The sequence below is a fragment of the Nocardia sp. NPDC059154 genome (genome assembly GCF_042755705.1).
In the GTDB taxonomy this organism is placed as follows: Bacteria; Actinomycetota; Actinomycetes; order Mycobacteriales; family Mycobacteriaceae; genus Nocardia.
Map to the genome: position 1 here is coordinate 1 of NZ_JBHZCS010000067.1, position 53298 is coordinate 53298.

Sequence of the window (53298 nt, forward strand, 5' to 3'; positions counted from 1 at the left end):
GCGGAGGATAGGGGATTTGAACCCCACCTCTGACCAGCGAAAACGCCCCTGACCTGCGCGAACGCGACGCCACAAGACATCTCGATACGTCTCGCGAACTGCAGGTTACGGCTGCCGTGTTGCCACGGCAACGGGTCGGTGCCGCCAGATTTTCGGCGAATCCCGAGGGCTCTGACCGCTGTGATTGCACGCGATCGCCCCGGCTGATGATCAGGGGATCCGCGCCCAGAAGCTCATCGCCACACAAGAATTCATCTACCGATCGCGGGTGTGGTGCTGACTCGATCGCGGCGCTATCACAAAGTTAACCAAGGGTAACGAATCCCGTTGCCGAGCTGCGCAAATACGTTTGAGCATAAGGCTTTTCGAGGATAACAAGCGGTTCCGGCAATCGGCCAGTTTGCGGTCCAGAGGTTTGCTACGGTGCGAGTTTCCTGTGAGAAATTTGGCGCATTTGGTTCCAATCAAAAGCGATCTTGGCTAGTTTGGGCCATGCGAGGGAACCGCCCGGTTCGCTGCCAACCTCGTGTACGCCAAGGGGTTTCATTGAGCGACTACGGCGCACATCCATCCCCTCACCCATCCCCGCAATGCGGTGTGGTGGAAGGGATTTCGGATGCGACGGAGAAGTACTTCGCTGGCCTGGCCGAGCTGGGGATCATCGTCAAGCCGGCGCGCGGTGAAGTCGAGTTCGACACACCGCGGCGGATGAAGATCGGCCACGTGGTGCGAGTGGTCGGCGGTTATGAGATCTGGCCGCGCGAGGGCACGACAGTGTTTCAGCTGGCGGCGATGGCTCAGCATGCGCAGCACGCCCTGCTCGCCGGACCCGACGAGTCACGCGGGTGGCATGAAGTGGCTGGGGTCGGGTGGAGCGTCGCTATTTTCGAGCCGGTGGGTACTGGTCTAGCTGCGCGCGCCCGGAAGCTCCGGCGAGTGGGCCCGGGCGCGGCGCAGCATTTCGTCGTCCTCGATTGACTGCTCACCGGTGTAGGTGCCACCGAAGGTCAGTAGAGGCTCGGCCGGTGGGTCGGGTTTCGTCCGGGTCGATTTGCCCCGCGCAGTTTTCCGTCTCTGAGATTTCAATTCCGCAAGCTTTCCTGGTCCGCCGACACCTGCTGCCGCGATGCGCTGCGCGCTGCGCGCAAGGTCGTATACGGCGTCGAGTAAATCGTCGAGGGCTTCGAGTATTTCGCTGATGTCGTCGTCCTCGGTGTATCCGTCGGCGGCGCGCGCGTATGCCTCTGCGTCGTCGGCCTGGGTGGCGAGTTCGACCAGGCGCTGTTCGGTGCGCCGTGATTCGAGCTGGGCTTCGGTGGTGGCTGCGGCGAAGGCTGCCTCGCTGGGGACGCCGGCGAGATGGGCGATCGCTTCGATGGTCGCGGCGGTGGGTGTGGATCCGTAGGTGCCGCGGCGAACGCGGTTGAGGGTGGCGTGGGAGACCTCGAAGCCTGCGGCGTGCGCGAGTTCGGCGAGTCTGCGCCCGGAAGCGCCGTTGTGCCGGCGCGATGCTGCGTCGAGCAGATCGGCGAGTGTGGTGGGTCCTTGGGTCACGGGGGAAACGTTGCCCTTCTGCTCGTTACTCGTGTCAGACGCGCCACCGAATGTAGTGACAAGTGGATCATGCGCCAAGACCTGGTCAGGGGTACGGAAACCCACTAATCATCTTGACAAGTAGGTGGCTCATGACTCATGCTCCACTTGTCAAAACGATGATTGGGGGTCAAGATGAGAAACCGGACAACCCGTAAACGGTTGCCAGCGCGAAGGAAGGAGGCTTGGATGCAGGTCAGAGACGGCAAGCAGATTCGCCGGTGGCGCATGCAGAGGCGCTACAGCCAGCGAGAACTTGCCTTTCTGGTGCAACGTAGCCAGAGCACGATCCATCTGATCGAGACCGGGAAGCTGCGGCAGATCAGCGAAGATTTGGCGGTGGCGATCGCGTCCAGGCTCGATGTGCCGTGGGCGGATCTTTTCGACGCCCATGAGATTGAACCCGTGTCCGCAGTGGCACATGGCGCATGAGTCGCGCGACAACGCTTGCGATGAAAGGAACTCCCGTGACCAGTCTGGAGATCAAGACTCACGCTCTCGACTACGTCGTGGAGGTGACCGGCGCGCCGTCGGTGCGCTGGGTCCAGGACCTGTTGCGCGCCGGTGTCATCCCCGGCAAAAAGTCGGGGCGTAGCTGGCGCATGAGCGACTCCGACATGGCCGCGCTGGTCGATTACATGGCCAGGCTCGCCCGCGACTCGGTCGCCCGCAACGGAGGCGGCACCGGCGCGTACTTGCCCGCCGCTCCCGACCCCGAACCCCAGCCCGCGCCCGTCACCGGCGGCGGGGTGGCGCTGACCGCGCGCGCACGCCGCAACCTGCAGCGCAGCGCGTGACCCCGGATTTCCGAGCGCGGCACACCGACACCGCGCCCGGATCGCCGACCCCTCGGCGAGGGCCACCAGGTGGCTTCCTGCACCACCTGCTCGCCGAGGGGCGGCACAACCCACCGAAAGGAGATTCGATGTCCGAGCTGACCGAGCAGCAGACCCGCGAGATCCGCGAGATCGTCCGCGAGGAACTGGCGGCGCTGCAGACCGAGCAGACCGCCCAGGCGCGGACCGCGCTCGCGCCCGTGCTCGCCCGCCTCGGACGGCGCATGCCCCCCGCCCCGCAGGCAAGCACCGCCGACGGGTCGGGCCAGTGATCGGCGAAGCCGACCTCGAGGCACGCCGCGACCACATGAGCTTGCGTGAGCGCGTCGCCGCCCGAGCCGCACTCGACCGCGCGGCCGGGATCACCTACCCGCCGCTGACCGACACCGCCGCCGCCACCCTGGCGGGGCTGTTCACCAAGGAGACACACCGATGCTGAAATCTTTTGCCCTGTGGATCAACCCGTGGCGATTCGAAACGCCGATGCTGGTCATCGACATCTGGAACTGGGGGCCCGGCCTGTGAGCGCGCCACGCATCACCGCCCGCAGCATGATCACCGCTGGCGCCGTGCGCGCTGGGTGGGTCATGGCCTATGAGAACACCGCCGCCACCGGCTACGTCCGGCGCGGCGCGCTGCTGACCGTGCTCTGGACCACCGATGACGATCTGTTCGCCGCGACCCTGGCCAGCGGCGGCGCGCCGATGCCCGAGCGGCTCGGGGTCACCCCGCACGGTGACACCTACGCCGCGCAGGCCGTCGTGCTCGGCTGGCTGCACGACCGCACCGACGCGCGTCCCGAGGTCGCGGTGATCAGCTCTCCGCCTTCGGTCGTCGGCGGTCTGGACTCCGCACTGCGGGCCGCGATGCGCGAGCAGATCTCATGACCGAGCGCATGTTCCTGGCCTGGGCCCACTGCAAACGCTCGGGTGTTCCGATGTCGCAGTTCTTTCCGACCCTGCCTATCGGTGACGACCGCGACGAACTCACCGCGCCGCTGCGTCAGCGCTGCGCCGAACTGTGCCCGGTGCAGTCCGCGTGCGCGGCAGATGCATTGATGCGCGGTCAGCTCCATGGAGTGGTCGCGAGTGTCGATCTCGGACCGGGCAAGGTCCCGCGACCCGATGCAGTCACTGCCTTGCATCGGATCGCGGGCCGAGTGACCAGCTACTAAACCAGCCTCGACCCGGTGGGGGGACCACGCCCCACCGGCCACCTATCAACGAGACAGTAGGAGTGTAACCATGGATATCCAGCTGAAGGCGGGCAGCCCTGCGGCCAGCGATGTTGCTGCCGACCTGCGGGCCCTGGCCGACCTCGCCGAGGGCGACGGATTCATTGCGGCTGTACTGCACGGTGTGTTCGAGCGTTCGATCTTCCCCGAGCATTCCGCGGCGTACACGATCGAGGGCGGGATGATCGTGCGCGACGTGCCCGCGATCCTGGCCGAGACGATCCGACGGATCAAGCCGTTGGCCACGGGCCCGGTCGCCAAGATATACAGCGACGGATTCCACGAGTCGCAGATCGGGTTGCGCGCGTTGACCCTGCGGCTGACGGCCCGGCGCAACGACGTGTGCGAGCGGATCGTGACCGGTGTCACCCAGGTCACCGAGGAAGTGCCGGACCCCGAATACCTTGCTGCCGCACCGATGGTGAGCGTCACCCGCGAGGTCGAGCAGGTCGAGTGGCGGTGCGAACCGATCCTCGCGCACGCCGAGAAGTCCGGTCAGTGAGCCGTCGATCATCTACGAGACAGTGAGGGTGTAACCATGTTCATTCAACCGACGACCGGTAGCCCGTCGCCCAGCGATGTTGCCGCTGACCTGCGTGCTCTGGCCGACCTGGCCGAAGCCGATTCCGATGGGTTCGTTGCCGGGGTCCTCGCGCGGTTCTTCGCCGGGGCGGACGCGTGGCCTGCCCATGCCGCAAACCACCTGTTCGACGATGAGGCGGGGCGGCGTGCTGCCGTCCAGGAGGCGATCCGTCGTTTCGCCACTGTGCAGCACAGCGCCCCCATGATCAGCGAGGTCGGTTCCGGCAACGACAAGATCCGCCAGCACCACGTGGTGATGCGAGTGCTGACGGTGAAACTGCGCGAGCTGGCATCCGTCATGACCGAGGACGCGGACGCATGACGCGGCACCACGGCCCCCATCACCACGGCCACTTCGACGCCCCGACCGGACCGATTCCGGCCTATGCCCGGTTCGAGCCGCGCATCCCGGCCGACGAGCAGCCGACCCTGCAGATGGCCCCCGTGCACATCCCGCGCCACGCCCGCCCCGCCGGCCGGTTCTCTGACCGGGTGCGTGAGCTGATCGACCGCATCCGGATCGAGTCCGCGGTGTGGTTCTGGGGCTTGGCGATCGGCGCGTTCTTCGGCGGCGCGATCGGTTTGCAGATCGGATCGGTCTGGTGAGCCCGGCCGAGTTGCGAGCGCGGTGCGATCCGCGCTGGGAGCGCGACGAGCGGCGCAGCACCGAAGCCGATTGCACCTACCGGCCACTGGCACGCCCCGGCAGTCTCGACGACCCGGACGGCCCGACCGGATGGGACATGCGATGACCGGAATCCTGATCAGCTGGCAGGAGCTGGCTGCGTGCGGTCAGCACCCCTGCCTGCACTGGTGGAGCAGCAACGCGCGCACCAGCCCGGACGCCAAGAACGCGATGAAGGTTTGCGACACATGCCCTGTCCGCAAGGCATGCGGGCTCAACGCGATCACTCTGGGCGAGCGGCGCGGGATCCATGGCGGGTTCTGTGTGCGCGCCAAGAGCGAGTGGCTGGCGTTGCATGAGTTCCTCGGTCTGCCTCTCCCGGGCACGCGGTCGCGAGGCGACGATGAGTAGCGCACTGGCAGAGCACTGCGTGGAGGTGCTGGAGTACGGGGCCGACCGCGCCGAGTGGCTGCGCGTGCGCGGCCAGGGAATCGGCGGGTCGGACTGCGCTGCGGTCATGGGTATGGGCGGCCAATATGACAGCCCGTACACCGTGTGGGAGGACAAGACCGGGCGCGCTCCGCACAAGCCCGAGTCCGAGTCGATGTTCTGGGGCACGGCATTCGAGCCGATCGTGCGCGAGGTAGCGATGCAGCGCCTCGGCCTGACCTGCGCGCTGCCGGGCACCCTGCGGTCGCGGAGCTATCCGTGGATGCAAACCAACCTCGACGGCGCGGTGTCCGATGGCGGCATCTACGAGGGCAAGGCCACCGGTGAACGGATGGCGCACCAGTGGGATGGGCAGGTGCCCGACCGCGCCGAGCTGCAGTGCCAGCACAATATGGCCGTCTCGGGTGCATCGCATGCGTGGGTGGCCGGCCTGGTCGGCGGCAACAGGTTGAAGATCGCGCGCATCGAACGCGATGACGAGATCATCGAGATGATCTGCCACGAAGAATCCACGCTGTGGAATCGGCATGTCCTGACCGATATCCCGCCGCCGATGGATCCCTCGGCCGCGAGCCGGGCCCGGCTGCTGAAGCGGTTCCCGCGCCACAGCGGCAGCATCGAACTCGACGAGATCGACTGCGGCATCGACATCGTGCGCGCGGTCGAGCTGGCTCAGCAGTGGCGCACGGCCGCCGATGCGGAGAAGGCGGGCAAGGCGGCGAAGGCGAAGGCCGAGAACGAGATGCGGCTGATGATGGGCGACGCCGCCGCGCTCACCCTCGCCGGTCGCCCGCTGGCCAAGCTCACCGGAGCCACCTGGGCCCACAAGCAATTCGAGGACGCCGAACCCGAGCTGGCTGCGCAGTACCGCATCAAGGTCGACGCGATCGATTCCAAGGCCTTGCGCCGCGACCACCCCGATGTGTGGCTGCGCTACCAGGCCACCCGATTCGCGGCATTCCCGCTCCCCCTACCCGAACAGGAAGGTTGATCGATGGGTCACGACCTACGCGAACGAACCCGGGCGGCGGTCGCCGCCCGCAACGACGCACCCCCGCCGGTACCCCCGGCCGAGAGCGACCGCGACGAGCAGCTGCAGCTCGCGGCGGCCAATGTCATTGTCGGACTGCGCGATCAGATCGCCCGCGCCCTGCCGCGCCACATGGACGCCGACCGGATGGTTCGGGTCGCGGTCACCGCGGTCCGGCTGAATCCGAAGCTGGCGCGCTGCTCGGTGCGCAGCATCTCCGGCGCGGTGCTCACCGCCGCCGTGCTCGGCCTCGAGCCATCGGTGAACGGGCAGTGCTGGCTGATGCCAGAGATGCAGATCGACGAAGCCAGCCAGCAGCCATGGTGGGAATGCCAGCTGTGGATCGGGTATCAGGGCTACGTCAAGCAGGTACTGCAGTCCGGTCTCGTGTCCTCGATCGACGCGCAGGCCGTGCGCGAGCACGACCGGTTCGAACACCAGAAGGGGACCACACCCTATCTGGTGCACCAGAAGGCGCGCGGAGACCGCGGCCCGATCATCGCCTATTACGCGATCGCGCAACTGCCCACGGGCAACGTCGCGCCGTTCGAAGTGCTCTGGCCCGAGGAAGTGCGGGAGCTGCGCGGCGGCAAGGAAGGACCCAACCCCGGGCACACCGACCCGCAAGCCTGGATGGAACGCAAGGTGGTGGTGCGTCAGCTGGCCAAGCTGCTGCCCAAATCCCCGGAGCTGGCCGCGACCCTCGACGCCGATGAACGCAACGGTGCCGAGCTGTACGCGCAGCGCCTGGCCGAACGCGAAGCGGCTGACGTGATCGCCGACGCCACCCCCAACCCCGAGCCCGACCCGTCGGCACCCGAACCGCCCGCCACCGCGAATGCGGCGGCCCAGGCCGCTGATCTCGGCAAGGCCCACCGTCAGCGAACCAGCCGCCGCGCACGCAAAGCTCGCCACCGAAAGCGCGGATGACGACCCGCCGCCAAATCCCTTGCACAAGATGAGAAATGGAGACATCGACCGATGACCATGACCCCCAAGGCGGTGCGGTGATGGGACCATACTGCCGGTACTGCGACATGCGCTGTTTCGTACACGACCCCAAGGGGTCTGGCTTCATCCTCGCCACCTGCGACAAGGGGATGGCCAACGACCGCGCGAAGCTCGGTTACGACATCAACCAGGCGCGCGCCGAGGCTGCATCGCTCGCGGACGCGGAACAGTCGCACGCGGGCAAGGCCGAGGACGACAGCCAGGCCCGCCCCGCGGCCACGCACCCGCTGCCGAAAACGCTTGCCGCACTGCGCCAGCGCGACGACCAGCGCGAAGTGATCGGCCACCTGCTCGACACAGACCCGCTGTTCGTGCGTGACCTGCTGCTGCAGGCGCTCGACCAGCTGCCGCCGACGGCACCGTAGCCGCCGGCAGTTCCAACCAACCACCCCACCAAGAGAAGGGCGCCAGCATGGCGAAGGTCACCAGGCACAACGGAACCAAGGGCACCGCAGAGGGATTCACCCGATACAACTTCCTGGGTATGCCCACCGATCAGTTCGAGCACCGCCCCGAGATCGGTGAGATCCGCAGCATGTCGGTGACCGTCGAATGCACCGGGTCCGGCTACGAGCAGATCGCCGAAGGTGTCCGCCACAAAACCAAATGGAAAGTTACGAACGCAACGCTGGGCGAGACGATCGAGCGCCCGCGCGATCCCGAGCTGCCGTTCGAAGACGAGGACGAGGACGACAGCGCCACCCCGGGCGAGGCCCGTACCGGCGCGGAGTACGGCGACTACACCGCGCCCGCCGAGGCCGAGGGCGGCAACGTGGTGTCGTTCTCCGACCGCAGCGACAACGCCTGACCCATGTATCTCGGAGACAGTCACACAGTCGCGACTGATCCGGTAGTGCAGGCCGCAGCGCACCCCGCCCGGGGTGGCGCTGCGGCGGCCACGCCGGTGCTGTCGTTGGCGGCCGTGGGGACCGCCGCCTACGTGCGCGCACTCGCCGACTACTTCCGGCTGATCGGGCGCCCCCTGCCCGACCTTCGCCCCGGACCCGAGAGCGGCACCGATGCGTGAGACTGCGCGCGGGGTCGTCGCGCTGCTGCTGATCTTCGCTGCCTTCACTGCCGCGATGTGGCTGCTGGCGGTGGTCGGTGCATGGTGGTGGGGCTGATGCCGATCCGCCCGGAGAACCGACGGCGCTACCCGCCGAACTGGCGGGCGATCTCCGACTGGGTGAGGTTCTCGCGCGGTCAGGGCCGCTGCGAATGCCGCGGGGAATGCGGGCGGCCGGTCGTGCACCTGGCCGCAGACGGGCGCTGCCACAACAGGCACGGGCAGCGCGCCTACGGCACGGGATCGCCGGTGGTGCTGACGACCGCGCACCTGGATCACACGCCCGAGCACTGCGATCCAGACAACCTGCGCGCGTTCTGTCAGGGCTGCCACCTGCACTACGACCGCGAGCACCACGCGCAGACCCGCGCGGCCACCGAACGCGCTGCAGTCGAGGCGCAGATGGATCCGCTGTTCGAGCTGGGGGAGGGCCGGTGAGGGGGATTCGACTGTGGGACTGGGTGAGAGGTGGTGGCAATGGAGCTTGTTCCCGTCGACCGGTTCGACTGGGAGCGTTGGATCAAACGCCTGCACCTGCCGCCGACGGTCAAGCTGATGGCGCTGACGCTGGCGACCTACGCCGACCCCGACGGGTCTCGGGTTTTCCCAGGCGTCGAGGAATTGGTGGCGGTGACGTGCCAGAGCCTGGCCACGGTGAAACGGCAGATGGCGACTCTGCGCGAGCTGGGGCTGATCGAGCTGGTCAGCCGTGCCAGCCGCCGCGCAGGGCTGGCCGACGAATACCGGCTGACCGTACCTGCGAACGTGACCGAGTTGCCTGGCCTGCCGCCTGATCACGGACAAGACAACAGGGCTCACCGGTGAGCCCTGAATTGCGCCTGGATCACAGCTCACCAGTGAGCCCTGATTGTGGATAACTGCCATCCACATCTGTGGATAACCACCCCCGGACGATCTGAAGTTAGGGCTACCTCAGAGCTCATTTGGAGGGGTATCAGGGCTCATTTGGAGGGGTATCAGGGCTCACCGGTGAGCCCCCACCAATAAATAACCAACCACTACCAACCCCTAGATGCGTCCCCGGCTCTCAACGCAACTCACTACAGCGACGCCGCCTGTGGACAAACCCATCTCTCCCGGAAGGAATCCAATGACACCCACACCCGAGATCGTGACCGGCGCACCTCAGCCAGTCGCACGCCGGGACTGGACCGAACATGTCCGCCAGATCGACATGCCCGCCCAGCAGAAGTACTGCGCCCTCGTCCTCGCCACCTACGCCGACCTCGACGGGTCACGAGTATCGCCAGGCGTGCGGCGACTGGCCGCGGTCATGGACGTAACCGAACGGACAGCCGTCCGTTCGATCAACGGGCTGCAACAGCTCGGCCTGATCCGCCGCATCACTACGGGCCAGGAGCGCGCCAGCCAACCCGAGGAGTACCAGCTGACGTTTCCGGCCGGCATTGAGGCGGCGGAGGTGGACCATGCCTGAGTTCACCTACGTCTTCAAGCAGCCCGCCACCCACGTCGTCACTGTCGAAGCCGAATCCCGAGAGGCGGGCGAGAACGCCGCGCGGGACCGACTGCCCGCCAGTCTGTGCTACCAGTGCGCCCGCGAGTTCGATCTGGCCGGGGATTGGGAGCTGGACGAGGAAGCGACCGAGGAGTGCACCCACGAGATCGTGCACATGGGCAACTGCGCCGGATGCGGGGACTTCATCAACTACACCTGGGACGGGCACGAACCCCTCCCTGATGAGGCCCGCGCCGACCGCGTCGAGCTGGAGACCGACCGCCGCCCGACCAAACTCGTCATGCCTGCTATGCCGGAGTACTTCGCGCCCAGCGTCGACACCGTGCACACCGCTGCCGTGCAACTCATCGCCCAGGGCCAAGCCGCCCGCGCTGCCGGGGGATCCGCCTGGCAGCTGTGGATGTCCGCGCACGCCTCCGCCCTGTTCGACCAGCTGGAGGCCGAGCTGGAGCAGCAGGTCGTCCAACCTCTCGCCACTGGTCAGCGGTACCGCAATGGGTCCGGATTCGAGATCGTGATCGTCGAACAGCGCCGCAGCTACTTCGACAGCGTTCTGCCCGTAATCGGTGACATCTGGCTCGCCGAGTACGAGGGGCCCGTCTTCCGCCGCCACACGCTGGTGACCGCTGATGGGTTGGTGGTCTTCGGCTACAAGCTGCTTGAGGAGAAGGCAGGCAATGCCTGACCGAGACCTGACGCCCCTGCAGCGCGCTCTCGCCGCCGCCTGCGAGTACGCCCAAGCCTGCGGTGTCACCGCCGAGATCACGCCTGAGAGCTTCGCGATCCAGCCCAGCCCTGCCGGCATGACCGTCGCGACCGTCGTCACTGTCGAGCACGTGGTGATAGTCACCGTGAACCGCACCGGCACCACGCTCGGTGTCGCGGAACTGATGCTGACCCACGACACCGAGCTGTGGAACGGCCGCCCGGTCACCGACATCTACCTGCCCGGCGACAGCCACGGCGATGACTGGCTGGCCGCGGTCGAAGCAGTGGGGAGCGGCCGTGGCTGACCCGATCGCGTACACGTCGACTCGGTATCGGTGCCCCTTCTGCACGTACTCCCGTAGCAGGAAAACCGTCACCGTCGCGCACATCACGCGCTGCTGGCACAACCCCGCCGCCCGGACCTGCCGTACCTGCGCGCACTTCGAGCCCGCCGGTGCCGGCCGTGACTGCGTCCCCGGCCGGTCGTGCTCCTGCGACGACTACCCGGAGTCGTGCCAGGAAGGCGTCAGCCTGCCGGAGGGCGGCCTCCCAGTAGTCGGCTGTGTCTCGTGGGCACCCTGACCACAACCCACCCCTGAATCGAGGACCTCATGCAGAAGTACGTCACCCGCAAGGGCGCCACCATCCACACCGGCCAGCACTACGAAGACGCCCGCCCCACCAACAAACGGACCCTGCACGTCGACAGCATCGGCGAACCCCGCGACCCCCGCGAGCCCGACGAACTCACCGTGTACACCAGCGTGATCGCGGTCGACGGCGAACCCGTCACCCGCCGCACCACGAGCATGACCGCCCGCCGCCTCACCGGCCGCGATTTCGTCCTGGTCACCAAGGCCCGCAAGGCCAGCGCGTGAGCCGCGGCCAGCTCGCCCGCACCCCGAACAACTTCGAGGACATGCGATATCGCGCCGAGCGCCGCCACCAGCGCGCCGCGTTCGGGCAACCCCGCGGCCGCCGCACCCGCCCGGCCTGCGGCCGCTCACTCGGCGCGGCGGATATCCGAACCCTCAAAGCCGCGCTGGCTGGATTCGGCGAATCAGTCGCCGGATTCTCCACAGCACTGCGCACCGCGGTCGCCTCGGTCGACTGGGACGCCATCGGTCGAATCGCCACCACCTCACCCCACGACAAGGACCACTGACATGCCTGTATCGGACCGCCCCGCCCACCTGGCCCTCATCGACTGGACCGCAGGACTCATCACGATCAACGGCCACGAACTGCCCTGGCCAGTCCTGGCCGACGGCCTGACCGTGCAGCACCCGACCGACGACCACCCATACGGGCTGATCACCTGCACCGTGCTGGCCGAGCGCGTCGACCTCGACGGTGTCCACATCATCCTCGACGACCACACGATGCCCTGGCGCTTGAACCTCGCCGGCCCGAGTGTGGTGTGGATGGGACGCATGTGGGCGGTGACACTGCCGATCCTGGTGGACGCCATCACCGAACACGGCCGCCCGCAGCCCGCCGAGGTACTCGACATCGACGACCAGGACGACCCCGAGGACACCGCGCCGACCCGGCCCGGCAGCGACACCGACCCCGACCACGACCGCGATCTGGCCAACACCATCGAGGCAGGTGCGCGGTGACCGCTGCCGAGCACCGCGATCCCGAACTTGCCCGCCGGGCACTCGAATGGTGCAAGCGCCACGACGGCGGAAGACTGTGTGCGAAGGAACGCGGCGATGACACCGACCTGACGATCTTGTGGGACAACGGCGGTGACGACGAATTCGCCAGCGTCTACGACGGATTCCAGGACAGCGATGCCGAGTTGATCTGCGACCTCGTGAACTTCGCCCTTGAGCTACTGGTCCCATCCGAGACCAACTACTACGGCACCCGCACCTATCTCGCCGAGGGGGATTGACCATGTCTGACCGAGACCTCACCCACGCAATCGAGGACGGTGCGATGAACGCGACCGTCGCCGCGCTGCTCACCATGTCGATCATCGCGCTCATCCTCGAAGTCGCGGGCCGGCACCTGCGCCTGCCCATGCTGCGCCAGCTCGCCCTGTTCCAGGCCCTCGGCGTCGCCCTCGCCTGGCTGCTGTTCGCCGCCACCCGCGCCGCCCTCGGCTGACCCGCCCGCCTGCACCACCCGGACCACACACAGGAAGACAACCAATGCCCACCGTCGTAGGGATAGACCCCAGCCTCGCCAGCACCGGACTCGCCATCATCCGCACCACACCGCCCGGTGACCCGTGGGCGCTGGATCCGGTCGAGCTGCGCACCATCGCCTCGACCGGAAAGAAGGGAGACACCTGGGCGCAGCGCTCCGAGCGGCTGCGCAGCCTGCGCGACCGCACCATGAACCGCGTACCCCGCGACGCCGAGCTGGTCGTGCTCGAAGGTCCAGCCCTCGGGGTGCGCGGGCCCGGCCAGCACGATTCAGCCTGGTACCGCGGCAAGCTCTACGACGCCTGCGCCGCGCTCGGTATCCCGGTCATGGTGTGCCCGCCGACCAGCCGCGCCAAGTGGGCCACCGACAAGGGCGGTGCCGGCAAAGTCGACGTGGCCGTGGCGATCGCGAAACTGTGGCCCGATACCGAGTTCCGCGGCGACGACCAGGCTGACGCGCTGTGCCTGGCGTCGATCGGTGCCCAGTACCTCGGTCTGCCTGTCCCGTATCGGGTGTTGGAACGCCACAAGCTGGCGATATGCAAGCTGGAGTGGCCGGACCTGTCGTCCGTGCGTGACCGGATAATCTAGGTGACAGTCGCACTGTGCCGTCGATAAGAGAGGGTGGTAGTCGGGGATGGTGAAACCCGGGAAGCAGTCCGCGCGTCGCCTCGCCTCGGCTGCCACCCGCCGCGAGGAAGCGCTGGAGATGTTCGTGCAGGGCAGCACGTATCAGCAGATCGCCGATGCCCTGGACTACTGCGACCGGGGTGCCGCGTACCGGGCAGTGCAGACGGCGCTGTCGGAGACTGCCACCCGCACCGCCGAGCTGGCCGATATCGCCCGCCCTGTCGTCTTGGAACGGTTGCAGAGGTTGTGGCTGCCTTGGTTCGCCAAGGCAATGGCTGGTGACGCCAAGGCAGCCGACCTGTGCATGCGCATGATCGACCGGTACCAGAAGGTCACCGGCCTGGACCGGATCACGATCGAGGCCACCATCACCGGGCACAGCGAGATCGATGCCGAGATCGAGCAGCTGATGACCCAGCTCCGTACACCCCACCCGCCCGAGCTACAGCCCGGCGACGCCACCCCCTGACTGTTCGTGGTGCGTTCAACCCGGGCCGACTCCCCGGGCAAGCGCCCCAAGGAGATTTCGCGCAAGCCCGCCCCCGCGGGTGGTCACGCTGCGCACCACGAATCGGCCGGGCAGGACCTGTCGCCTGCCCGGCCACCCCGCCCCGCCCACTACGACCACCGAGAGCCACCACTGTGAACGCGATCTACACCGCCGGTGACAAGCCCGGCGAACTGATCACCATCTGTGAACTGCCCGCCGCCGCCACCGCCACACTGACCACCCGCCGCACAGGCAGCCGCGACTACCTCGCCGGCACCCTCACCGTCGACCCCGACGTGGTGCGCACCCTGCTGCAGCTACCTGGCACGCCGACGTGTTGGGCACTGTGGGACGGCACCTACATCCGTATCCGCGACATCGAGATCACCGACGGCGGTACAGGTCTGCTGCGCGTCGACCAGTCCACACACACCATGTCGACCAAGCAGGCCGAGGGCGGGCGGATCGCGCTGCGCATCGTCGAACCCTCACCGCCACAGCCGGTCTCGGACTGGGCGCCCGCCGAACGCGAACGCGCCCTGGCCGACCACCACGCCGCCACTGCAGCGGGGCGTGCGCTGTGACCGAGGTGTACACGATCGAGCACAGCCTCAACTACAAGGGCTGCGAACTGATGGGGGTCCACAGCGCACGGGAAATCACCGACCGCGCGGCCCGCTACCTGTGGACTCAGGATCCAACCACGCACTTGAGGATCGGGGCGTGGACAGTCGACGGCACCCGCCGCAGAGTGTTCCAAGGCGACTACACCGACTACACCGACCCCCAGGATCCCGAGGACGCGCCGCAGTGGGATCCGGCACCCGGAGTCACGCCGTGAACGCGGGCTACGACGGATACCACCCGGCACGGGAAATGACTGCCCGCACGCGGCTGCTGCGCGAACACATGGCCCGCGTGTTCCCGCCCTGGCTGCTGCCCGATGAATCGCTACGGCTGACCCCGCGACTGCTCGACTGGATGCCGTCGCCCATGCTTCCGCCCGATGAACCGCTCTGGCCGACAGTCGCCACCGCGCAGCCGAAACGGCCGGCCCCCCAGCTGCCCGACTGGATCGCACCGCCCATGCGCGCTGCGGTGCTGCCGATGCTCACCCCGGCCGAGCAGTGGACCCTGGCCCACGTCCTCGGCACCCTCGCCGCCGGTGTCCGTGTGCGCCTGTGGGATGGGGAATTTAACCTGCGCGGCAACATGCACCCAGCCAAAGACCGGCCAGGCTGGCAGGTCTGCCCCGGCGACGGATGCGCCTGGTGCGCGTGGGCAGCCAACCCCAACCCCGAGCTGCTGCCCGCCATGTATGTCTGGCCGAACCCGTTCCTGCCCAACGAGGTATCCCACGATCCGGGGTCGTGGGGTGGCAGCAGCTTCACGCTGGACAGCCTGCCGGTGCAGCGGCCGGGACTATGGACGGTGCAGGGGGCGGGGCTATGAGCGATTACGAATTCGAGATCGCCGACGGCGACCCGTACATGGTGCGCGGCATGCGCGTGCCAGGCGAGCAGATCCACGACTCGGCGTGCTGCCTCACCTGCGGGCACCGTCGCGACTGGCACTTCCGCGGGCGGGGGAGCTGCGATGAAGGACCAGACGGCTGCACCGCGCAGTGCATGGAGTTCCTCTCACCGCTGCTCGAAGACATGCGGGTATGCCGCTGCGGGCACCGGGCCGAAGTGCACGGCCCGGGGTGCTGGGTCGACAACGCCAGCGCCAGCGGCGCACCGGACTGTGATTGCGTCCAGTTCGTCTCGGCCGAGGAACTGCTGCCGCCCGCCTTCGTGACGAGCAGCGAACCGCGCGGGTTCGTCACGATGATGTTGACCGCGGGATCGTGCGTGATCATCGAACCCGACGGGCGCAAGTACAGCGCACCCGAAGCTCGGGTAGAAGCAGGCGATGGAGTGCGTGCGGAGTGGACCCGGGAGGGGCGGTACCTCATCGTCGTGCGCGGTGAAGTCGAGACGCGCTATCTGCTACGGGATGAGGCAGGGTTCCACGCGACCGACTTGCAAGTGAGACCTGCGTGGCCGAACCCGTACATGATGGCGGACTGGGAGAGTGAGCGGCCATCGCACTACGTAGCGCCGCGCCCGCAGCTGCCCGCTGGCGAATCGTCGCGACGGCTGGCTCTGCCGTGGGGCGATAGCGCCTACACCACCCAGACTGTCACCCGGTGGCTGCCCGGCGATCCCGAACCCACCGGGCCTGGCTGGTGCTACGGTCCGCCATCGAACGGCCTGACCCCATCGAGCGAAGGCCCGCGCCGCGCTGAACAGGTTACGTTCCGTGCCCTTGCCTGGTCATGCACCCCTGCACCGGACTGGGAGCAGGTGATAGGCGATGCCCCCTATGCCTATCGCAACTGGCCAGTTCTACAACCAGGCGACCGGGTGGGCGTGGTCGACGACACCGGCGAAGTGCGCATCGGCATTGTCAAAGACCACAGTTCCGTCGGTGCCGGCGGGTGGGAGCTGGATGTTGATGGCGCTCGCTGAAATGGGCCAGGGATGCCAGAGGAAATTCCCCGGAGGCTTGGGGTTTGAGGCCGGCAGGGAGGTAGGCGTCGACGCGCTGCACGCTTACAAAAAACCGCTGCTCACACCGATTTTGGGGTCGGGTCGTCAGCAGCGGTGCAGTGCGGGTCAGCCTATGGCTTCGAAGGGCACCCGCTCGTAGATGTCAGTGTCGTCGACCTGCACTTGCCACGTGTACCGACCAGGCTTAAGTGGCACTCCTGGCCCGATGTTGAGCACAGCGAAGCCGCGCCCTGCCTTCGTGACTCCGGTCAGGGATGTATGGAATGCCAAGCCTTGCCGATCGTCGCCGTCACCGAACGCAGCTATCTCGTCGTTCTCGTCGAGCAGCATTCCGGTCAGAGAAATCTCCCCACCGATCGATTCCTCGGCATCCGCGACGATCATCACAACCAGCGCCATCGGCGGTGTCGGCGTTGTGGTTTGGTTCCACCCCAATCCGAGGACGTGAACCTTGCCGCTCGCATCGATCTGGGCCGTATCCGCGATGAGGACCGTCAGCCTCATCGCATCGATTCCATGCCCACGGTGGAACTCGTCCACACAGTTCCGGACGCCGAAGTGGGCCATCGGGTGGCCCGTTCGGTGGCGGCGGCGCTGAGAACGGACGCAACCGCGGACCCTAGAAACGCTGCAGAAGGCGCCGCCCAAGCGATATCCATCTCAGCCGCTTGCGGCTTGCACTCACTAACAGGCTCGACACGATGTGTGATCCTGGCACCGATTGCGAGAGCGTACCGGCGGATAGTCGAAAGATGGGGGTCCGCGGTCAGCTTCTCGAAGTTGCTCACAGCCGCGCGATCGCGTCCCATGGCGCGCGCAACGTCGGCCTGAGACATTTTTGACGCCCTGCGCAGCCGGACCAGTTCTTCAAGCAGCTCATCGTCTGCCTCGACCAGGTCTCGAGCGAGCGCGTTCCGGGGGTCGTTCATGTCGATCCCGAGCTGGCTCTCGAGATCGTGGTTCGTGCTCATGTGTTGAGGTTAACCGCAACAGGGCGAATCATGCGTGCAATCGTGAATTTAGCCACGCCTTGAACCTTGAGACAGCGCGCCTGATCTGTTCGTTCTGCCAGAGCTTCCACAGGGGATCGATCGCCACGTCCTGTTTCCGATCAGCCGATAGCCACACCAGGAGCTTCTCGTGCTGACGGACAGGCACGCCTGTGTAGAGCCTGTAGTGCCAGCCTTGGAGATTCCCGGGACGCGGGTGCTTCAGCTCGACGACCACGTCCACATGGTTGACGACGTCGTACTCGACCTCACGAACAGTCCCAGAGTGCGCTCGCTTCATCAGCTTGAGCAGCTCAGCCTGGAACATGGCCTGCTCAACGCTGGGCTGTCCATCAGGCGTTTGCAGGGAGTCACGCGAAGCGGCCGCAACCAGGTCCCGGAATTCTGTCTTGAACTCGGGGAGAACCTCAGATTCGGGCCGGTCGCCGAACTGCCATGGTGCCGGATCGCCAGGTGGCACGGGCCCGCTCCTCGGAATTGGATCGCGAATCTGTCTCGGGGAGGCCAACTCTCAGAACTCCCACCCGACCTTGATACCAGAGCAGTCGGCAACGTTACTGCGAATCATTCGATGAAGCACGCCACGACACAGTTGCCAGACATGCTGACGCCGCCGAACAGACCACAGTGACCACGATCCGTGACGTGTCAGATGAACCCCCCGTAGAGGCATGTGTTCGGCGGCCAGACGACCGTCTTCAGCAGCTCCGCCTGGGGAATTTCGGCGAGCAAGTCTGGTCGCTTTTCACTAGCGCCATCACTTTTCTGGTCCACCCACCCCGACTACCGCGAGGAGTGGAAAGCGTGAGCGCCGTATTAGGGATCGATCACCCGCTGGCGAGTCCGCTACTGCCGCGTGCGGGCTGCCGATGGGGGAGGATCAAACCCGTGAACAGACGCGATGAACTGATCCTCCGAGCATTCGAGCTGGGATGTGTCGATAAGCCCGAGGAACACACTGATGAGCAGCTCCGTAACGCCATCGAGGCGGCGCAGGCCACGCACTGGACGGCCAACCTGCCGCATGCAGACCGACCTCCCCGCACCATCAGGGGCAGACAAGGCCCCACGGGTCGGCCCTGATACACCGGCCCACGGCCGCAGCCTCGGGCGGGGCGTGAGGCACGCGAGAATGGAGGGGTGACCAGCGTTCTCGAGGATGACGGCTGGCGGTCCCTGCCCGCCCGCGACAAGCAGCATTTGCGTGACCGGCTGCGCGAGGCGTGCGCACGGATGGGCATGCCGCTCGACACCAGCGACACCCCCGGCATGCTCGCCGCCAAACACCAGCCCGGCACCGCCCGGCGTGACTACCTCGACCGCATCGACCGCGAACTGGTGTGGCTGCGTGACACACCCAACGCCAAGCTGATGATTTTCACGCCCAGCCAGGTGGGCAAGTCCACCCGCGTCAGCCGCTGGTTCCCGTTCTGGTGGCTCACCCAAAAGCCTTCGGACCGCATCATTCTCGGCAGCTACGCCAAACACCTAGCCGCAGGCCACTCCGCAGCCTGCCGGGATCTGATCCTGGAGTTCGGGCGCGAGTACGGGCTGCGGCTGCGCAGTGACGAAGCCACCCGCTCGGACTGGACCCTGACCACCGGCGGCGGCTACCGCGGGCGCGGTGTCCGCTCCGGTCTGGTCGGCCAACCGATGGACCTCGGCATAATTGATGATCCTGTGGCCGACCGAGCCGCCGCTGACAGCCCCACCATCCGCGAAGGCGTATGGAACTGGTACTCATCGGCATTCGCGTCGCGTCGCGCCCCGGAATGCCGTGAGGTGCTGGTCATGCACCGCTGGCACCCCGACGATCTGGCCGGGCGCCTGCTCAAACGCGAAGGCCGCGAAGAGGAAGGCGGCCAGTGGCGGGTGCTGCACCTGCCCGCCATCGCCCTGGCACCCGACCCCGCCCGCGGTATCTACCCCGACCCGCTCGGCCGCGAACCCGGTGCGCCGCTGCAGCATCCGAAGATCCCCGCCGACGATGTCGAGGCGCAGGCCAAGCACTGGGCGCGGCTGCGCCAGTCGATGACCGCCCGCGACTGGGCATCGCTGTCGCTCGGGCTGCCGATCACCGCCGAGGGAGCGCTGCTGACCGAGCAGTTGATCGAGGACCGCCGCGCCCAGCCCGGCAGCCCGGCCCGCGTCGGGGTCGGGGTCGACCCGTCCGGTGGTGGCCGCGACACCGCTGGCATCATCGGCGGGCACCTCGACGACACCGGCCGATTCTGGTGGACCCACAACAGGACTGCCCGCATGTCCAGCGCCGAGTGGCCGGTGCAGGCGTGCCTGCTCGCCCACGAAATCGGCGCTGACCGGATCGTGTTCGAATCCAACTACGGCGGCGACATGGCGAAGACGTTGATCACCCAAGCGTGGGATGCGCTGCAGCGCGACGGTGATATACCGCGCGGTGCGCTGTGCCCGTACGTGCGCAGCGTGCACTCGCGCCGTAACAAGACGTTGCGCGCCGAGCCGGTCGCCCAGGCAGTCATCACCGGCCGCATCGGATTCGGCACGCACCCCTCGCTGCAGGGGCTGATCAGCGAGTGGGTCGACTGGGAACCCGGATCGACGTGGTCGCCCGGCGCGCTCGACGCCGCAGTGCATTTGGCCTCGGATCTGCTGCCCGATGTCGCTGCGGGCGCGAAGACCCACAGCGTGGCGGGCCGCCGTCGCGACGGTGTGAACCCGCGCGGCGGTGTCGCCGGGCGGCGCCGATGACTGTCCTGTAATGCCGATTACGTGACGTTAACTTGACAGCGGTAGATCAGGTATATGGACTCGTGCGATTTCGTCGCGCGTCCAACGCCCTGCGCGCCGCCGCGAGTTCGTTCTCCTCAAAGCGATCGTTGGCGTATTGAATCGCAGCGTCGATGAGGTCGCCTAGTCCCGCCGTATCCACCTGTGGGGGACAACGGAAGTTATCGGTCTGAGTTCCTTGGGACTGTCCGCCGGCATAAAGCAATCCAGACTGGTCCAGCTTGCCGTGGAAGTAGTCACCCCAGAAGGGTGGGGCCTTCGGGCTGAATGTCACTGAGACTTTGAGATCCCCGGTTTGTTCATCGTCATCGGCGGGCTCCAGCACGATGTCCTCGATACGCTCGATGCGCTTCCAACCTGCGACGTTCGTCACTTCGATAACTTCAAGGAACTCCGCGTCGGTTTGCAGCGGCTCAAGATCCCTGGTGAATGGACCGCCCATACGCCAGGTTTCCACGTTCGACAGCTGGCTGATTTGCTGACGGGGCTGGAATCTGTCAGGCGGCCGAATGGGGACAGCCTTGGTGGTGTGGACTCGCTTGATCTCTCCACCGAGTTCCTGACGCCAGCGCCGCCCGCCGGCATCGGTGTATTCGACGGCGAACTTGATGCCGCTTGCGTCGCTGGTGTGGACGGTGACGAAGGTGAACCATGCTTCATGGTCGGTGTGGGCGCGGTACGGGGTGAGCTGTTCAGCGGTCGGGATAAATTCGTGGAACCGGTTGTCCTGGGCGACCAGATCAGCTGTCCTGCGCTCGATGCCTGCGTCCGACCCGTAGGGCGAATCGACGTACGGAACGGTGACATCGAAGAACAAGTCTTTGCTTCGATTCTCGATCCGATAGGTGGCCAACGACGAGATCGAGTTCTCGCCCTCAACTTTATAGATGGTCAAGAGCCGAGCCTGTGCCATGTCGTTGTCCTCGCGGATCTCCGCCGCCTGTCGGCGATCGAACCGGGAGTGCGCGCTGGCGACCGAGATGGTGAATGCTGCGATCAAGAAGGCCGCGGCCGTGCCCAGTCCGCCCGCCCAAGTGCCCCAAGCCGAGAACCAGTTCGAGGTGATGTCTCGCGGGCTTCCTGAGGACTTGGCCACAGTCAGCACGACGAAGGCGAGCGCGAACAGGACGACGGCAACGCACACTCCAGTGAGGACGCGCTTGAATTGCTGCTCCTCGGGCAGCCGCGCACTGCCCTCCTCTACACGGGAATGCCACGGCCACTTCACTTGCGTCTCTCCTCTGTAGGGTCGACCAGCTCACCGGAGTCAGATTAGACGACCGCGTGCACCGCGCGGGCCGCCGCACTACGACGCCTCGTCGACACAATCCCAAACGCACGATAATGCCGCATACCGCGCTGTTCGAAGCGGCCAGCCCGACGGGCGCGGACACGGAACATCAACGTCATCAGTCGATCTCCGTATCGGTCGTGTGCGTGGCGGTGATGTCGAGAGTCAGGAACCGTTCCAGCGCAGCGGGTTCCCGATCATCGACGGCAGGGTGGTCGTCGTCGATGATCGGAAACCCGTCATCACCGATCGGGGTCATCCCGAACTCGCTGTGCCGGAAGCCCATCGGCCCGCCCTCGCGGCCGGGATTCCGCGTGATCGGCACATTCAGCTCGCGCATCGCCTCACACCTCGGGTTTGGGCACCCGCAGGCAGCGCGCCAGCTGATCGAGGCTGCCGCTGTCGCGGATACGCCCGTGCGGATCGGTGAGCTTCCAGCCGTACGGCGGCTGGCTGACCCGCTCGACGGTGCAGCCGGGCCCGGCCGCTGCGGCGATCGCCGCCGCCCACTCGCGCACGTACGCCAGCGCAGCCGATTCCGGAACATCCGGTGCAGGGTCGCTGTCCTCGCATGACATCACCTCACGCCCGCATCTGCCCGGCATGGATGCCTGCCGCTGCGGCCAGGGCGCGGCCGGCGGTGGTGATCTGGTAGCGCGCCGCCCCTGCGCGGCACATGATCGCGCCACGGTTTCCCAACTCGGCCACAGCGATGCGTGTGCGTAGCCCTGAGCATCGCGCTTCGCGGGCGAGCTGATCGACCGACAGCGCGCCGCCGTGGATGAGCGCGAACAGGATCGCCTCGTGCGCTTTGGAAACTCCCCGCATGATGTCCTCCTGAGATCGGATCTCTGGTCCTCTTGGGGCGCTGGCGGTTCCGAGAGCAGGGGATCTGACCTGGTACCGCCTGCCTTCAACCCTCCCGCGCGGTTCGGTTCGAATGAAGTAGACGAAAGTCCACGCCGGTATACGCTCGGTCTACGCATCTCCCATAGGGGTGAGGGATTGGGTATGCAAGACGCATGGACCGGTGCCGACGCGACAGCGCTGCGGAAAGCGCTCGGCATCCCACAAAAGGAATTCGCTCGCCTGCTCGGCATCGGCGAGAGCACGGTGAAGAAATACGCCGCGCGCAAAGACACGATCGTGCTGCCGGATCTGTACGCCGACATCATGGAAACAGCCTTGGCACGTGCGACACCCGACCAGCGAGCGCGCTACCTGGCGTCTAAGCAGGCCCGTGTCGAGATAGTCCTGCCCGATAGCGATGACGACCTGCGCGACAGCGACGTGCAGCAGTGGGAGCCGGGTGTATGGACTGCCGATTGTGCCGCGATCGCCCATGACCTCACCCGGAAGGATCTGATAGTGGACCGGCGTCAAGCCACCCGCGCGCTGCTCGGTGTCATCGTCGGAGCGAACCTGCTCGAGCCACTGGAACGGTGGCTGAGCAGCCCGGCGGCGAAGGCTGAAACCGCGGGCCGCGCAACTGGTGTCGGTGTTCAGGAAGTCGAGCAGCTCGAAACCGCTGCCCGCGTGTTTCGCGACTGGGACGACCAATACGGTGGCGGTCTGCGCCGCAAAGCGGTGATCGGCCAGCTCGACGAAGTGACCGGCCTGCTCGACGAGCAGCACCCGCCGCAGTTGCGGGCCCGGCTGACCGTGGTGCTCGCGCAGCTGGCCGAGACCGCCGCGACCATGTCGTGGGATTGCGGACAGCAGGCAGTGGCGCAACGGTATTACGTCCTCGCGGTGCGCGCGGCCAAGGCTGCCGGTGATAGCGCGTTCGCCGCGAACGCGCTCGCCGGGATGGCGCGCCAGCTGCTGTGTCTGGGGCGCGCCAGCGACGCACTGGAACTTGTGCGCCTGGCCCAGGATGTCGCCGGGCCCGGGGCCGCGCCCGCGGTGCGCGCGATGCTCGATACCCGCGAAGCGTGGGCATACGCGAACCTGGCCCGCCCCACTGCCTTTCAGCGCACCAGCGACCGCGGTTATGAAACTCTGGCCGCGGTGGTGGTCGGGGAGAGCCCGCACTGGATCGGCTACTTCGACAGCGCCGAGTTCGCCGGCACGACCGGCGGGCGGCTGCTGGAGATGGCGCAGCGCAGCCCGGAGTTCGCCGCCCCGGCTGCCGAGCACATCGGGCAGGCGATCGCCCTGCGCACACCGAACCGTCTGCGCAGCAGCGCACTCGACCAGCTCGGCATCGCCGAGGCCCGCCTGATTCAGGGCGAGGTCGAACAGGCGTGCCAGCTCGGCACCGCCGCACTGTCCACCGTGGAGCGCACCGCGTCGGATCGCGTGCGGGTCAAGGTCGGTGAGATCTTCGCGCGCACCAGCCAGCTGGCCGACGTCACGGCGGTGGCCGAACTGCGCGACAGGATGCAACCTTTCCTCGCCGCCCCTGTATAGAAGTGGGCATGACACGTATCGCCGTGACCGGACACATGAACATCACTCCTGCCACGGCGCCGCTGGTCTACAGCGCGATCCGCGCCCACCTGGGCGACATGGCAGTGGCATCGGCTGAGCTGGTCGGTATCAGCTGCATCGCCCGCGGCTCGGATTCGGTTTTCGCCCAAGCGGTACTCGATGCCGGTGGACAGCTCGAGGTGGTGCTGCCGTCACGGAACTACCGCAGCGACAAGGTCAAACCCGACCACGTCGAGCAGTTCGATCAGCTGATGGATCGCGCCACCACGGTGCGGGTGATGGACTTCGACGACGCGGGCCGCGAAGCCTACGAGGCAGCGAACGAAGCGGTCGTGGACAGCTGCGATGAGCTTGTGGCGGTGTGGGATTCGCAGCCCAGCGAAAAGGGCGGCACCGGCACGGTCGTCGATCTCGCCCGCGCGAAGGGCGTGCCGGTCACCATCGTGTGGCCCGACGGGGCCGCCCGCAGCTAGCCCGTCGCGCGGGGATCGTCGGGCAGCATCGCCACCAGCTGATCCAGCGGCGGCATAGTGCCCGAGCAGCCGCAGGTGTCCACCCGCACGGTGACGGTCATTGTGCCGCCGTGGATCCCGCCCTGCGGGCCGCGCGGCACCCACGGGCCCACCATCGCGTCAGGGTCCAGCCCGCTGCACTGCACCGCGCGCAGCATCGCGGCGGCGTCGTCGGCTGCGTCGCGGGCCATGCTGTCGAGCACCCCAATCTCGGGCATCGAGTTGTCCTCGGGGGTGTAGTAGCAGCGCGTCACCCCCAGCTCGAACACCGCGGCCAGCTGCGCGACCTGGCCTGCCGGCACCGCCCGCGCGATCGGGGTGGGGAAATCGACGGTCGGGGTGATGGATACGACCCGCGACCACGCCATGCCCTCGCCGTCGTCGCAGGCGCACCACCCGTAATCCGGTGCCATGTTGCCCGCATGCACCACCGAAAGGCACGGTGCCCCTGCGCGGGTCGAGGCCAGCGCCGCGGTGAGCGCGCCGATCAGGGTGTGCGCCACCCGGTACACGCCGGTGTCCATCAGCGCACCCGGATCGGATCGCGGCGGTCGGGGGAGTAGACCCGCGACGGCGCGCGCCGCCCGCCCGGGTTCACCGCGGCCAGCCAGCGATCCACTGTCTCGACCCCGGTCAGCCCGTTGTCGAACAGCGTTGCGGGGTCGATCAGTTGGATGTCGACGCCCTGGCGGGTGACCTGCTGGGCGCGCGCGGGGATCGAGCACTTCCCGTTGCCGGTGCGCGCCTTCAGGAACTCGACCGCGAGATCGACGAGCACGATCAGCGCCGTGTCCGGGATCGGCAGCCCCCGCATGTAGGTCACGGTGAACTGGTCAGGCCGTGTCAGCGGCCACAGCTGGCCGTCGATGCGCACCAGCCAGCGCCGGTTGTGCACCACGTAGGCATCGGCGTCGACCAGCTGCCCGTCGATGCGGACCTCGGTGATCGACTGCACCGGGCCCGGCAGCGCGACCCGCTCACGCGAACCCGTACAGCGGCAGCCGGTCCCGCACCCGCACGCCATGCCCGCCCACGCCCTGGTTTTCAGCGACAGCGCCCCGCCCGGACCGTCGTAGGTCGATTGCTGATCGGGCTCGACTACCGGGGTGACGGTGTCCTCGCACACCCCGAAAACCCTGCCCGACAGCGCCCACAGGGTGGACGCTGCCAGGGCTTCGGCCGCCGCCTTCGCCCCGGCATCAGCCGAGTCGTAGGCGGCCGGCCACTGCGTGATCTGCCATCCGCACGCAGGCATCAGGCGATGACCAGCGCCGTCGCCGCGCACGCAGCCTGCGGCGGTGCCACAAAGGTGATGTGCATGTCGACATGCTGGCCACCACCGATCGGGGTGAGCAGCTTGCCCGCCACCGGCGGATCCGCCTCGGTCGCACCGGCATTCAGGTCGACGTCGTAGGGGCCTTTGCCCCACAGCGACCCGGCCTGCGTGCGCGCGCCTTCAATCTTGAATTTCGCGCCGCCGTTCTCCAGCGTCCACGCGGTGAGCTTGCCGCCGTGCAGCCACGGCGCGAGGAAGTACCCGTACGGCTTGCCCGCGGCGCAGGCCATGCCGGGGATATCGGTCCAGGTCTCGATCGCCCAATCGGACGGCACCACCTGGCCGAGCCGGAAACCCACGGCGTTGCCGAGGTGGTCGAGCACGGTCGGCTGTCCCAGGATCAGGTTGACCGCATCCGGGTTCACGCCCGTGAACTCAATGGCGACCGTGACCCACTTGAGCTGGTCGTCATCCTTGGTGATCCAGGCCAGCTCGCCGTTGGCTTTCTTCTGGCTCGACTCCTGGCCGTCCTCGTATTCGGGGCTGAACTCGACGGTCACGAAACCGTCGAAAGCCAGCGAGTTCTTGGCGCCCGCGACGGCTTCGCCGCACGGGGACACCTTGGTGAGACGGCTTGTCCTGGCGCGGACCGGGTTCCAGCAAGTGGTGGTCATCGGGGGTCTCCAGCCGATAGTGATCGGTGGCCCGGCCCGCAGCCAGCAGCACGTCTGTTAGCAGGATAGTCGGGGTCAGCGGTCACATCCGTGCACTGTCGCGGCGGGGACTGCATCAGCTGTCGCGCTAGGTGTCGAGTCCAGCCCACGAGTCCGCGGCCCACGGCGACCGGAACAGGTTGCCGAAGCTGTTTTGCGCGGTGCACACCACACCGACATAGCGGGTAGACGACCCGACAGCGACCACACCACCGCTGTCCGACCACGTCCACGCCGGGGTCGTGGAGCCGTTCACGTAGGCGCTGTAGGTGGTGCCGTTCGCGGTGAGCCGCAAGCTGGTCGGGGTCGAGATCGACACCTCTGCGGTGCTGCCGCTGTTGAGGCTGTTCGGGCGGGCGGTGAACGTGCCTGCCGAGTCTCGGGTGCCCAGCACCAGCACATTGTTGTAGCCGATGAGCGCCTCGACCCACAGCGTGCCAGCGGCATTGCAGCGCACGATGACACCGGTATAGACGCCGGTTTGGTTGGTGTTACCCAATGTCGGCGCGATGGTCACGATCGAGGCTTCGATGGTGTCACTGGCCAGCGCGCTGGTGTAGCGGGCCGCGTAGGCGGCGCTGACGTTCGTGCCGGGGCTGCCCGATTGCGCCCGGTTGGTGGCGATCGTGGGCGAATTCGATCCGAGTGTGACCCAGTTCGATCCGAGGGTGCTCGCGTCGGTGCGGTTGAAGTCGTCGCTGTAGGACTGTTTCGGCGGGGGCAGGGTCGGCGCGGGCATCGACGCGGACGCCGAACCCGCGGGCGCGGTCGCGATCAGCGCGGCGGCCGGCACGGGCATCGCGGTCGAGGCGGTCGCGGCCGGAACGCTCACCACCTCCTGCACTGACGGCACCGGCATCGCCGCCGAGCAGCTCGCCGAGGCGGGCAGCACCAGCATCGCCAGCGACGCGACACCCGCCCCAGCGCTCGCCCCGGCGGGCGGCACTGGCACGAGCAGCCGCACCGACGGCACTGGCATTGCAGCGGTCGCCGCACCCGATCCGGGCACCATCGCCGCTACCACCTGCGGGGTCGGTGCGTCACCGGACGCGGACGCGCTCGGCGCCGACACGATCAGCGCCGCCTCGGGCACCGGCATCGCAGCGGTCGCGACCATCGCCGGGACCGTGGACGGTTCCTCGTTCGTCACCGTCGGTGGCGGCATCTGCGCGGCCGCCTCGCCCGCGGAGACGGTGACCACCAGCGCGGCGGCCGGTGCCTGCATCGAGGCACCCGCCGAAGCGGCTGGGGCGAGCACTCGCTGAGTGAATGTCGCTGCGGGGGCGGGCATCTGCGCGGTCGCGGCGGCCGAGGCAGGTGAGATCCGCAACGCCACCCCCGGCACGGGCATTGTCGCGGCAGCCTCGGCGGACGGGGGCGGCAGCGTGGCACCGAACGTCGGCGCGGGCATCGCCGCGGTCGCGGTGGCGGGTACCGCGGTCAATGCCGAGACCACCCCGGGGACGGGCATGGTGGCGGTCGCGGTGACGGGCGGGACCATGATCAGCCCAGCCACGTCGAGCCACACCAGCCTTGTCCCGAGGTAGACGCGCCGAACTTGGCGGTCGCCCAGATAGATTCGGAAGACCGGTTGCCCGCGCAGATAGATCCCCACCGTGCCGCCGCTCGATCAGGCCGCAGCCAGATTCAGCACACCGAGCGCATCCCACACCACCGAGAACGTGATGCCGCCCGGGGTCTGGTCCGCGCCGAAGTCGACGTATCCCAGCAGCGGCCGGGTCGCGTCGGTGCTGGGGGTGTTGTCGTACACGATCAGGTTGCGGGCGGTGAATGTTGCTGTGGGCCACGAGATATCGTTCGCGTCCAGGATCAGCCGGTTGTTCGCGCCGTCGTAGCTGATGTTCAGACCGGTCAGCGCGATACCGCCAGCGGTGTATCCACCGGTGGCCGCCAGTTCGTTGGTCAGATCCGATTTGTAGGCGTGCGTGTCCTGGTTCGGGGTGTACCCCGAGGTGGTCAGCAATGCCTTGATCGCGTCGTTGCCCCAGTCGACTTCCTTGCGGGCGAATGCGCGCAGGCCGAGGCCGTACCACTTCGCTGTGACTGCCATGGGGTACTCCTAATCCAATGTGACGTAAAGAGTTTCGGGATCGATAGACGGCAGCGCCGTATAGGCCGCGAGGGTCATGCCCTTCGCGCCATGTATCCCGCCGAGATTGCGCACCGCGGTGGCTTCCTCGGTCGGGGGGACTGGCAGCGCCGCGGCCAGCAGCGGGCCCAGCCGGATCGGTGTGCTGTAGTCGGGGATCTCGATGTCGTAGGCGACACCCCCGAACCGCACACGCGCCGGGCCCGCCGCCAGATCCGGTGTGGTGAACGATCCGTCAGGATCGATCGGGACCGGCACGTACTGCGGTGAGATGATCCGGTCACCGGTATCTGCTTCTCGGTACCACGGCGCCCAGAAATAGATCGCGCCGACATCGGCGTGGCCGCCGAGGTCTACGCAGGTATCGGAGATGACCGTCATGCCGGGCTACTTCGCGCGCGAGGTCCGCTTGGCGGGTGCTGTCGCAGCCGAGGCGCTGGTGTCCTCGCCCGCGTCGTCGGCGACCGGCTCGCCCGCGTCGGCGCTGGCGTCGCTCTGCGCCGGTGCGGGGGTCGTCTCGGGCGAATCCGAATCCGGGTCAGGGATTTCGGTGCTGCCCGCATTTACTACCGGGGTAGAACTCGACTCGGCGCCATCGGCCTGGTCGTCGATGACGAAACCTGCCGCGCGCGCCAGGTCGTCGTCGACCTCGAAACCGAGGTACTTGCCGCCTGTGACGACCTGTACCCGGTCGGGCTGGTCGCCTGCCGCTGAGAGCAGTCGGGCCGCGATGTCCTGGGCGTCGTCGTTGACAGCGAGAATGGTGGGCATGGGGGATTCTCCTAGGTGAGAGTGATCGGAACGGCTGCGCGCACGCAGTCGTCCCAGGCGATGACATAGGTGCGTTCGGCCACGGACCGAATCGTGTTGTCGGCGCGGTCGAATGCCTGCGCCATGGTGTCGGGACGGAAGGTGACCCCGGTCCGCCGGTAGGTGACCGCGCCGGTCACGACCAGCCACGTGGTGCCCGCCGCGGCAGCGCTGCCGTCGGGGCCGGTACCGGGGTAGCCGGACCCGAACGCCCACCGGTTCCCCAGAGGCGTTGTGAGGCGGCCGGGTTCGCTGCCGAGCAGCTGCGCGGTCGCGGCGTGCGCGGCCACCGCGCGCGGGGCATGCAGCACCCCGACACCGCCGTAGCTCGCGCCGAGGAACGCTTCGAGCAGCCCGACACCGCGAGTAATGGACACCGGGGTAGCCGACAGGACCGCGGTCTGCTCGCCGACGGTGTTGCTCATCAGCCGCAGCCCGGTCTCGCTCCACACCGTCTTCTCGACGGCCACCCACTCGGTCGCCAGGGCGGCGGCCGCGCGGTCGCGCATCTGCTGTTCGCTGATTCCGACTGCGTGGCAGGTGAATCCGGCGTACACCACGATCGGGTCGGCGGTGTCGAAACCGATCCCATCGGTCAGCTCTCGGTCGGTGGGGGTGTCCCCGCACAGGGCGGGGTCGGTGTGCGCGGGCCCGCACGGCAGCGGCTCCCACCCGATACCGGATGCGATGCGGCCATTTTCGGCGACCTGGTCGGCCGCCGACTGCAATCCGAACCGCGCGGGACTCACCGCGGGCGCGGCAACGATGATCGGCGGGACAGCCACCGGGAACCTCCTGGATCAGGTAGGGGAGACCAGAACCCGGCCACCGCGAACGGTGGCCGGGCCCAAGGGGTTACGGGGTGACGACGACCTTGCCGTTGGCGTCGAGGACCTGGCCGGCGGCAGTGGACCCGTTGGCAGACAGGGCGATACGCAGCAGCCGCGGCTTGTACCGGCGCTTGATCACCAGCAGCTTTTCCTCGGTGAACAGGTGCAGCACATCGTTGTTCACCAGGTTCTGGGTGTCGTAGACCGCCTGCATGGTGATCACCTCACCGCGCGACCGCAGGTAGGTGCCCGCGATGTACACCAGCACGTCCACCGTGGTCGGCCAGGCGGTGATCGGCGACGCACCACCGAAACCACCCGACACACCGGTGAACGCGTCCTGCCAGTCGAAGACCCACTGCACGCGCGCGTTGCGGCGCGCGAACCAGGCATCGATCTTCGCGTCCTCGACTTCGTATGCCTCGGAAGTCGAAGAGTTCGTGCGGATGGACTGATCCGCGCGCACAACCTCTTTGACCCACAGCGGCAGCGCCACCTCGAGGGTGGTGCTATCGCTGAGGCGATTCGCGTAGCGGATATCGGCGATCTGGATACCGATGCTGTTGAGCAGCTGCGGGGTCGCAGACGGGCCCAGGCTCAGCGTGACCGCCGCACCCGCATCGGCCGCCATGCGGTTGATTGTGCGGGCGTTGACGCGGTGGGCGTGCGCGATCAGCGAGTGCGCGATCACGTCTTCGGTCAGCTCGGAGTAGGCGTTGTGCTGCAGGATGCCGCCGTTGATGCCGAACCCGATCGCCTCGGCGCGGCCTTCCTGCCATGTGGTCGGGCACGGGACGCGGAAAATCGGCTTGGTGGTGCCCGCGACGGTGCCACCGATCGCGGTGGTGAACCCGGTGCCCGCGATCGCCTGCGCTTCGGTCTGGATGAACCCGGTGCCGGTGTAGATCGCGGTGTAATCGGGACCCTCGGTCCAGGTCAGACCGCCACGCGCGGACTGCACATCCGGAACGTCGATCATGCCGGCGCTGGCGTCGGCCAGAATCGGCGACATCTCATACAGGCGTTCGGACGGCGAGCACCAGCCACCCGATGCCAGCAGCGACTTCTGCGGCAGCCGCGACTGATCCGCGGCGCGGTCCATGACATCCATGTCGTCATCGGCGCGGCCGGTGACCTTCAGCTCATCAGGGAACGGGATCGCGAAGTTCGCGATGTTCGCCGAAATGTGAACGTTTTCCTGGATATGGCGGGGGAACGAGTCGAACTTCGCCGTACCCGCCCGCGCGACCGCGGCCAGGTCCGCCATCTGCGCACCGGCCGCGTAACCGGGAACCTCGGCCGCAGCGGTGATCACCACACCGGCCGGGGTCGGATCCGGGCGGCGCACCTCACGGGCGGGAAGGTCGGCCAGCCGGACCGGGCGGCGGCGCGGCGGCGCGGCCGCGACCAGCACCGGTTCCGCGGCGGACGCCGCTGCCGCGTCGGTAGCCACGGGCGCGGCCTCGCCCGCGGCGGATTCACCGGTGCCGCTGTCGGTCTCGCTGGTCTCGGCGGCGCTACCTTCCGCGCCGCCTTCACCGCCGCTGCCCTCGCTCTCGCCCTCACCGGCGTCGGTGTCGGTGTCGTCGGTGCCGTCGCTGTCGCCCGCACCGTCGTCGGCGGTGTCGGTGGCAGGGGCGAGACGGGCGGCCAGATCGGCGATGCGCGCCCGCTGGTCGGCCACCGCCTGGTCGCGGCGCCCGAGTTCGACCCGCACGCCCTCGGCGACCTCGGTGAGAGCTTCGAGGGCGGCCACTTCGTCTTCGGTGTAGTTGCGGCCGGCGTCGTCGCCGCGCAGCTCCCCGAACTTCGATACGGTCTCGTCGAGCAGAGCCTGTACATCGACCTCGCCCGCGGCTTCGGCGAGCAGGGCAGCCACGGCATCCTTGCCGGTCTGGCCTTCGTCCACACCGGTGGCGGCGTCGATGAGCTTCTGGAGAGTGATCTTCACTGCTGCCTCCGTGCGGGCAACCAAAAGTTGGTGCCCGGCCCGGAGCCAGCGGCTTAGCTGCGTCTAGAGTAGCCGCTCACCGCTGTATCGCCTGGTACGTCCCACCTACCTGCCCGGCGACCACGCGCGCTTCGCCCTCGCTCGCGTAGGTGATGGTCTGCCCGTCGGGGTGCACCACCTGGTGCAGCAGCCGGGTAGGTCCGCAGTTGCAGCCCATGATCAGTTGTCCTTTCCCTGGTCAGCGCCGGGCCACCGGCCGAAGACCTTGTGGTAGTAGTTCGCCGCGAGCCCCTTGATCTGCTCGGGGGTCATCTCGTCAGCGGGGATTTCCTTGGTCAGTTCCTCGACCAACTTGGTGTAGGGGTGGGCGTCGCTCGACCAGCGCGCCAACCCTTTGCCCTCGGTCCAGTACTTCTCCAGCGGCTTGGCCTTGTGGTCGTCGACCGGGCCAGCGCCAGCCGCGACCAGCACCCGCCGCGCCGCCAGCGCCGCCCGCTCGGCCCGGAAGAACCCTTCGACGAAACTCGCTCGCCGCGCACGCAGCAGTTCATCGAGGGTGGGGCGGTGCACGCGCGGCGGGCGGCGGCGCACACCGGCAGTGACCAGGGTCCGCACCCCCGACGCGGCCAGCGCCCTGGTCCTGGGCACGGGGAAGCCCGGTACGTTCACCCCCAGCACCGCGACCAGCTCGAGGTTCTCGGGTCCGGAGCGGCGTCGGATCCCGCGCCAGTCACCCGAGACACCGCTGCGGCGCAGCTCATCGATCCGGTCCTCGGTGACTCCGGGCAGGATCCGCCCGGACAGCCACGGCCCGCCCGCGCCGTCGCGGCAGCGGACCACCGCGACCGCGGTGCCGGTGTGGTCGTAGTGCTCGGCAGCGGCCCGCGCGCTGGCATGCAGTGAGGCGTGCCCGGTGCCGAGGGTGATCTTTCCGACCGCGAGAGTGCCTGTGTCGGTGCGGATCTCGCCCTGGTGGAAGTAGGCGTAGTCGCTGGCGCTGGTGGGTGGGGTCACGCAGATGTCGGTGAATCCGATGTGGCAGACCTCGCTGTCGGCCAGGTGGCCGAACACGCGCCCGTCGTCGGTGACCGTGAGCGCGGTCAGCTCATCGGGTTCGGGCATCTCGAAGTCGCGGTGGTCGTAGACGACCGCCGCGGCGGTCAGGGCCGCGGTCACCGGTTCCAGCGCGATATCGGTGTTCTGTCCGGCGAATGCGACGCGCAGCCGGTCGAAGCGGATCGCGCCGGTCTCGGTCAGCTGGTCGACGGGCAGCCCGTACCCAGCCGTCAGGTGCGGCACGAACGGATCGTGCTGGGCAGGCATCGGGCCGCCGATGTCGAGCAGCGCGCCGAGCACCGCCTGCCGGAAGTCGCCGAGCCCGTCGGCGCCGACCAGGTACACCGCGCACGGCTGATCCCCGTCCGGGTTGAACTGGGCCCACCCCCACACCTCGCCGGCCATCGGGCCGGTCGGCGCTATGTCGGCGATCGCGGTGCGCACCGCGTCGGCCTGCTCGGGTGACCAGTCCGCGGCCTCACCCAGATAAGCAAGCGTGACGTGCAGTTCCTCGACCGGGTCACCACCTGCCACCGCGAGGCGCTGTGCATCCTCGGCGGCGGGGATCAGCGCCACCATCGCGCCGGTGTGCTCGGGCGCGGTGTCGTCTTCCTCGTCGTCGCCGTCATCGACCGGTTCGGTATCCGCGCCGGCAAGTTCGCTGTCGGCCGGTGCGCTGCCATCGGGCGCGGCAGCAGCGGTCAGCGCCGCCACGTCGTCGGCGGGGGAGATCTGCGCGCCTTCGAACGCTGGGCTGGATACGAGCGTGGCGCCCATGACCTTCCACTGATCGAACCGATACAGCCAGCCCGCGACGGGGCAGGGCATGGGCGGCTGGCCAGGTTCGGGTTCGGGCTGTTCGCTCATCCACGCGGCCATCACGTCGTCGGGCACCTCGGCACCGGCCTCATCGATCGGGACCTCGGTCCAGGCGATATCGGACAGGTCCGCCGACACCCAGCCCGCGACCCCGCGCGCGAGCCGCGCCGCCCAGTCCGCGGCGGTCGGGTCGGCCAGATCGAAGGTGCCCTCGGCCCACACCGCGCCGTCTTGCACCCACAGGCGGGTGATCAGCCCGACCACCTCGGATCCCTTGTGTGCGTCGTCGAGGGTGCGCTGCGCATTGAGCGGCAGCGGCAGCGGCCGGGTGGGTACCTGGTCGCCGATCAGGGTGAATTCGCGGCCGTCACCTGAGGGGGTGTTGACCGGCAGGATCGGGCCGCGCCATCCGGTCGGCGGCGAGCCCGGCCCGTCTGGTGCGCCGGTCGTGGGTGCGGCATCGACGGGTGCGGTCATCACAGCTCCAATCATGGGAAACAGATGCACTGTATCCACGATTATCGGCACGAGCGGATCAGAACACCGCGCCGCGCGGGCCCTGCGGTAGCCGCGGATAGGCGGGAATCGCGCCGGCAGTCTGCGGGTCGGGGATCACGAACAGCGCCGCGGCCAGCAGCTCGGACTCGCCCGGCCCGTACCCGGTCTGGATCGGCCCGGTCGGGGTCAGCGGGAACGAAAACCCCGGCGCGCTCAGCTGCGCGGTCGTTTCGGGGTCGGCTTTCCAGTCGTGGCCGTCCCAGTTCAGCCAGCGCACGCGATCACTGCCGCTGTAGACGGTCCAGCTCATAAGAGCACCAGCGCGGCGATCATGAACCAGGTCAATTGCCCTCCATCCGGGTCGCCGTATCGCGTAAGCGACCGGCCGAACAGGTCCTGCAAACCCACCTGGAACGCTTCGTGCGCGATCCGGGCAGGGTCACGGCTACTCGGAGAGTAGGTCTTGCCGGCGTAGGCGTGGATCCACTTGTCTTTCAGCGCCATCTCGCCACTACCAGGGTAGATCTCGCGCGAGGATTCCAGGTTGCCGTGGACTGTGGCGCGCCGCCGCACCAGCGCGTATTCCAGCGCGGTCAGCCCGGCCACGGCCTGTTCCATGCGGTGGCCGAGTTCGTGGCACGCCACCTCTTCCTCGTAGTTGGTGAACGCGCCGTCATAGTCGGTGCCGAAGGAACCCGGCGCGGATCCGGTCAGCAGGTCGCGGCCGTTGCCGCCCATGCGGGAGCCGAAGAACGCGCGCTTGACCTCGGCGAGGACCAGTTCGCCGCGGTTGTCGGCGGCTTCGAGCCAGGCCCGGGGGAACATCTGCTCGGCGGCGCGGAAGTTGTCGATCACCTGCTGCGTCGCCGGGTGTAGAGGATCGTTGGGGTCGGGGTAGATCCCGGCGGGGATGGTCGTGGTGATCTGCTGGGCATGCCCACCGAACTTGCGGACCTCGGCCAGCGCGGCGCGGATGATCTCGGCCTCGATCCGCACCCGCTCACGGTGGCGGTCGAAAATGTCTTGTGAGGACTGGGGGCGGGCGTCCTCGGCCAGGCGCGCGGCCCGCAGCACCGCGTCGGTTTCCATCGCCGCGGCGATGTCGGCCCACATCGATTCGCCGACCGCCAGCACCGAATCCAGGTGCGCGTCGAGTTCGGCCGGGGGTAGCAGATTGCCGTAGCTGTCGCTGAGGTACGGCGATTCGGTCAGCGCTGGCTGCATCCGCGACCACAGCGCGCCCGTGGGCGGATCCTCGCGCATGTCATGCAGCGCTTTCTGCTCGACCTCGATGCGGGTCTGTAGATTCATGTAGCCCTCGATCAGCTCGCGCTCTTCGCGGACCCGCGCCAGGTCACGTGAAATCTTCTCGATGCTGCGCTGCGAGCGGGCCCGCGAGAGCTTGCCTTCGAGGTCGGACTGCTCGCGCTGGCGCCGATAGCTCATGGTCCACAGATCGTTTGAATCGAGATCCCGGAACGGCGCCAGGCGTGGATCGGCGCGCATCGCGGCCAGCTCACTGTCCATCCGGTCAAGGGTGCGTTGGTTCTCCCAGATGCTGCGCTCGAGGAACGTTTCTCGCGGGCGGATCTCGCGCGGCGCGGTGATCGCCTGCCAGCCATCCATGTCATCGGGCAGCGCGCGCTGCGCCTGCTGGATCTGGTCGTGGGTGCTCGCCGACAGGATCGGGCCGCGCTCGAAGTCGCCGAGGTCTTCGGCGTCATGTTCGTGGTCGGGTTCGTCGTCGGTGGTGTCGAACTGGGCGAAAAAGTCGTCGACTTCGTCGTGCCCGTCGTCGTGCTCGCCCGGGTCGAGGTCCTCGGGTTTCCCGTCGCCGAGGTCATCGTGATGGTCGTCGTGCTCGCCGGTGTCGTCGAGGTTGTCGTCTCGGTGGTCGTGCTCGTCGCCCTGGCCCTCGCCGCCGCCCTGGTCGTCTCGGTGGCCGCCCTCGCCGCCGCCTTGGTCTTCGCCGTGGTCGCCGTCGCCGTGGCCGCTTTCATCAGGGGTGAGGTCGTCGACGACTTCGCCGCGCTGTTCGCGCTGCCAGCGGTCGAGCGCGGTCGCGGCGTCGTCTTCGTCGTCGGGCCCGATGCGGGCATGCCCGGGACCGACACCGCGCCCGCCCCACACCCCTTGCAGCGCGTCCTGCACTTCGTCCTCGCGCAGATACATTGTGGTGCACCGGCAGTTGATCACCTCGCCCGCAGGCCCGCCGGCCTCGCCGGGATGCTGCAGCCGCGCGCGGCCGACCTGGAACGGTTCGTGCAGCTTGACCATCTGCCCGTCGGCCACGACGTGGGTGCCGCGGGTGCGTTCGTCGGTGGTCGACAGCCACCGCTTATAGGTCGCCGTTCCCCCGGCCGCCGCGACGGCTTGGGCAGCGGCGAGCGCGCCGCCCTCGATCGCGCCATGGGTTTCGGTGCGTGCGATGCGCCGTGCCAACCATTGCCACTGCTGCAGCGATTCGTCGTGCTGATCCCACAGCGCGCGCTTGCGGGCCCGCAGCGCCGCCTTATCGGCCCGCGACAGGTCCGAATCCGGATCGGCCAGCTGCCGGTCGATCTCGGAGATCTCGGCCCGGATCCGCCGAGTCGGGGCGTCGATATTCAGGATTCGGCCGATGCGCTCGGTCATCTGGTCGTAATCCATACCCTCGGAAAGCATTTCGAGCAGCTCGGGCCGCAGTTCCTCGAAGGCACCCTCGGGCCAGATCTTCAACCGATCGTGCACGTGCTCGAGGTAGTCGAGCTGGAACGGCAGTGGGGAGATGTCTGCGCGGCGTGCGGCGTCGAGGAACCCTTCGCCGAACGCTTCGGACAGGGCGGGGTCGACGTGCTCGGCGACCCCGCGCGCCCACACCTGCGCCGCACCGCGCGCGGCATCGATGTCGGGTTCGGCGGCGGCGGTCAGTGCGGGCGGGCTGTCGAGGAGCTGCAGGGCGGCGGGCGGCAACGGTTGCCCGAGCACCAGGGCGCGCGCGGCATCGAGCCACACCGTCATCGCCTCGATGACACCGGCGAACACGCGCGCTTCGGCGCGGCGCTGCCGGTCTACCGCGTGCAGCCGCTGCGCCAGCCACGGATCACGCGGGCTCACACGCCACCGCCAGCACCTGCCGCAGCTCGGACGCCTGGTGAGCGCGCCCGGACACGATCAGCTGCCGCACATACCAATCCGCGGCCGTGATGATGCGCGGCTGGTCGGGCACCACCTGGGCCAGCAGATCCCACACCCCCACCAGCAGCCGATCGCACTGCTCAGGCGCGGCGGCCAGGCGGCGCGCGGTATGGACCTGCCACGCCGGGAGCTTGTAGAGCTGGCCGCGTCCGCCGCGCCCACTGTTGTGGTGGGCGCGTTTGCCGGCCAGCTCGAGCGCGCGCAGCACCGCCACCTCGACCGCCAGCGCCACGCACTCGGGTGCCTCGGCCGCCGCGGTCACGGGGCGCTCCCATCCGGGGCGTTGGAGGGGGCCGGCTGCTCGGGCAGAGACCGCTGCCCGCTGTCGCCGCCGCTGTCGGCGGGCGGAGAGTCGGCGGGTGCGGTGTCGGTGGGCGGGGTGTCGCCGCCGGTCGCCGCCGCGATGTCGGAGGTCTGATTGAGCACGCTCGTGTCGACGTTGATGCCCAGCAGCGGCAGCAGCAGTGGTGCGAGCGAGGGCGCGGCGATCAGCAGCTTGGTCAGCAGGATCTGTGTCTTCTCGGTGTCGGTGGGCTTGTCGGCGTCACCGAAACCGTTCTCCCGCAGCGTCGCGTCCAGCGACAGCGCAGCACGGTCGAACAGCTCACGGCTGTCGGCACTGCGATCCGGGCGCAGCCGCAGCGCCGACGCGTCGTACCAGACCAGGTATTTGTTCCAGTCCGGTACGCCTTCGGCACGCAGCAGCGGATGCAGCCAGCCGATGGTGAGGGTGTGGGCGATGAACACCATGACCGGTGTGACCGCCAGTTTCACGTCCTCTTCCGAGATCGCCCACGCGCTCCAATGGTTGGATCCCGAGCCGAGCCCGAGCAGCGCTTCGGGTGGGGAATCCATGCCGAGGGCGATCCGGCGGATCGCTTCGTTGCGCAGCTCGACCGCCTTGGGATCCAGCGGCTCGGCGAACTTGATGTGCTTGACCTTGTCGATCAGCTCGCCGGGTGCCTTGGCGACCAGCGGCACCAGCGCCGCGGCGCTGCCCCGGTCCTTGATCGGGGTCAGCATCATTTCCATCAGGTCGCGCACGAAAGGATCGATGTCCTCGTCATCGTCGCCGCTCGGGCTGCCTTGCCCACCCAGCACCTCGAGTTCTTGGGGCACCAGCAGCAGGCCCGCACCGGCCAGACGCGAATCGATCTGTGCCGATACGTGTTCGGTCAGTCCGCGCAGCTCTCGGGCGACCGGCATGATCGCGCGCGCCCCGCAGTCGGCCCACGCACTCTGCCTCGGGTGCGGAATCCAGCCGCGCACCACATGCTCGTCGGGGCGCAACGGCCGAGGGTCCAGGCCGTTGTTGTAGGTCCAGGACTTGCCGGCCGGAGTGAGTTCCTGCACCGAGCACGGCTGCCAGGTGAACGTGTCGTCTTCCCCGTCGCCGAGCAGCAGCAGTGTCTCGCCGTTGAACCCGAAATGCTGGCCTGCCCGGAACAGGTTCTGGCTGTTGGCGGCCGGGTTGCCGAACATGCGATCGCCCAGCTCAGCGGGTAGACCCTCGGTCACTTCCACCGGTTCGTCGCCGAGGGATTCGACCTTGGCGATCATCGGCCGCATCCCCCCGACCGAGCGCGCGATGCGGTCACCGCTGAAGCGCAGCTCACCGATCTCATCGCGCAGATCCCAGATCTCATCCTGCCAACGCTGTTTGGTGTTCTTGGCCGTGGTGCGCGCGACGGTCGGGCCCGCGAGGATCTGTGCGGCGGCGGTGATCGTGCGCGGCGGCCGGAGTGGATTGGTGCGGGTGGCTTGGTCGAGATGAAATTGCGTGAGCACTGCCCCCGGTACGCGGGCCCGCGCCCCGCGCCGCGTGCCCGCCGTGGCGGCCAGCTGCTCGGCGATGCGCGCTGCGGTCGATTCCGGGCGGCGGTTCATGAGCGGTCCCCGTCGAAGTGGGTCGCGCCCAGCCCGATCAGGTGCGATGCGCTCAGCGCGGCGGCCGACCAGATGAACCACGGCTGATCACCATAGAAATATCCGGCGGTGAAAACAGCTGCCGCGCACCACATTCCGAAGCACCACGCGCACGTCACCAGCCACGACAGGTCACTGGCGTGGCCGGTGCGGGTGATCACCGCGGTCCGCAGGTGCCGGGTGATGTAGTCGTCTGTCACCAGCCGGGTCAGGCGCGCGGCGGCGCCGAGGCAGAGCAGGAATGTCAAGAAAGGCACGGCTGACCACCTTCGACGCTGAAATACATAGAGACAGTGTGACTGTATCCTCGCTCGCATGACCGATGTGACTGTGCGAGCCGAGCAAGCCTTCGAGGACTGGGCGGCGGGCGAGGTCCGCACGGTGGCCCACACCCCGCGTATCAGCACCCTGATCGCCGACGGGCGCGTGACCGTGCTCGCCGACTCGACCCCGCCCGCCGAGGACTCGGCCGAGGCGCAGGTAGAGGATCGTGCAGAGGCGGTCCAGCAGGCCAGCGACGCGGCGGCCGAAGCGCAGGCCGACCTGATCAGCGCCCGCGCGGATGCGGCCGAGCTGCTCGCCGAGCCCGAGCCGTCGGCACCGCGGGCGCGCCGCTCGCGCACCGACAAGGCGTAGCGCCGTGACCTCGGGCCAGGTCCACCGCGACCGCATCAACGCCGCGATGCAGAGCGCCGCCGTGCGTTGGGGTGACCGAGTCGGCCGCGAGATCGCCAACAGGGCGAAAGCCAATTGCCCCGTGGATGAGGGCAGGCTGCGGGCCAGCATCACGCACCTGGTCACCGCCACCTCGAGCGGGGCGATCGTGCGCGTCGGATCCCCGCTGGCCTACGCCCGCTGGCGGCATGAGGGCACCGGCCTATTCGGGCCGCACCACGCCCGCATCGTGCCCGTCACCGCCAAGGCCCTGAAGTTCCGGGCCGGCCGAACGATCGGGCCGCTACCGCCTGGTGTCCGCCGCCCCGCCAAGACGCAGCGCGCATGGGTGTTCGCCAAGTCGGTGAAGGGCACCCCCGGCTCGCCCTACCTGACCCAAGCGCTCGAAGAAGTGTTCGGCCCCGGCATCTCCCGCAACCCCACCACCTAGATAGGACACCCCACATGCCGCCTCGCACCCGCAAGCCCGCTCGCCCCGCCAACCCGCTGCCCGCAGAGGGAGTCGAGGACGCACTGACCGTTATCAACGAACCCGAGTCGGTGATCCCGCCGGTCCTCGACGACGACGAGCGCCCGATCCCCGCCGCGCTGCAGTTCACCACTGGCAGTGGTGAGGACAGCGACACCGACCCCGAGATCAGCGATGACGACATCCTCGAGTTCTCGATCGACGGTCACACCTGCGTGGCGATCAAGCCCACCGAAGAGCAATGGGGCGTGCTGATGGGCATGATCTCGGGCAGCTCGACCATGCCCGAGCGCGTATTCGCCATGCAGCAATTCGCCTCACACGCCCTCGATGAGGAGAGCTTCCACTACGTGCAGCGTCGGTTGCTCGATCGCACCGATGAATTCGGTACCGAGGTCTACCACAAGGTGTTGACCGCGATCATCGAGCATTTCTCGCCCAAGCTCAATCGCACCGAGCGCCGGCGCGTGGCGCGGAACCTGCACCGGTAAGTGTCCGCGGCGTGGAAGCCTCGCGCGGGTGCGTGGCGGTGGGGCGAGCGGGTCGTGCACTTGGCCGACCCGCTGCCCGGCACCCGCGACCTGGTCGCAGTGACCCTGTCCGACTACAGCTTTCGGGTCGTGACCGCGACCACCCGCGACACCGGGGATGCGAGCTGGCTGATCGAATCCATCCTCACCGGCACCATCACCACCCGCCAGATCGACGCCATCGCTGACGCGGTGGTCGAGAACATCTTCGGGCAGCCGCGATGGACCGTCACGAAGATCTGGCGGCAGACCCTCGCGCTTTGGCGTGAGGTCGACGGCGAGCTGGGCCAGCGCGGGGTCGACCTGCTCGCCCTGGCCCCCGACCGCGCCACCGCCGTGGCCTACAGCTGTCTACGCCACCGGCACTCCCACAACGACGACGCCCTGAGCCGCTGGCTGGGGGACCTGGACCAGCTGCCCGACCGTGCGCGCGATACCGGCGCCGATGACGACGCGGCGGCAGCCGATTGGCTGGCGGCGGCAGCGATGTTCGGCGGCGGCGCGCCGCCGATGGTCGCCGTGCCCGAGGGTGTCGACAGCGAGCTGACCTTCACCTAGCCCGATACGCTGATACCGATCCATCTGCTGCTGGCTGCGGGCCGGGCAACGAATTCGTTGCTCTGGAGGCCCGCCGGTGACATTGCCATTCGCCGAGGCGCACGTCTCCGCCCAGCTGGATTGGAACAACCTCGACGCCGAGCTGGAAGCGCGGGTCAAAGCTGCCGCGCGCAAGGCTGAACAGGTCCTCAAAGCCGAGCTGAAAAACGCTCGGTTCCCGATCAACGTCGCGCTGTCGGCCAACGTTTCCCAGTTCCGCCGCGACACCCAGACCGCACTCGATGCGATTGTCTTGCGCAGCAAGGTCTCCTTGTCGGCCAACGTGGCAGCCTTCCGCCGCGAGGCGCAGACCGTACTTAACACCCGGACTCTCGACGCCCGCGCGAACGTGCGCCTACAGGTGACCACCGCCGAGCTGCAGGCCTTCGCCGCGGCCCTGCAGGCCCGACTCGACCGGCTCGCGCCGCATGTCAACGTCAGGTTGAACATCACCAATGGCGCAGCCTTCCGCGCGGAACTCGCTGCGCTGACCCGTAACCAGACGGTGAATGTCGACATCGACCGCCGTGGCGGTGCCGGCGCGAAGACGGCGAGATCGTCGTTGCCCGACGTGTCGGGTCTGGTGGGCGGGGCCGGGAAAGTCGGGCTGATCACCGCGGCGGTAACCGGACTGACCGGTGCGATCGGCGCGGCCGCCGGCGCGGTCGCGGTGCTCGGTGTCGGGCTGGCTTCGCTGGGGCCGGTCGCGATGGCTGGGATTGCCACGATCGCAGTCGGGTTGGGTGGCATCAAGGATGCGTTCTCTGCGCTGTCGGCGGCCGAGGATTCCGCCGGTAGCGACGCCGCCGCCCAAGCCTCGGCGATCAAGACGGCTACGGACCAGGTGACCTCGGCCGAGAAGTCCGTGCGCAACGCGAAAAAGGACTCCGAGCAGGCCGAAAAAGACCTGACCACCGCCCGCAAAGACGCCATGAAACAGATGCGCGACCTCAATCTGGAGGTCCGCGGCGGGGTGCTCTCGGAGAAGGAAGCACAGCTCGACCTCGCCGACGCGCGCAAAGACCTCGCCAACATCAAGCCCGGTGACGACTACGAGCGCGCGCAGCTGCGCGTCGCCAAGGCCGAGCAATCGCTGCTCGAAACCCGCACCCGCAACTCGGATTTGGCGGAGAAGCAGCAGGAAGCCCTCGCCAAGGGAGCCGAGGGCAGCGACACCGTCGTGGCAGCCAAGGACAAGCTTGCCTCAGCGAACGAACGGGTAGACGAGACGACCAAGGCCCTCGCCGACGCACAGGAAGCATTGAACGACGCCCAGACGAAATCCTCTGGGGCACAGGACAAAGCAGCGCAGGCGATGGCGAAACTCTCGCCCAACACGCAGTCGTTCGTGCTGGCGACGCGCAGCCTGAAAGACAGCTGGAAAGAACTGGTCAAGCTGCCGGTGCAGGATGCGCTGTTCGCCGGTGCCGATACCGGGATCAAGCAGCTCGCCGAGGTCGCCTTCCCGGTCCTCGGACGCGGCATGACCTCGGTGGCAACCCAAATCAACGGGCTCACCACCGATTTCGCGAACTTCTGGAAGGCGCCCGAGAACATGGGTGCCCTCGAGTCGATCTTCAACGGTGCCGCCTCGTTCATCGGCGGGCTGGGGCCGGGCCTGAAGCAGGCCACCACCGGAGTCCTGTCCCTCGGGCAAGCATTCGAACCGGTCGCGGGCAAGATCGGTGAGCAGCTGGGCGGGATGCTCGGCCAGGTCGGGCAAGCGTTCACCGACGCGTTCAACAACGGTTCGCTGACCCAGCTGATCAGCACCTTCGGCGACATGCTGCAGGGCCTCGGCGCTGGGCTGAATCCGTTGATCGACGGGCTGATCCAGATGGGCAACATCGTCGGCCCGACCCTCGGCCCGCTGTTCACTTCGATCGGCCAAGCGGTCCAGACGATCGCGCCGGCACTCGGCCAGATCGGTGCGACCTTCGCCACCACGCTGACCGCGATCATGCCCGACCTGGCGAATTTCATCAGCGCCCTGGCGACCGGGCTACAGCCGGTGCTGCCGGTGATCGGGGACCTGCTGCAGTCGCTGATGACCGCCCTGACCCCACTGATCGACCCGCTGAGCCAGATCGCGCAGGTCGTGGGAATCGCTCTGTCGCAAGCGATTACAGCGCTGGCACCAGCGATGAAGCCGATGGGCGATGCGTTCGTGTCGTTGATCACCGCGCTGTCGCCGATCATCCCGGTCATCGCCAATGTCGTGGCCGGGCTGATCACCGCGCTCGCGCCCGCCCTGACCACGATCTTCAACGCGGCCGGTCCGCTGATCCAGCAGATCGCCGACCTGCTGATGCCGATCTTCAAGCAGCTGCAGCCGATCCTCGCCGATGTGGCGCAGAAGATCGGCGGCGCCCTCGCCGACGCGATGAACCAGCTGGCGCCGCACCTGCCCGAGCTGGCGAAGGCTTTCGGCGACCTGATCATGGCGGTCGCGCCGATCCTGCCGCAGCTGGTCGACCTGGCCGTGAAGATGCTGCCGCCGCTGCTCGATGTGCTGATCGCGCTCCTGCCGCTGATCGAGGACCAGGCCAAGTTGTGGACGTGGCTGGTGCTCAACGTGATCGAGCCCTACGTGATCCCCACCTTCGAGAAGATGGCCACCACGATCGGTGAACAGCTCGGCAACGCGGCGACGGTGATCAAAGCATTCAGTGACCACGCCGATGTCACACTGCGCGGGATCGCCGGATTCTTCACCGGGCTGGGCGACACGGTGACCAGCGTGTGGGACACGATCGTGAAGGGCATCAAATCCGCGGCCCGCGAGATCGGAAAATTCCTGGTCGGGCTGCCTGAAGTGAAAATCCCCGACCTGCCCGGCATCCCGGGCCGCGGCACCACGATCGGGTTCTCGGGCATCGGCAAATCGATGATCGAGTGGGCCGGTGCCGAGGGCAAGGCCACCGGCGGCCGGCTGGTCCGTGGGCCCGGCACCGGCACCAGCGACTCGATCCCCGCCCTGCTCGACGGAGTCAAACCGTTGCGGCTCTCGGATGGCGAATTCGTGTCCACCGCAGCGGCATACAGCGCGGGCGCGCCACTGCTGCACGCACTCAATGCCGGGTGGGTGCCCTCGCCGGAGTTCCTGCGCACGATGGTCGGCGGGGTGCCCGGGTTCGCAGGCGGCGGTCTGGTCACCGCCGACCAGCTCGACGACTTCGCCAAGGGCATCGAGGGCGCGACCTACAACTGGGGCGGGGTGCACTGGGGCGACTGCTCGGGCGCGGCCAGCGCGCTGGCCAACTACGCCACCGGTGCGCCGCCGTGGGGATCACGGTTCACCACCGCCACCGAGGGCCAGGCCCTGGCGGCGATGGGCGCGCAGCCCGGCATCGGCCCGTCCGGCTCGCTGAGCTTCGGCTGGTACAACGGCGGCCCGTACGGCGGGCACACGAGTATGACTCTGCCCAACGGGACGAAGGTCGAGATGGGCGGGGCGCGCGGCGACGGCCAGTACGGCGGCGCCGCCGAGGGCGCGAACTCCGCGCTCTACACCGACCACATGCACTTCCCGCCCGAGTTCTTCCTGGGCGGAGACCCGAAGACTGCCGGCGGATCCACCACCCCAGCGACCACCACGACCACCGGCGGGGGCGGTGGCGGGTCGACGCCGAACACCAGCTCGACGACCGGCGGGGGCCCGACCGTCCTCGGCGCGACCGGGATACCCGCCACCCCGGATCTCAACGTCAACACCGGCCCGGCCCCCACCGGCATCGCCGCCGCGAACGAGTGGGCATCGAAACAGGATTTCGCGGGCAAGTTCCAGGCCGTCGGCGTCGACGCCCTGAAATCGATTGTCGGGGAGTTCTCGGACAACTTCGGCCTGAAGAGCCTGACGGACAAGGGAATCGACCAAGCGGTGACGGCGGCCAAGAACTTCAAGCTGGCCGACACCATCAACTACTACGGCATGGATCCGCAGAAGGTGGCCGATGAAACAGAGAAGATGCTGGGCCGCACCACCGCGATTTCCGACACGTACAGGAACGGGTGAGTCATGGCTATCTGTCTGACCAACCCCGGCAGAATCATGCAGCTGATCCTGCGCGACATGAAACCGGGCTCACCGACCTATGGCCGGGACATGATCACCCTCGACATCCTCGGCCCCACTGGCGGCGAGCAGGGGATCCACCTGCTCGATGGGTCGTGGGAAGACCTGTGGCACGCACCCATCACGCAGGTCCGCGAGTCGTATGCCTATCAGGAAGGCAGCACGCTCGACGACGTGCCGCGCGTCGATGAGCGGCTGTGCACCCTGCGGATCGGCACGATCGGGCGTACGACGCTGCTGTGGGAGCAGATCGACGATCTGCTGTGGCGGGTGCTCGGCCCGTCCTGGGATTGCTACCTGCGGGTGTTCTCGGAGATCTCGCCGCCGCGCGAGCTGCGGCTGCGGTGGGAGAAGAAACCCAAACCGTTGACCCAGCGCGACCCCGGCCGGACCAAGGCGCTGGCGTGGGAGGTCTACACCCTCAGTGTCGATCCCTACTGGTACGCACCGGAACTCAGCTACTCGATCAAGCGCAGCCAGATGACCGAGATCAACCCCACCAGCGGCGCGCCGCAGACCGGGACCGGGGTATGGCAGGGGACGCTGCCGATGCTCAACCCCGCCGATGTCGAGTGCTGGCCACAGTTCGCGACCAACACCCTGACCGCGAACACCGTGGTGTGGCTGCCCGATGGACTCTCGGGCAACACCGTGCAGGTGCCGGCGGTCGGCGCGCTCGGGCCCGGCAAGGAATGGCTGATCCGGACCTTCCCCCTCGACGAAACGCTGCTGGCTCTCGACGACTCGCAGCCATGGGCAGACCTGAACGGGCAGGCATTCGAGAGCGCCGTGCCGAAGGGGACGGGGTCACCGGTCCAGGTGCCGATCCGGATCCAGGGCGGCAGCCCCGATACCGAGATCCACGTCTATTACATCCAGCGCTATAGCCGATTCATGGGCGGGGAGGCGGTCTGAGTGTCGAATCATGGAAACAGTACGACCGTATCGTTGATGTCTGGTAGTGATCACTGATGCCGCCGCTGCTCAGTGCCGACGAAGTGCGGTCGACGATCCTGCAGAATTCCGCGCAGCGGATCGAGGAAATGCGCCGCCCCCCGCGCATAACCCTCTGGGATAAGAACTGGCAGAATCCCACGCCCCTGTTCGGAGTCGTCACCGCGTCCTTTGAGGAACGATTCAACGAGACCGGCGAAGGCGCGCTGGTCCTGCAGGCATCGAACAAAATCTACCGCCTGGTGATCGAAGACCTCGGCGAATACGAAGACCTGCACATTACCGCCGACATGTCGGGAAAACGCTGGTCGGGGAAGTGTTCCGCGATCACCGATGGTGAAAAGTTCGGCGAGATCGGCAAAATAGAGCTGAAATTCTTGCACGAATTTGAGCATATTAAGAAAATAGTCTGCTATAGTAACCCGCTCCTGCCCCCGGAACTGCAGTACCCAAAAATGTACGCATTCCTGGGACCCAGTATTTTCGGTGCAAAGACTTTATTGTTCCTGAATTTGCTGCGCCGTTTCGCGCCATTGTGGGCATTGCCGGAGGACATATTCAATCCCGGGTCGTGGCTGGCCAATCTCGACCCCAACAACTGGCCCATCGTCGTCATGCCGAGCGCGGGTCTGCTGTTCGACACCTCGACCTGGTCGGTCATCTCGACGCGGTTCGGCAACGCCTTCGACGTGCTCAGCCCCACGCTGTCCGATGCCGGGCTGCACCTGACCGTGCGCCGCTGGCTGCCCGGTGACCCGCAGCCGGCACCGGATCACATGCACCTGACCAAGCCCACGCTGCTGGTCGATGTGCTCGACAAGTCCGGCTATGCCGGCATCACCGGCACCGCCCTCGACGGGCTGATCCACTACGTCACCTCGGTGGCGACGGACCTGATCAACCAGGTCGTCGAGGTGGTCGGCATCCCGGACGCGCCTGAGTACGGCGAGCCCGGCTACATGGGCACGACCCGCCCGTGGGTGGCCTGGCGCAACGCACGCCGCACCGGGGTCTCGGGCATCGGGGAGTGGCAGGCCACCGTGCACAAGGCCCTCGCGGGCGCGATCGTCACCGGCGGTCACTCACCCGACTGGGTGAACACCGGCCTGAAACTCCTGGCCAACTCGCTATTGGGGTACATCGGCGCCATGTTCGGCAACCCCGGGCTGACGCTGGGCATATTCGACAGCCAACTCGAGGACGTGGTGCTGGCCTTCCACCGCGTTGGCAACCCGATCCGAATAGCCGAGATGGGCGTGCACGGGCCGCCCTTCGGCGAGTACTGGGAATCGACCGGCGGCACCGGATTCAGTCTCTCTGCGCTGCAGGCGATCCGGACCGGGTTCGACCGCACCAAGGCGTACCGGTCCTACAAGGTCAGCGTCGTCAACGGGCAACCCTATTGGGTCGGAAGGCATTTCGATGTCGGCGACCGGGTGGCCGCCGAGGTCGGGCGCAACGGCCGCTGGTACGTCGACCACGTGTACGCGCTGAAGTACGTGATCACCCGCTCGCAGGCAGCGCGGTGGGAAATCAGCATCGGCGACGACCGCGCCAGCGATGACCCGAGTGCGATGCTGTCGCGCCACGTCGCGCAGATCAAGAGCCTGATCCAGATGGTCGGCGTGTCCAGCTGACCAGGGAAGCGTGGATACAGTTGCACTGTCACCTATGAATGGAGGTCGGTAGATGGGCAAGCAGAGCGGCAAACCGAAGACGCGGCTGAGCTGGTCGGAGCGCTCCGACCGTCTCGATGGCATCCGCCGTGACCCCAAGACCGGCATTGTCTTCGCCCGCGAGCATCAGCACCCGCTCAGCATGTGGTTCCAGTCGGTGCCGATGGGTCAAGGGCTGCCCGGCATGCAGGTCCCGTCCGAGGCATGCCATCTGTTCGCGATCCACGTATTCGACAACCTGCGCCTGCCGGCGCCCTCGCAGCCGCTGTACCGGCCGCGGCGAGACCCGAACGCGCGGCGCGACATCGGGGTGGAGGGTGTGAAGTGGGTGCCTATCGGTGCGCCCGAGGAAGCCGACACCGAGGACGCGAGCGAAGTCCCGGCGGTCGTGGCCGACATCTCCGGGTACGACGACACGCAGATCGCCGCCCTGAAGGCTCAGATCCGTGAGGTCGAGCTGACCCGCAAGCTGATTGCCCAGGCCGATCAGCCTGACATCCACGGTGCCCCATGACATCCCCGAATTTCCCGGCCGATCCGGCACCGGCCAAGGCCTACACCGCCAGCACGGTGGCCTCGCTGCAGCACGCTGACCGTGAGCAGCTGGCGATCGAGGACAACCAGGGCACCTACGATCTGGCCGAAGCTGTGCGCGGCGAGTTCTTCAGTGTGATCTATCAGCAGGTGCAGCAGATCCCGATCGTCGGCGGTCTGATCGGCGACATCATCGAGATCATCACCGGCGTCGAAGACGGCGACCTCAATGATTTGGGCACCTGGATCCGCAACCTGGGCAATTTCGTCAACAACTTCATCGCCGCCGCCCTGCACGCCCTGGCCGATCTGTGCGAATGGATCCCGTTCGTCGGCGACGATCTGGCGTCGATCATCGACGGCATCGCCGACGGCATGAACGGGGTGCACGCCACCGCGACCACCACCGTGCAGGGCATCACCGGCGGCAGCAGCGACCCCAGCCAGGTGGCCAGCACCGTGGGCAGCATCCAGGACAGCCTCGCCGCCAACAGCGCGGCGATCGCCGAGCTGCAGAACAACCAGACCGGCGGATCGGCCGGAGGCGCGTCCTATACGGTCACCTTCCCCGACACGATCCTGGGCAACCTCGGCCCGGGCTGGACACTCGGCGGGCAGCCGACCGCGCTGTGGGCCACCGGCGGCGGCGTCGCTGGACTGCAGCCGAACAACGGCTACAGCAACGGCACCCGGTGGGCGCTGCACAACACGGTGATGCAGACCAACGACCACCACGTGATCGCGGTCGCGGGCAACCCCGGAACGACCCAGTCGATGACCTCGCTGATCGTGCGCGCCGCTGTCGATATGAGCAAGTTCGTCTACCTCAACGTCTTCAACAGCCGCGCCTATTTGGGGTGGGCCACCTGGAACGGCACCGCGTACGTCTACCACGACTGGGCCGACACCGACGACTTCACCGTGGCGGCTGGCAAGACCTTCACCCTCAAGGCGGAGGGCAACACCTACACCGCCACCCTGAACGGCGTGACGCTGCTGGCGCACACCGACGCCAGCGGGCAGGCCGCGGTCGGGGCGGCCTATCGATCTGTCGGCATGATGTCGAGCCAGTGGACCGACATTTTCGGCACGCCCTACACCGGCTGGAACGTCAAATCGTTCTCGGCTGCGGATGTGTCCAGCCCCGCGGTCACCGGCACCGGCTGGTCGATCTACCAATCGACCTCGAGTGTGGCGCTGCCCTCAGTGCCCTCGGGCGGCGGCTGGACAACCGTAGGGGCGGGCACCTTCGACGTGGTGCGCGACGGGCAGCTGGTCAATTGCGACATCGTCGACTTCGGGCGCGGTGTGGTGCAGATCCGCCAATCCGGCTGGTACCACGTCGCTGGCGCGGTACAGGTCAGCGTGTATCAGATCGCCCTGGAGCTAGGCATCTACCACAAACCTTCCGGTGGTAGTACCGCGAGCGTGGCGCGCTCGGGACACTACGTCAACGGCGGCGGGTCCGGAGACAACACCGCCACCTACTCAGCGGCCGCATCGAACGTGATGTACCTGCGTGCAGGGGACCAAGTTTCGCCCGCGGTGTACTCCAACCAGGGCGGAAACCTGGTCGGCAACGGGCCCGCTGGCACCGGCTACAAAACCTATTTCGAGGGCGCGCGACTGAACGGATGAGGGTGTGGCCCGTATCCTCTGCGGTAGAACGCTGCTGGCTGCGGGCCGGGCACCCATTCTCGATCCGAGGGGCCCGCATGCCGATCCGGTATCTGCCGCTAGCGCCGGGCAGCTACACCATCAGCTCACCATATGGGCCGCGCGACGGCGCATTTCACGCTGGCCTCGACTTCGCCGCCCCGATGGGCACCCCGTTCTATGCCCCGGTCGCCGGGGTGATCGTCGAAGGCGCCGAACGCGATAACGTGCAGGGCTTCGGGAAATGGGTGTGGCTCGACGCCCAGCAATCCGCAGGCGTGGACATCATCATCGGCCACGGCGACCCCGCAGTGCGCGGCGGCGACCGCGTGCGCGCCGGGCAGCTGCTCGGCTACGTCAACACCCACGGCGAATCCACCGGCCCGCACGCGCACGTCGAGATCTGGACCCCGCCCGGCCGGCTCGGCGGCACCACCGTCGACCCCGCGCCGTGGTTCGCGGGCGCCCTCGATCCCCGTACCGCCGCTGTGCAGGAAAGGCCCACCATGGACGACCCGATCACTCGCGAAGACCTGTCCGACAACTGCCATTCCGGCGGTAGGTCGGTGAGCTGGGTCGCGATTCACACCCAGGAAGGCGGCGGCAACGCCCGCAGCATCATCCCGTACCTGCAGAACCCGGCACCCGGTGGTGACCCCGACCGCGCAGTGTCCTACAACGCGGTGGTCGACGATCACGAATCGGTGCTGGTCGTGCCGTGGGACATGAACCCGTGGGCGGCGATGAACGCCAACCCGCGCGCCGATCACATCCTGATGGCCGGCAGTTTCGTGTCGTGGTCGCGCGGCAAGTGGCTCGAAACCGACGCATCCGATGGCGTCGATGAGGACAAAATGCTCACCCGCACAGCCGCATTGGTCGCGTGGCGCTGCCTCGAGCGCGGCATCCCGATCGAGTATGTCGGCGGCACCGGCCAGACCCCGCCCACCCGCCGAGGCGTATGCGGCCACGTCGACTTCGGGGCGTGGGGTGGCGGGCACACAGACCCCGGGCCGAACTTCCCGTGGGACGAATTGATCAGGCGCGCACGCGCTTTCGCTGAAGGAGACGACATGCCCAGTGCAGATGACATCGCCAAAGCCGTATGGTCGCAACGGATCCGCAAGCCCGGGGCCCGAGACGGTCAGAACGTCGATGGTGTGGACAACGAGACCGCAGGCAACATGCTCAGCTGGGGAGACCTGCACTCTGGTGGCGCGGTCGACCAGCTCGGCGGGCTCGGTAGCAAGGATCGCCGCGACGGCTCGGTGACCGGGTTCGCGCAGCTCGGTGGCCGCTCGGTGCCCGACGCCTTGGCTGCGATCGGCGAGCACCTCGGCATCGAAGGATTCACCACCCGCCCGGGCGGCAAGTCGTGAAACTGCGATTGCCCACGCGCGTACCAGAACCCGCGCTGGTCCGCACCACGCTGATGACCATCACCGCGGTTGCGGCCTACATCCTCGGCCGCCAGATCGATACCCAGTGGGTCGAGACGGTGACCACGATCTACAGCCTGGTCGTCGCGCCGCTGATCGCCGCGTTCCTCACCCGCAAGGTGGTGAAACCGGATCCGGTGTACTTCGCCGACTTCGGCGGCCGGCACCGGAGGGACGACGCGGCATGAGTATGGCCCGCCTGCAGCAGCCAGCGATCAATCCGGCTGTGGCCGAAGCGTTCACGCGACTGACCGCCCTTGCGCTGCTGGTCTTCGCCGTCGTCTACGGCGTGATCACCATCGTGGGCGGTGAGTCTCGCTGGTCGGCCCCCGCCTATGAGGTCGCGCTGCAGGTGCCCGGTGCTCCCGAATCGTGGGGCGCGGTGCTGTTGGGTGCGGCGGTGATGGGCTCGCTGGGATTCGCCACCCGCACACTGGTTCTGGTCATGGTCGGATTCGCGGGCTGCGCGGCCTGGTCGACGTGCTTCGCGCTGTCGATCGGTGTGGTCGCAGCCCGGAACCCGGGCGTGGGATGGGGCGGGGTGTGCACCTGGGTATTCCTGGCGCTGCTCTACAGCGCGTCGACGGCCGCTGCCGGCGGGCGGTTCCATGCCGCTGCGTAGAGCCCGGCTGCTGCTGGCCGACGACGAAGGGATCCGCTCGTACCAGGCGGTCATGTACTCCGCGATCTGGTGCGCGGGTGTGTGGGCGATCTGGGCGGGCGAGATCCCGGGCGCGGTCGGCCAGATCATGGGCCGGTTCGCTCATCTGGGATGGGTGGCGCTGCTGGTCGCCGGGCCCACGATGTGGGCGGTCGGGGTGCTGCTGGAGCAGCGGCAGCCGATCGGGCTGTGGCTGCAGCTGGCCGGAGACGTGGGCGTGTTCTTCGCGCTCACCGTCTACGTGCTGGCGCTGAGTCAGACCGTGTACGCGGGGCGCGCGACGTTCGCGCTGTGGGTGGTCTTGGGTTTAGTGGTGTGCGCGTGCCGCCTGGTCTGGCGCGATTGGCGCCGGGTCCGGGTGGTGGCGCAGGTGGCGAGGAGACTAGA

74 protein-coding genes (1 of these 74 only partly in view) are annotated in these 53298 nt (G+C 67.7%); 50 read left to right on the forward strand and 24 right to left on the reverse strand.

Annotated features, from left to right (window positions below):
• Nucleotides 1–546 precede the first annotated feature (546 nt).
• Complete coding sequence (locus ACFXN1_RS39755) at nucleotides 547–978, forward strand: hypothetical protein (RefSeq protein WP_379437200.1); 432 nt, start codon at nucleotides 547–549, stop codon at nucleotides 976–978.
• Here ACFXN1_RS39755 and ACFXN1_RS39760 read toward each other — a convergent pair.
• Nucleotides 907–1554 (reverse strand): hypothetical protein, encoded by a 648-nt coding sequence (locus ACFXN1_RS39760; protein ID WP_379437199.1) that lies wholly within the window; start codon nucleotides 1552–1554, stop codon nucleotides 907–909. The two genes, ACFXN1_RS39755 and ACFXN1_RS39760, sit on opposite strands and share 72 nt — an antisense overlap.
• A 228-nt stretch (nucleotides 1555–1782) precedes the next feature.
• On the opposite strand from ACFXN1_RS39760, the gene ACFXN1_RS39765 reads away from it, so the two are divergent.
• The 32 genes from ACFXN1_RS39765 to ACFXN1_RS39920 all read left to right on the forward strand — a co-directional run bounded on the left by ACFXN1_RS39765 (nucleotide 1783) and on the right by ACFXN1_RS39920 (nucleotide 16425).
• Nucleotides 1783–2025: a helix-turn-helix transcriptional regulator gene (locus ACFXN1_RS39765; RefSeq protein WP_379437197.1), complete on the forward strand. Its 243-nt coding sequence runs from the start codon at nucleotides 1783–1785 to the stop codon at nucleotides 2023–2025.
• Nucleotides 2026–2060: 35 nt separating this feature from the next.
• Complete coding sequence (locus ACFXN1_RS39770) at nucleotides 2061–2390, forward strand: hypothetical protein (protein WP_379437195.1); 330 nt, start codon at nucleotides 2061–2063, stop codon at nucleotides 2388–2390.
• A 128-nt stretch (nucleotides 2391–2518) separates the two neighbouring features.
• A complete protein-coding gene (locus ACFXN1_RS39775; protein WP_379437194.1) occupies nucleotides 2519–2701 on the forward strand; it encodes a hypothetical protein in 183 nt (60 codons plus the stop codon).
• A complete protein-coding gene (locus ACFXN1_RS39780) occupies nucleotides 2698–2868 on the forward strand; it encodes a hypothetical protein (RefSeq protein WP_379437192.1) in 171 nt (56 codons plus the stop codon). The genes ACFXN1_RS39775 and ACFXN1_RS39780 overlap by 4 nt, the downstream gene beginning before the upstream one ends.
• Before the next feature lie 82 nt (nucleotides 2869–2950).
• A complete protein-coding gene (locus ACFXN1_RS39785) occupies nucleotides 2951–3316 on the forward strand; it encodes a hypothetical protein (RefSeq protein ID WP_379437191.1) in 366 nt (121 codons plus the stop codon).
• The gene (locus ACFXN1_RS39790) at nucleotides 3313–3603 is read left to right on the forward strand and encodes a WhiB family transcriptional regulator (protein ID WP_379437189.1); all 291 of its coding nucleotides are present in this window, start codon (nucleotides 3313–3315) and stop codon (nucleotides 3601–3603) included. The genes ACFXN1_RS39785 and ACFXN1_RS39790 overlap by 4 nt, the downstream gene beginning before the upstream one ends.
• A 70-nt stretch (nucleotides 3604–3673) precedes the next feature.
• Entirely contained in the window at nucleotides 3674–4165 is a 492-nt protein-coding gene (locus ACFXN1_RS39795) for a hypothetical protein (RefSeq protein ID WP_379437188.1), read from the forward strand.
• A 36-nt stretch (nucleotides 4166–4201) separates the two neighbouring features.
• A complete protein-coding gene (locus tag ACFXN1_RS39800; RefSeq protein ID WP_379437186.1) occupies nucleotides 4202–4567 on the forward strand; it encodes a hypothetical protein in 366 nt (121 codons plus the stop codon).
• A complete protein-coding gene (locus tag ACFXN1_RS39805; protein WP_379437185.1) occupies nucleotides 4564–4851 on the forward strand; it encodes a hypothetical protein in 288 nt (95 codons plus the stop codon). The genes ACFXN1_RS39800 and ACFXN1_RS39805 overlap by 4 nt, the downstream gene beginning before the upstream one ends.
• A complete protein-coding gene (locus tag ACFXN1_RS39810) occupies nucleotides 4848–4997 on the forward strand; it encodes a hypothetical protein (protein ID WP_379437183.1) in 150 nt (49 codons plus the stop codon). Before ACFXN1_RS39805 ends, ACFXN1_RS39810 begins: the two co-directional genes overlap by 4 nt.
• Nucleotides 4994–5281 carry a WhiB family transcriptional regulator gene (locus ACFXN1_RS39815; RefSeq protein ID WP_379437182.1) on the forward strand — a complete coding sequence of 96 codons (288 nt, stop codon included), beginning with the start codon at nucleotides 4994–4996 and terminating at the stop codon, nucleotides 5279–5281. The genes ACFXN1_RS39810 and ACFXN1_RS39815 overlap by 4 nt, the downstream gene beginning before the upstream one ends.
• Nucleotides 5274–6311, forward strand: a complete 1038-nt coding sequence (locus ACFXN1_RS39820; RefSeq protein ID WP_379437180.1) for a YqaJ viral recombinase family protein — start codon at nucleotides 5274–5276, stop codon at nucleotides 6309–6311. The genes ACFXN1_RS39815 and ACFXN1_RS39820 overlap by 8 nt, the downstream gene beginning before the upstream one ends.
• A gap of 3 nt (nucleotides 6312–6314) precedes the next feature.
• Complete coding sequence (locus tag ACFXN1_RS39825) at nucleotides 6315–7280, forward strand: recombinase RecT (protein WP_379437179.1); 966 nt, start codon at nucleotides 6315–6317, stop codon at nucleotides 7278–7280.
• 35 nt (nucleotides 7281–7315) lie between these two features.
• Nucleotides 7316–7726: a hypothetical protein gene (locus ACFXN1_RS39830; protein ID WP_379437177.1), complete on the forward strand. Its 411-nt coding sequence runs from the start codon at nucleotides 7316–7318 to the stop codon at nucleotides 7724–7726.
• A 47-nt stretch (nucleotides 7727–7773) separates the two neighbouring features.
• On the forward strand, nucleotides 7774–8169 hold the full coding sequence (locus tag ACFXN1_RS39835; protein ID WP_379437175.1) for a hypothetical protein: 396 nt from the start codon (nucleotides 7774–7776) through the stop codon (nucleotides 8167–8169).
• A gap of 45 nt (nucleotides 8170–8214) precedes the next feature.
• Nucleotides 8215–8388, forward strand: a complete 174-nt coding sequence (locus tag ACFXN1_RS39840) for a hypothetical protein (RefSeq protein ID WP_379437174.1) — start codon at nucleotides 8215–8217, stop codon at nucleotides 8386–8388.
• A gap of 96 nt (nucleotides 8389–8484) precedes the next feature.
• Nucleotides 8485–8865: a hypothetical protein gene (locus tag ACFXN1_RS39845; RefSeq protein WP_379437172.1), complete on the forward strand. Its 381-nt coding sequence runs from the start codon at nucleotides 8485–8487 to the stop codon at nucleotides 8863–8865.
• Between the two features lie 39 nt (nucleotides 8866–8904).
• The gene (locus ACFXN1_RS39850; protein WP_379437171.1) at nucleotides 8905–9252 is read left to right on the forward strand and encodes a helix-turn-helix domain-containing protein; all 348 of its coding nucleotides are present in this window, start codon (nucleotides 8905–8907) and stop codon (nucleotides 9250–9252) included.
• Between the two features lie 286 nt (nucleotides 9253–9538).
• The gene (locus ACFXN1_RS39855; protein ID WP_379437169.1) at nucleotides 9539–9883 is read left to right on the forward strand and encodes a hypothetical protein; all 345 of its coding nucleotides are present in this window, start codon (nucleotides 9539–9541) and stop codon (nucleotides 9881–9883) included.
• Nucleotides 9876–10610: a hypothetical protein gene (locus ACFXN1_RS39860; RefSeq protein WP_379437168.1), complete on the forward strand. Its 735-nt coding sequence runs from the start codon at nucleotides 9876–9878 to the stop codon at nucleotides 10608–10610. Before ACFXN1_RS39855 ends, ACFXN1_RS39860 begins: the two co-directional genes overlap by 8 nt.
• Nucleotides 10603–10938, forward strand: coding sequence for a hypothetical protein (locus tag ACFXN1_RS39865; protein ID WP_379437166.1), 336 nt, complete (start codon nucleotides 10603–10605; stop codon nucleotides 10936–10938). Before ACFXN1_RS39860 ends, ACFXN1_RS39865 begins: the two co-directional genes overlap by 8 nt.
• 306 nt (nucleotides 10939–11244) lie before the next feature.
• Nucleotides 11245–11511: a hypothetical protein gene (locus tag ACFXN1_RS39870; protein ID WP_379437165.1), complete on the forward strand. Its 267-nt coding sequence runs from the start codon at nucleotides 11245–11247 to the stop codon at nucleotides 11509–11511.
• Nucleotides 11508–11798, forward strand: a complete 291-nt coding sequence (locus tag ACFXN1_RS39875; protein WP_379437163.1) for a hypothetical protein — start codon at nucleotides 11508–11510, stop codon at nucleotides 11796–11798. Before ACFXN1_RS39870 ends, ACFXN1_RS39875 begins: the two co-directional genes overlap by 4 nt.
• Before the next feature lies 1 nt (nucleotide 11799).
• Entirely contained in the window at nucleotides 11800–12255 is a 456-nt protein-coding gene (locus ACFXN1_RS39880) for a hypothetical protein (protein WP_379437162.1), read from the forward strand.
• Nucleotides 12252–12536, forward strand: coding sequence for a hypothetical protein (locus ACFXN1_RS39885; RefSeq protein ID WP_379437160.1), 285 nt, complete (start codon nucleotides 12252–12254; stop codon nucleotides 12534–12536). Before ACFXN1_RS39880 ends, ACFXN1_RS39885 begins: the two co-directional genes overlap by 4 nt.
• A gap of 2 nt (nucleotides 12537–12538) precedes the next feature.
• Nucleotides 12539–12751, forward strand: coding sequence for a hypothetical protein (locus ACFXN1_RS39890; protein ID WP_379437159.1), 213 nt, complete (start codon nucleotides 12539–12541; stop codon nucleotides 12749–12751).
• A gap of 44 nt (nucleotides 12752–12795) precedes the next feature.
• The gene (locus ACFXN1_RS39895; RefSeq protein WP_379437157.1) at nucleotides 12796–13383 is read left to right on the forward strand and encodes a hypothetical protein; all 588 of its coding nucleotides are present in this window, start codon (nucleotides 12796–12798) and stop codon (nucleotides 13381–13383) included.
• Between the two features lie 46 nt (nucleotides 13384–13429).
• The gene (locus tag ACFXN1_RS39900) at nucleotides 13430–13891 is read left to right on the forward strand and encodes a hypothetical protein (protein ID WP_379437156.1); all 462 of its coding nucleotides are present in this window, start codon (nucleotides 13430–13432) and stop codon (nucleotides 13889–13891) included.
• A gap of 173 nt (nucleotides 13892–14064) precedes the next feature.
• Nucleotides 14065–14496 carry a hypothetical protein gene (locus ACFXN1_RS39905; RefSeq protein ID WP_379437155.1) on the forward strand — a complete coding sequence of 144 codons (432 nt, stop codon included), beginning with the start codon at nucleotides 14065–14067 and terminating at the stop codon, nucleotides 14494–14496.
• Nucleotides 14493–14753: a hypothetical protein gene (locus ACFXN1_RS39910; protein ID WP_379437154.1), complete on the forward strand. Its 261-nt coding sequence runs from the start codon at nucleotides 14493–14495 to the stop codon at nucleotides 14751–14753. Before ACFXN1_RS39905 ends, ACFXN1_RS39910 begins: the two co-directional genes overlap by 4 nt.
• Complete coding sequence (locus tag ACFXN1_RS39915) at nucleotides 14750–15364, forward strand: hypothetical protein (protein ID WP_379437153.1); 615 nt, start codon at nucleotides 14750–14752, stop codon at nucleotides 15362–15364. Before ACFXN1_RS39910 ends, ACFXN1_RS39915 begins: the two co-directional genes overlap by 4 nt.
• Entirely contained in the window at nucleotides 15361–16425 is a 1065-nt protein-coding gene (locus ACFXN1_RS39920; RefSeq protein WP_379437152.1) for a hypothetical protein, read from the forward strand. The genes ACFXN1_RS39915 and ACFXN1_RS39920 overlap by 4 nt, the downstream gene beginning before the upstream one ends.
• A gap of 147 nt (nucleotides 16426–16572) precedes the next feature.
• Here the strand turns inward: ACFXN1_RS39920 and ACFXN1_RS39925 are convergent, their stop codons facing one another.
• From ACFXN1_RS39925 to ACFXN1_RS39935, 3 genes are read right to left on the reverse strand one after another with little or no spacing between them, the layout of a single operon-like run.
• Nucleotides 16573–16971 carry a DUF6941 family protein gene (locus ACFXN1_RS39925; protein WP_379437151.1) on the reverse strand — a complete coding sequence of 133 codons (399 nt, stop codon included), beginning with the start codon at nucleotides 16969–16971 and terminating at the stop codon, nucleotides 16573–16575.
• On the reverse strand, nucleotides 16968–17438 hold the full coding sequence (locus ACFXN1_RS39930) for a helix-turn-helix domain-containing protein (RefSeq protein WP_379437150.1): 471 nt from the start codon (nucleotides 17436–17438) through the stop codon (nucleotides 16968–16970). The genes ACFXN1_RS39925 and ACFXN1_RS39930 overlap by 4 nt, the downstream gene beginning before the upstream one ends.
• 28 nt (nucleotides 17439–17466) lie before the next feature.
• Complete coding sequence (locus tag ACFXN1_RS39935; protein WP_379437149.1) at nucleotides 17467–17937, reverse strand: hypothetical protein; 471 nt, start codon at nucleotides 17935–17937, stop codon at nucleotides 17467–17469.
• Between the two features lie 680 nt (nucleotides 17938–18617).
• On the opposite strand from ACFXN1_RS39935, the gene ACFXN1_RS39940 reads away from it, so the two are divergent.
• The gene (locus ACFXN1_RS39940; RefSeq protein ID WP_379437148.1) at nucleotides 18618–20204 is read left to right on the forward strand and encodes a terminase large subunit domain-containing protein; all 1587 of its coding nucleotides are present in this window, start codon (nucleotides 18618–18620) and stop codon (nucleotides 20202–20204) included.
• Between the two features lie 46 nt (nucleotides 20205–20250).
• On the opposite strand, the gene ACFXN1_RS39945 is transcribed toward ACFXN1_RS39940, so the two are convergent.
• From ACFXN1_RS39945 to ACFXN1_RS39960, 4 genes are all read right to left on the reverse strand, one after another.
• Nucleotides 20251–21471, reverse strand: coding sequence for a hypothetical protein (locus ACFXN1_RS39945; RefSeq protein ID WP_379437147.1), 1221 nt, complete (start codon nucleotides 21469–21471; stop codon nucleotides 20251–20253).
• Nucleotides 21472–21652: 181 nt separating this feature from the next.
• A complete protein-coding gene (locus ACFXN1_RS39950) occupies nucleotides 21653–21874 on the reverse strand; it encodes a hypothetical protein (protein WP_379437146.1) in 222 nt (73 codons plus the stop codon).
• A 4-nt stretch (nucleotides 21875–21878) separates the two neighbouring features.
• The gene (locus ACFXN1_RS39955) at nucleotides 21879–22112 is read right to left on the reverse strand and encodes a hypothetical protein (RefSeq protein WP_379437145.1); all 234 of its coding nucleotides are present in this window, start codon (nucleotides 22110–22112) and stop codon (nucleotides 21879–21881) included.
• 4 nt (nucleotides 22113–22116) lie between these two features.
• Nucleotides 22117–22362, reverse strand: coding sequence for a hypothetical protein (locus tag ACFXN1_RS39960; protein ID WP_379437144.1), 246 nt, complete (start codon nucleotides 22360–22362; stop codon nucleotides 22117–22119).
• Between the two features lie 183 nt (nucleotides 22363–22545).
• Between ACFXN1_RS39960 and ACFXN1_RS39965 the strand changes: the two genes are divergently transcribed.
• Nucleotides 22546–23946 (forward strand): hypothetical protein, encoded by a 1401-nt coding sequence (locus ACFXN1_RS39965; RefSeq protein ID WP_379437142.1) that lies wholly within the window; start codon nucleotides 22546–22548, stop codon nucleotides 23944–23946.
• 8 nt (nucleotides 23947–23954) lie between these two features.
• Complete coding sequence (locus ACFXN1_RS39970) at nucleotides 23955–24440, forward strand: hypothetical protein (protein WP_379437140.1); 486 nt, start codon at nucleotides 23955–23957, stop codon at nucleotides 24438–24440.
• Here the strand turns inward: ACFXN1_RS39970 and ACFXN1_RS39975 are convergent.
• From ACFXN1_RS39975 to ACFXN1_RS39990, 4 genes are all read right to left on the reverse strand, one after another.
• Nucleotides 24437–25003, reverse strand: coding sequence for a hypothetical protein (locus ACFXN1_RS39975; protein WP_379437139.1), 567 nt, complete (start codon nucleotides 25001–25003; stop codon nucleotides 24437–24439). The genes ACFXN1_RS39970 and ACFXN1_RS39975 overlap by 4 nt on opposite strands.
• A complete protein-coding gene (locus ACFXN1_RS39980) occupies nucleotides 25003–25734 on the reverse strand; it encodes a hypothetical protein (protein WP_379437137.1) in 732 nt (243 codons plus the stop codon). Before ACFXN1_RS39980 ends, ACFXN1_RS39975 begins: the two co-directional genes overlap by 1 nt.
• Entirely contained in the window at nucleotides 25734–26315 is a 582-nt protein-coding gene (locus ACFXN1_RS39985) for a hypothetical protein (RefSeq protein WP_379463854.1), read from the reverse strand. Before ACFXN1_RS39985 ends, ACFXN1_RS39980 begins: the two co-directional genes overlap by 1 nt.
• 241 nt (nucleotides 26316–26556) lie before the next feature.
• Nucleotides 26557–27693 (reverse strand): hypothetical protein, encoded by a 1137-nt coding sequence (locus ACFXN1_RS39990; protein ID WP_379437134.1) that lies wholly within the window; start codon nucleotides 27691–27693, stop codon nucleotides 26557–26559.
• Nucleotides 27694–27733: 40 nt separating this feature from the next.
• On the opposite strand from ACFXN1_RS39990, the gene ACFXN1_RS39995 reads away from it, so the two are divergent.
• Complete coding sequence (locus ACFXN1_RS39995) at nucleotides 27734–28015, forward strand: hypothetical protein (protein ID WP_379437133.1); 282 nt, start codon at nucleotides 27734–27736, stop codon at nucleotides 28013–28015.
• 83 nt (nucleotides 28016–28098) lie between these two features.
• On the opposite strand, the gene ACFXN1_RS40000 is transcribed toward ACFXN1_RS39995, so the two are convergent.
• The 12 genes from ACFXN1_RS40000 to ACFXN1_RS40055 all read right to left on the reverse strand — a co-directional run bounded on the left by ACFXN1_RS40000 (nucleotide 28099) and on the right by ACFXN1_RS40055 (nucleotide 39902).
• Entirely contained in the window at nucleotides 28099–28539 is a 441-nt protein-coding gene (locus ACFXN1_RS40000; RefSeq protein WP_379437131.1) for a hypothetical protein, read from the reverse strand.
• 9 nt (nucleotides 28540–28548) lie between these two features.
• On the reverse strand, nucleotides 28549–28959 hold the full coding sequence (locus ACFXN1_RS40005) for a hypothetical protein (RefSeq protein WP_379437130.1): 411 nt from the start codon (nucleotides 28957–28959) through the stop codon (nucleotides 28549–28551).
• A gap of 6 nt (nucleotides 28960–28965) precedes the next feature.
• Entirely contained in the window at nucleotides 28966–29349 is a 384-nt protein-coding gene (locus tag ACFXN1_RS40010) for a hypothetical protein (protein WP_379437128.1), read from the reverse strand.
• 11 nt (nucleotides 29350–29360) lie between these two features.
• Nucleotides 29361–30173 (reverse strand): hypothetical protein, encoded by an 813-nt coding sequence (locus tag ACFXN1_RS40015; RefSeq protein WP_379437127.1) that lies wholly within the window; start codon nucleotides 30171–30173, stop codon nucleotides 29361–29363.
• A gap of 70 nt (nucleotides 30174–30243) precedes the next feature.
• Nucleotides 30244–32169: a major capsid protein gene (locus ACFXN1_RS40020; protein WP_379437125.1), complete on the reverse strand. Its 1926-nt coding sequence runs from the start codon at nucleotides 32167–32169 to the stop codon at nucleotides 30244–30246.
• A 76-nt stretch (nucleotides 32170–32245) separates the two neighbouring features.
• Nucleotides 32246–32386 carry a hypothetical protein gene (locus tag ACFXN1_RS40025; protein WP_379437124.1) on the reverse strand — a complete coding sequence of 47 codons (141 nt, stop codon included), beginning with the start codon at nucleotides 32384–32386 and terminating at the stop codon, nucleotides 32246–32248.
• Nucleotides 32387–32388: 2 nt separating this feature from the next.
• Nucleotides 32389–34521, reverse strand: a complete 2133-nt coding sequence (locus tag ACFXN1_RS40030; RefSeq protein ID WP_379437122.1) for a 2'-5' RNA ligase family protein — start codon at nucleotides 34519–34521, stop codon at nucleotides 32389–32391.
• A gap of 58 nt (nucleotides 34522–34579) precedes the next feature.
• On the reverse strand, nucleotides 34580–34852 hold the full coding sequence (locus ACFXN1_RS40035) for a hypothetical protein (RefSeq protein ID WP_379437121.1): 273 nt from the start codon (nucleotides 34850–34852) through the stop codon (nucleotides 34580–34582).
• Nucleotides 34849–37638 carry a phage minor head protein gene (locus ACFXN1_RS40040; RefSeq protein WP_379437119.1) on the reverse strand — a complete coding sequence of 930 codons (2790 nt, stop codon included), beginning with the start codon at nucleotides 37636–37638 and terminating at the stop codon, nucleotides 34849–34851. Before ACFXN1_RS40040 ends, ACFXN1_RS40035 begins: the two co-directional genes overlap by 4 nt.
• Nucleotides 37625–37981, reverse strand: coding sequence for a hypothetical protein (locus ACFXN1_RS40045; protein WP_379437118.1), 357 nt, complete (start codon nucleotides 37979–37981; stop codon nucleotides 37625–37627). The genes ACFXN1_RS40040 and ACFXN1_RS40045 overlap by 14 nt, the downstream gene beginning before the upstream one ends.
• Nucleotides 37978–39606 (reverse strand): hypothetical protein, encoded by a 1629-nt coding sequence (locus ACFXN1_RS40050; RefSeq protein WP_379437116.1) that lies wholly within the window; start codon nucleotides 39604–39606, stop codon nucleotides 37978–37980. Before ACFXN1_RS40050 ends, ACFXN1_RS40045 begins: the two co-directional genes overlap by 4 nt.
• Entirely contained in the window at nucleotides 39603–39902 is a 300-nt protein-coding gene (locus tag ACFXN1_RS40055) for a hypothetical protein (RefSeq protein WP_379437115.1), read from the reverse strand. The genes ACFXN1_RS40050 and ACFXN1_RS40055 overlap by 4 nt, the downstream gene beginning before the upstream one ends.
• Nucleotides 39903–39960: 58 nt before the next feature.
• Here ACFXN1_RS40055 and ACFXN1_RS40060 point away from each other — a divergent pair, with 58 nt between their 5' ends.
• The 13 genes from ACFXN1_RS40060 to ACFXN1_RS40120 all read left to right on the forward strand — a co-directional run.
• Nucleotides 39961–40281, forward strand: coding sequence for a hypothetical protein (locus tag ACFXN1_RS40060; protein WP_379437113.1), 321 nt, complete (start codon nucleotides 39961–39963; stop codon nucleotides 40279–40281).
• A 4-nt stretch (nucleotides 40282–40285) separates the two neighbouring features.
• Complete coding sequence (locus tag ACFXN1_RS40065) at nucleotides 40286–40750, forward strand: HK97 gp10 family phage protein (protein ID WP_379437112.1); 465 nt, start codon at nucleotides 40286–40288, stop codon at nucleotides 40748–40750.
• Nucleotides 40751–40764: 14 nt separating this feature from the next.
• Nucleotides 40765–41280 carry a hypothetical protein gene (locus tag ACFXN1_RS40070; RefSeq protein WP_379437110.1) on the forward strand — a complete coding sequence of 172 codons (516 nt, stop codon included), beginning with the start codon at nucleotides 40765–40767 and terminating at the stop codon, nucleotides 41278–41280.
• Nucleotides 41281–41877: a hypothetical protein gene (locus ACFXN1_RS40075; RefSeq protein WP_379463856.1), complete on the forward strand. Its 597-nt coding sequence runs from the start codon at nucleotides 41281–41283 to the stop codon at nucleotides 41875–41877.
• A gap of 76 nt (nucleotides 41878–41953) precedes the next feature.
• Nucleotides 41954–45931 carry a hypothetical protein gene (locus ACFXN1_RS40080; protein ID WP_379437107.1) on the forward strand — a complete coding sequence of 1326 codons (3978 nt, stop codon included), beginning with the start codon at nucleotides 41954–41956 and terminating at the stop codon, nucleotides 45929–45931.
• Nucleotides 45932–45934: 3 nt separating this feature from the next.
• Entirely contained in the window at nucleotides 45935–46906 is a 972-nt protein-coding gene (locus tag ACFXN1_RS40085) for a hypothetical protein (RefSeq protein ID WP_379437105.1), read from the forward strand.
• Between the two features lie 56 nt (nucleotides 46907–46962).
• Complete coding sequence (locus ACFXN1_RS40090; protein ID WP_379437104.1) at nucleotides 46963–48582, forward strand: hypothetical protein; 1620 nt, start codon at nucleotides 46963–46965, stop codon at nucleotides 48580–48582.
• A 52-nt stretch (nucleotides 48583–48634) separates the two neighbouring features.
• The gene (locus ACFXN1_RS40095; protein ID WP_379437102.1) at nucleotides 48635–49135 is read left to right on the forward strand and encodes a hypothetical protein; all 501 of its coding nucleotides are present in this window, start codon (nucleotides 48635–48637) and stop codon (nucleotides 49133–49135) included.
• Complete coding sequence (locus tag ACFXN1_RS40100; RefSeq protein ID WP_379437101.1) at nucleotides 49132–50793, forward strand: hypothetical protein; 1662 nt, start codon at nucleotides 49132–49134, stop codon at nucleotides 50791–50793. Before ACFXN1_RS40095 ends, ACFXN1_RS40100 begins: the two co-directional genes overlap by 4 nt.
• Before the next feature lie 77 nt (nucleotides 50794–50870).
• Nucleotides 50871–52190 (forward strand): peptidoglycan DD-metalloendopeptidase family protein, encoded by a 1320-nt coding sequence (locus ACFXN1_RS40105; RefSeq protein ID WP_379437099.1) that lies wholly within the window; start codon nucleotides 50871–50873, stop codon nucleotides 52188–52190.
• A complete protein-coding gene (locus tag ACFXN1_RS40110) occupies nucleotides 52187–52438 on the forward strand; it encodes a hypothetical protein (protein WP_379437098.1) in 252 nt (83 codons plus the stop codon). The genes ACFXN1_RS40105 and ACFXN1_RS40110 overlap by 4 nt, the downstream gene beginning before the upstream one ends.
• A complete protein-coding gene (locus ACFXN1_RS40115; protein WP_379437096.1) occupies nucleotides 52435–52872 on the forward strand; it encodes a hypothetical protein in 438 nt (145 codons plus the stop codon). The genes ACFXN1_RS40110 and ACFXN1_RS40115 overlap by 4 nt, the downstream gene beginning before the upstream one ends.
• Nucleotides 52859–53298, forward strand: the 5' portion of a protein-coding gene (locus ACFXN1_RS40120; protein WP_379437095.1) for a hypothetical protein. Its footprint extends 10 nt past the window's final position; the window shows 440 of its 450 coding nt (coding positions 1–440); the start codon lies at nucleotides 52859–52861; the stop codon falls past the right edge of the window. Before ACFXN1_RS40115 ends, ACFXN1_RS40120 begins: the two co-directional genes overlap by 14 nt.

Bases quoted from the DNA above. Each gene is read 5' to 3' on its own strand.
- ACFXN1_RS39980 (WP_379437137.1), bottom strand. From the start codon at position 25,734: ATGCCTGCGTGCGGATGGCAGATCACGCAGTGGCCGGCCGCCTACGAC.
- ACFXN1_RS40100 (WP_379437101.1), top strand. From the start codon at position 49,132: ATGACATCCCCGAATTTCCCGGCCGATCCGGCACCGGCCAAGGCCTAC.
- ACFXN1_RS40010 (WP_379437128.1), bottom strand. From the start codon at position 29,349: ATGCCCACCATTCTCGCTGTCAACGACGACGCCCAGGACATCGCGGCC.
- ACFXN1_RS39795 (WP_379437188.1), top strand. From the start codon at position 3,674: ATGGATATCCAGCTGAAGGCGGGCAGCCCTGCGGCCAGCGATGTTGCT.
- ACFXN1_RS39975 (WP_379437139.1), bottom strand. From the start codon at position 25,003: ATGGACACCGGCGTGTACCGGGTGGCGCACACCCTGATCGGCGCGCTC.
- ACFXN1_RS39890 (WP_379437159.1), top strand. From the start codon at position 12,539: ATGTCTGACCGAGACCTCACCCACGCAATCGAGGACGGTGCGATGAAC.
- ACFXN1_RS40095 (WP_379437102.1), top strand. From the start codon at position 48,635: ATGGGCAAGCAGAGCGGCAAACCGAAGACGCGGCTGAGCTGGTCGGAG.
- ACFXN1_RS39775 (WP_379437194.1), top strand. From the start codon at position 2,519: ATGTCCGAGCTGACCGAGCAGCAGACCCGCGAGATCCGCGAGATCGTC.
- ACFXN1_RS40005 (WP_379437130.1), bottom strand. From the start codon at position 28,959: ATGACGGTCATCTCCGATACCTGCGTAGACCTCGGCGGCCACGCCGAT.
- ACFXN1_RS40115 (WP_379437096.1), top strand. From the start codon at position 52,435: ATGAGTATGGCCCGCCTGCAGCAGCCAGCGATCAATCCGGCTGTGGCC.
- ACFXN1_RS39850 (WP_379437171.1), top strand. From the start codon at position 8,905: ATGGAGCTTGTTCCCGTCGACCGGTTCGACTGGGAGCGTTGGATCAAA.
- ACFXN1_RS39925 (WP_379437151.1), bottom strand. From the start codon at position 16,971: ATGAGGCTGACGGTCCTCATCGCGGATACGGCCCAGATCGATGCGAGC.
- ACFXN1_RS39930 (WP_379437150.1), bottom strand. From the start codon at position 17,438: ATGAGCACGAACCACGATCTCGAGAGCCAGCTCGGGATCGACATGAAC.
- ACFXN1_RS39815 (WP_379437182.1), top strand. From the start codon at position 4,994: ATGACCGGAATCCTGATCAGCTGGCAGGAGCTGGCTGCGTGCGGTCAG.
- ACFXN1_RS39870 (WP_379437165.1), top strand. From the start codon at position 11,245: ATGCAGAAGTACGTCACCCGCAAGGGCGCCACCATCCACACCGGCCAG.
- ACFXN1_RS40050 (WP_379437116.1), bottom strand. From the start codon at position 39,606: ATGAACCGCCGCCCGGAATCGACCGCAGCGCGCATCGCCGAGCAGCTG.
- ACFXN1_RS39990 (WP_379437134.1), bottom strand. From the start codon at position 27,693: ATGCAGGCACCGGCCGCCGCGCTGGTGGTCACCGTCTCCGCGGGCGAG.
- ACFXN1_RS40085 (WP_379437105.1), top strand. From the start codon at position 45,935: ATGGCTATCTGTCTGACCAACCCCGGCAGAATCATGCAGCTGATCCTG.
- ACFXN1_RS39855 (WP_379437169.1), top strand. From the start codon at position 9,539: ATGACACCCACACCCGAGATCGTGACCGGCGCACCTCAGCCAGTCGCA.
- ACFXN1_RS40060 (WP_379437113.1), top strand. From the start codon at position 39,961: ATGACCGATGTGACTGTGCGAGCCGAGCAAGCCTTCGAGGACTGGGCG.
- ACFXN1_RS39950 (WP_379437146.1), bottom strand. From the start codon at position 21,874: ATGCGCGAGCTGAATGTGCCGATCACGCGGAATCCCGGCCGCGAGGGC.
- ACFXN1_RS39805 (WP_379437185.1), top strand. From the start codon at position 4,564: ATGACGCGGCACCACGGCCCCCATCACCACGGCCACTTCGACGCCCCG.
- ACFXN1_RS39955 (WP_379437145.1), bottom strand. From the start codon at position 22,112: ATGTCATGCGAGGACAGCGACCCTGCACCGGATGTTCCGGAATCGGCT.
- ACFXN1_RS39820 (WP_379437180.1), top strand. From the start codon at position 5,274: ATGAGTAGCGCACTGGCAGAGCACTGCGTGGAGGTGCTGGAGTACGGG.
- ACFXN1_RS40105 (WP_379437099.1), top strand. From the start codon at position 50,871: ATGCCGATCCGGTATCTGCCGCTAGCGCCGGGCAGCTACACCATCAGC.
- ACFXN1_RS40090 (WP_379437104.1), top strand. From the start codon at position 46,963: ATGCCGCCGCTGCTCAGTGCCGACGAAGTGCGGTCGACGATCCTGCAG.
- ACFXN1_RS39895 (WP_379437157.1), top strand. From the start codon at position 12,796: ATGCCCACCGTCGTAGGGATAGACCCCAGCCTCGCCAGCACCGGACTC.
- ACFXN1_RS39845 (WP_379437172.1), top strand. From the start codon at position 8,485: ATGCCGATCCGCCCGGAGAACCGACGGCGCTACCCGCCGAACTGGCGG.
- ACFXN1_RS39765 (WP_379437197.1), top strand. From the start codon at position 1,783: ATGCAGGTCAGAGACGGCAAGCAGATTCGCCGGTGGCGCATGCAGAGG.
- ACFXN1_RS39920 (WP_379437152.1), top strand. From the start codon at position 15,361: ATGAGCGATTACGAATTCGAGATCGCCGACGGCGACCCGTACATGGTG.
- ACFXN1_RS39835 (WP_379437175.1), top strand. From the start codon at position 7,774: ATGGCGAAGGTCACCAGGCACAACGGAACCAAGGGCACCGCAGAGGGA.
- ACFXN1_RS40035 (WP_379437121.1), bottom strand. From the start codon at position 34,852: ATGAGCTGGACCGTCTACAGCGGCAGTGATCGCGTGCGCTGGCTGAAC.
- ACFXN1_RS39880 (WP_379437162.1), top strand. From the start codon at position 11,800: ATGCCTGTATCGGACCGCCCCGCCCACCTGGCCCTCATCGACTGGACC.
- ACFXN1_RS39790 (WP_379437189.1), top strand. From the start codon at position 3,313: ATGACCGAGCGCATGTTCCTGGCCTGGGCCCACTGCAAACGCTCGGGT.
- ACFXN1_RS39865 (WP_379437166.1), top strand. From the start codon at position 10,603: ATGCCTGACCGAGACCTGACGCCCCTGCAGCGCGCTCTCGCCGCCGCC.
- ACFXN1_RS39900 (WP_379437156.1), top strand. From the start codon at position 13,430: ATGGTGAAACCCGGGAAGCAGTCCGCGCGTCGCCTCGCCTCGGCTGCC.
- ACFXN1_RS39825 (WP_379437179.1), top strand. From the start codon at position 6,315: ATGGGTCACGACCTACGCGAACGAACCCGGGCGGCGGTCGCCGCCCGC.
- ACFXN1_RS40025 (WP_379437124.1), bottom strand. From the start codon at position 32,386: ATGGGCTGCAACTGCGGACCTACCCGGCTGCTGCACCAGGTGGTGCAC.
- ACFXN1_RS40070 (WP_379437110.1), top strand. From the start codon at position 40,765: ATGCCGCCTCGCACCCGCAAGCCCGCTCGCCCCGCCAACCCGCTGCCC.
- ACFXN1_RS39970 (WP_379437140.1), top strand. From the start codon at position 23,955: ATGACACGTATCGCCGTGACCGGACACATGAACATCACTCCTGCCACG.
- ACFXN1_RS39800 (WP_379437186.1), top strand. From the start codon at position 4,202: ATGTTCATTCAACCGACGACCGGTAGCCCGTCGCCCAGCGATGTTGCC.
- ACFXN1_RS40030 (WP_379437122.1), bottom strand. From the start codon at position 34,521: ATGACCGCACCCGTCGATGCCGCACCCACGACCGGCGCACCAGACGGG.
- ACFXN1_RS39860 (WP_379437168.1), top strand. From the start codon at position 9,876: ATGCCTGAGTTCACCTACGTCTTCAAGCAGCCCGCCACCCACGTCGTC.
- ACFXN1_RS39965 (WP_379437142.1), top strand. From the start codon at position 22,546: ATGCAAGACGCATGGACCGGTGCCGACGCGACAGCGCTGCGGAAAGCG.
- ACFXN1_RS39830 (WP_379437177.1), top strand. From the start codon at position 7,316: ATGGAGACATCGACCGATGACCATGACCCCCAAGGCGGTGCGGTGATG.
- ACFXN1_RS40000 (WP_379437131.1), bottom strand. From the start codon at position 28,539: ATGGCAGTCACAGCGAAGTGGTACGGCCTCGGCCTGCGCGCATTCGCC.
- ACFXN1_RS39960 (WP_379437144.1), bottom strand. From the start codon at position 22,362: ATGCGGGGAGTTTCCAAAGCGCACGAGGCGATCCTGTTCGCGCTCATC.